This is a genomic window from Streptomyces sp. NPDC054794, assembly GCF_053611585.1.
The window spans coordinates 1-57,671 of record NZ_JBSHAQ010000062.1 but is presented as its reverse complement, the minus strand read 5'-3'; the positions used below and the strand labels follow the sequence as shown (position 1 = coordinate 57,671).

General features: G+C 73.7%; 39 protein-coding genes (1 of these 39 running past the window's edge). 14 read left to right on the top strand and 25 right to left on the bottom strand.

Annotated elements, in window-relative coordinates; translation table 11 throughout:
* The 7 genes from ACWGKT_RS41135 to ACWGKT_RS41105 form a co-directional block, all read right to left on the bottom strand.
* On the bottom strand, positions 1-7,659 hold part of the coding region annotated (locus ACWGKT_RS41135) for an SDR family NAD(P)-dependent oxidoreductase (RefSeq protein ID WP_453277710.1) (this coding region is incomplete at its 3' end). Its footprint begins 1,076 nt before the window's first position; 7,659 of 8,735 annotated nt are visible.
* 56 nt (positions 7,660-7,715) lie between these two features.
* The gene (locus ACWGKT_RS41130; RefSeq protein WP_235460686.1) at positions 7,716-7,967 is read right to left on the bottom strand and encodes a phosphopantetheine-binding protein; all 252 of its coding nucleotides are present in this window, start codon (positions 7,965-7,967) and stop codon (positions 7,716-7,718) included.
* A gap of 71 nt (positions 7,968-8,038) precedes the next feature.
* Positions 8,039-9,070 (bottom strand): methyltransferase, encoded by a 1,032-nt coding sequence (locus ACWGKT_RS41125; RefSeq protein WP_356150784.1) that lies wholly within the window; start codon positions 9,068-9,070, stop codon positions 8,039-8,041.
* A gap of 33 nt (positions 9,071-9,103) precedes the next feature.
* Positions 9,104-10,909 (bottom strand): amino acid adenylation domain-containing protein, encoded by a 1,806-nt coding sequence (locus ACWGKT_RS41120; protein WP_453277709.1) that lies wholly within the window; start codon positions 10,907-10,909, stop codon positions 9,104-9,106.
* A 7-nt stretch (positions 10,910-10,916) separates the two neighbouring features.
* On the bottom strand, positions 10,917-11,738 hold the full coding sequence (locus ACWGKT_RS41115; RefSeq protein ID WP_453277708.1) for a hypothetical protein: 822 nt from the start codon (positions 11,736-11,738) through the stop codon (positions 10,917-10,919).
* Positions 11,739-11,852: 114 nt separating this feature from the next.
* The gene (locus ACWGKT_RS41110) at positions 11,853-12,674 is read right to left on the bottom strand and encodes a thioesterase II family protein (RefSeq protein ID WP_453277707.1); all 822 of its coding nucleotides are present in this window, start codon (positions 12,672-12,674) and stop codon (positions 11,853-11,855) included.
* Positions 12,675-12,789: 115 nt separating this feature from the next.
* Entirely contained in the window at positions 12,790-14,256 is a 1,467-nt protein-coding gene (locus tag ACWGKT_RS41105; protein ID WP_453277706.1) for an amidase, read from the bottom strand.
* A 229-nt stretch (positions 14,257-14,485) separates the two neighbouring features.
* On the opposite strand from ACWGKT_RS41105, the gene ACWGKT_RS41100 reads away from it, so the two are divergent.
* Complete coding sequence (locus ACWGKT_RS41100; RefSeq protein WP_453277705.1) at positions 14,486-15,550, top strand: AIR synthase-related protein; 1,065 nt, start codon at positions 14,486-14,488, stop codon at positions 15,548-15,550.
* 43 nt (positions 15,551-15,593) lie between these two features.
* Here ACWGKT_RS41100 and ACWGKT_RS41095 read toward each other — a convergent pair whose 3' ends face one another.
* The gene (locus tag ACWGKT_RS41095; RefSeq protein ID WP_453277704.1) at positions 15,594-16,919 is read right to left on the bottom strand and encodes an MFS transporter; all 1,326 of its coding nucleotides are present in this window, start codon (positions 16,917-16,919) and stop codon (positions 15,594-15,596) included.
* A 202-nt stretch (positions 16,920-17,121) separates the two neighbouring features.
* Between ACWGKT_RS41095 and ACWGKT_RS41090 the strand changes: the two genes are divergently transcribed.
* From ACWGKT_RS41090 to ACWGKT_RS41070, 5 genes are all read left to right on the top strand, one after another.
* Entirely contained in the window at positions 17,122-18,645 is a 1,524-nt protein-coding gene (locus tag ACWGKT_RS41090) for a helix-turn-helix transcriptional regulator (protein WP_453277703.1), read from the top strand.
* A gap of 321 nt (positions 18,646-18,966) precedes the next feature.
* Entirely contained in the window at positions 18,967-19,956 is a 990-nt protein-coding gene (locus tag ACWGKT_RS41085) for an AfsA-related hotdog domain-containing protein (RefSeq protein WP_453277702.1), read from the top strand.
* Between the two features lie 13 nt (positions 19,957-19,969).
* The gene (locus ACWGKT_RS41080) at positions 19,970-22,537 is read left to right on the top strand and encodes a BTAD domain-containing putative transcriptional regulator (protein ID WP_453277701.1); all 2,568 of its coding nucleotides are present in this window, start codon (positions 19,970-19,972) and stop codon (positions 22,535-22,537) included.
* A 276-nt stretch (positions 22,538-22,813) separates the two neighbouring features.
* Entirely contained in the window at positions 22,814-25,141 is a 2,328-nt protein-coding gene (locus ACWGKT_RS41075) for an ATP-binding protein (protein ID WP_453277700.1), read from the top strand.
* The gene (locus ACWGKT_RS41070; RefSeq protein ID WP_453277699.1) at positions 25,132-26,883 is read left to right on the top strand and encodes an AMP-binding protein; all 1,752 of its coding nucleotides are present in this window, start codon (positions 25,132-25,134) and stop codon (positions 26,881-26,883) included. Before ACWGKT_RS41075 ends, ACWGKT_RS41070 begins: the two co-directional genes overlap by 10 nt.
* A 538-nt stretch (positions 26,884-27,421) precedes the next feature.
* On the opposite strand, the gene ACWGKT_RS41065 is transcribed toward ACWGKT_RS41070, so the two are convergent.
* The gene (locus ACWGKT_RS41065; RefSeq protein ID WP_356150760.1) at positions 27,422-28,363 is read right to left on the bottom strand and encodes a polyprenyl synthetase family protein; all 942 of its coding nucleotides are present in this window, start codon (positions 28,361-28,363) and stop codon (positions 27,422-27,424) included.
* A 272-nt stretch (positions 28,364-28,635) separates the two neighbouring features.
* On the opposite strand from ACWGKT_RS41065, the gene ACWGKT_RS41060 reads away from it, so the two are divergent.
* Both ACWGKT_RS41060 and ACWGKT_RS41055 read left to right on the top strand, forming a co-directional pair.
* The gene (locus ACWGKT_RS41060) at positions 28,636-28,905 is read left to right on the top strand and encodes a hypothetical protein (RefSeq protein ID WP_453277698.1); all 270 of its coding nucleotides are present in this window, start codon (positions 28,636-28,638) and stop codon (positions 28,903-28,905) included.
* Positions 28,906-28,907: 2 nt separating this feature from the next.
* On the top strand, positions 28,908-29,840 hold the full coding sequence (locus ACWGKT_RS41055) for a hypothetical protein (protein ID WP_453277697.1): 933 nt from the start codon (positions 28,908-28,910) through the stop codon (positions 29,838-29,840).
* Here ACWGKT_RS41055 and ACWGKT_RS41050 read toward each other — a convergent pair.
* The 3 genes from ACWGKT_RS41050 to ACWGKT_RS41040 all read right to left on the bottom strand — a co-directional run bounded on the left by ACWGKT_RS41050 (position 29,805) and on the right by ACWGKT_RS41040 (position 33,911).
* The gene (locus ACWGKT_RS41050) at positions 29,805-30,026 is read right to left on the bottom strand and encodes an MbtH family protein (protein WP_453277696.1); all 222 of its coding nucleotides are present in this window, start codon (positions 30,024-30,026) and stop codon (positions 29,805-29,807) included. The two genes, ACWGKT_RS41055 and ACWGKT_RS41050, sit on opposite strands and share 36 nt — an antisense overlap.
* Positions 30,027-30,070: 44 nt before the next feature.
* Positions 30,071-32,821, bottom strand: coding sequence for a helix-turn-helix transcriptional regulator (locus ACWGKT_RS41045; protein WP_453277695.1), 2,751 nt, complete (start codon positions 32,819-32,821; stop codon positions 30,071-30,073).
* Between the two features lie 259 nt (positions 32,822-33,080).
* Complete coding sequence (locus tag ACWGKT_RS41040) at positions 33,081-33,911, bottom strand: metallophosphoesterase family protein (RefSeq protein ID WP_356150750.1); 831 nt, start codon at positions 33,909-33,911, stop codon at positions 33,081-33,083.
* Between the two features lie 305 nt (positions 33,912-34,216).
* On the opposite strand from ACWGKT_RS41040, the gene ACWGKT_RS41035 reads away from it, so the two are divergent.
* Positions 34,217-34,924, top strand: a complete 708-nt coding sequence (locus tag ACWGKT_RS41035) for a 4'-phosphopantetheinyl transferase family protein (RefSeq protein WP_453277694.1) — start codon at positions 34,217-34,219, stop codon at positions 34,922-34,924.
* A gap of 45 nt (positions 34,925-34,969) precedes the next feature.
* Here the strand turns inward: ACWGKT_RS41035 and ACWGKT_RS41030 are convergent, their stop codons facing one another.
* Positions 34,970-35,329, bottom strand: a complete 360-nt coding sequence (locus ACWGKT_RS41030; protein ID WP_356150746.1) for a hypothetical protein — start codon at positions 35,327-35,329, stop codon at positions 34,970-34,972.
* A 29-nt stretch (positions 35,330-35,358) separates the two neighbouring features.
* On the opposite strand from ACWGKT_RS41030, the gene ACWGKT_RS41025 reads away from it, so the two are divergent.
* A complete protein-coding gene (locus ACWGKT_RS41025; RefSeq protein WP_453277693.1) occupies positions 35,359-36,405 on the top strand; it encodes a LuxR C-terminal-related transcriptional regulator in 1,047 nt (348 codons plus the stop codon).
* 3 nt (positions 36,406-36,408) lie between these two features.
* Here the strand turns inward: ACWGKT_RS41025 and ACWGKT_RS41020 are convergent, their stop codons facing one another.
* The 9 genes from ACWGKT_RS41020 to ACWGKT_RS40980 form a co-directional block, all read right to left on the bottom strand.
* Complete coding sequence (locus tag ACWGKT_RS41020; RefSeq protein WP_235454943.1) at positions 36,409-37,254, bottom strand: 4'-phosphopantetheinyl transferase family protein; 846 nt, start codon at positions 37,252-37,254, stop codon at positions 36,409-36,411.
* Positions 37,251-37,556, bottom strand: coding sequence for an acyl carrier protein (locus ACWGKT_RS41015; protein ID WP_453277692.1), 306 nt, complete (start codon positions 37,554-37,556; stop codon positions 37,251-37,253). The genes ACWGKT_RS41020 and ACWGKT_RS41015 overlap by 4 nt, the downstream gene beginning before the upstream one ends.
* Entirely contained in the window at positions 37,553-39,481 is a 1,929-nt protein-coding gene (locus ACWGKT_RS41010) for an HAD-IIIC family phosphatase (RefSeq protein WP_453277691.1), read from the bottom strand. The genes ACWGKT_RS41015 and ACWGKT_RS41010 overlap by 4 nt, the downstream gene beginning before the upstream one ends.
* Positions 39,482-39,484: 3 nt before the next feature.
* Entirely contained in the window at positions 39,485-40,507 is a 1,023-nt protein-coding gene (locus tag ACWGKT_RS41005; RefSeq protein ID WP_453277711.1) for a 3-oxoacyl-ACP synthase III family protein, read from the bottom strand.
* A 94-nt stretch (positions 40,508-40,601) separates the two neighbouring features.
* The gene (locus tag ACWGKT_RS41000) at positions 40,602-43,616 is read right to left on the bottom strand and encodes a type I polyketide synthase (RefSeq protein WP_453277690.1); all 3,015 of its coding nucleotides are present in this window, start codon (positions 43,614-43,616) and stop codon (positions 40,602-40,604) included.
* Positions 43,616-43,915, bottom strand: a complete 300-nt coding sequence (locus ACWGKT_RS40995; RefSeq protein WP_235454948.1) for an acyl carrier protein — start codon at positions 43,913-43,915, stop codon at positions 43,616-43,618. Before ACWGKT_RS40995 ends, ACWGKT_RS41000 begins: the two co-directional genes overlap by 1 nt.
* Before the next feature lie 56 nt (positions 43,916-43,971).
* Positions 43,972-45,702, bottom strand: coding sequence for an acyl-CoA dehydrogenase (locus ACWGKT_RS40990; RefSeq protein ID WP_453277689.1), 1,731 nt, complete (start codon positions 45,700-45,702; stop codon positions 43,972-43,974).
* Positions 45,696-47,504 carry a fatty acyl-AMP ligase gene (locus ACWGKT_RS40985; protein ID WP_453277688.1) on the bottom strand — a complete coding sequence of 603 codons (1,809 nt, stop codon included), beginning with the start codon at positions 47,502-47,504 and terminating at the stop codon, positions 45,696-45,698. The genes ACWGKT_RS40990 and ACWGKT_RS40985 overlap by 7 nt, the downstream gene beginning before the upstream one ends.
* Before the next feature lie 119 nt (positions 47,505-47,623).
* Positions 47,624-48,631: a LacI family DNA-binding transcriptional regulator gene (locus ACWGKT_RS40980; protein ID WP_453277687.1), complete on the bottom strand. Its 1,008-nt coding sequence runs from the start codon at positions 48,629-48,631 to the stop codon at positions 47,624-47,626.
* Positions 48,632-48,763: 132 nt separating this feature from the next.
* Here ACWGKT_RS40980 and ACWGKT_RS40975 point away from each other — a divergent pair, with 132 nt between their 5' ends.
* Complete coding sequence (locus ACWGKT_RS40975) at positions 48,764-49,918, top strand: Gfo/Idh/MocA family protein (RefSeq protein ID WP_453277686.1); 1,155 nt, start codon at positions 48,764-48,766, stop codon at positions 49,916-49,918.
* Positions 49,919-49,955: 37 nt separating this feature from the next.
* Here the strand turns inward: ACWGKT_RS40975 and ACWGKT_RS40970 are convergent, their stop codons facing one another.
* On the bottom strand, positions 49,956-50,777 hold the full coding sequence (locus ACWGKT_RS40970) for an SDR family NAD(P)-dependent oxidoreductase (protein ID WP_453277685.1): 822 nt from the start codon (positions 50,775-50,777) through the stop codon (positions 49,956-49,958).
* A 494-nt stretch (positions 50,778-51,271) separates the two neighbouring features.
* On the opposite strand from ACWGKT_RS40970, the gene ACWGKT_RS40965 reads away from it, so the two are divergent.
* Positions 51,272-51,622, top strand: coding sequence for a hypothetical protein (locus ACWGKT_RS40965; RefSeq protein WP_453277684.1), 351 nt, complete (start codon positions 51,272-51,274; stop codon positions 51,620-51,622).
* A 775-nt stretch (positions 51,623-52,397) separates the two neighbouring features.
* Here ACWGKT_RS40965 and ACWGKT_RS40960 read toward each other — a convergent pair.
* Both ACWGKT_RS40960 and ACWGKT_RS40955 read right to left on the bottom strand, forming a co-directional pair.
* Positions 52,398-53,726, bottom strand: a complete 1,329-nt coding sequence (locus tag ACWGKT_RS40960) for a class I SAM-dependent RNA methyltransferase (protein ID WP_453277683.1) — start codon at positions 53,724-53,726, stop codon at positions 52,398-52,400.
* 70 nt (positions 53,727-53,796) lie between these two features.
* Positions 53,797-55,848 carry an APC family permease gene (locus ACWGKT_RS40955; RefSeq protein ID WP_453277682.1) on the bottom strand — a complete coding sequence of 684 codons (2,052 nt, stop codon included), beginning with the start codon at positions 55,846-55,848 and terminating at the stop codon, positions 53,797-53,799.
* A gap of 408 nt (positions 55,849-56,256) precedes the next feature.
* On the opposite strand from ACWGKT_RS40955, the gene ACWGKT_RS40950 reads away from it, so the two are divergent.
* On the top strand, positions 56,257-56,928 hold the full coding sequence (locus ACWGKT_RS40950) for a potassium channel family protein (protein WP_356150685.1): 672 nt from the start codon (positions 56,257-56,259) through the stop codon (positions 56,926-56,928).
* Positions 56,928-57,599, top strand: a complete 672-nt coding sequence (locus ACWGKT_RS40945; protein ID WP_356150683.1) for a potassium channel family protein — start codon at positions 56,928-56,930, stop codon at positions 57,597-57,599. Before ACWGKT_RS40950 ends, ACWGKT_RS40945 begins: the two co-directional genes overlap by 1 nt.
* Positions 57,600-57,671 lie beyond the last annotated feature (72 nt).

Here is a 57,671-nt window from a genome sequence, read left to right as displayed (position 1 = left end):
CCAGTAGGTCTCGTGCTGGAAGGCATAGGTCGGCAGCTCGACAGCGTTCCAGCCGGGGCCGAAGTAGGCGGCCCAGTCGACGACCGGAAGGCGGGTGAGCGCCTCGACCAGGGCCTGCGCCTCGGAACGGTCCCGGCGCAGCCCCGCGACGAGTGAGGCTTCGGTGCCCGTGTCCGCCGCCATCGCGGTGAGCACGGCGTCCGGCCCGAGCTCCAGGAACGTGCCGATGCCCTGCCCGTCGAGGGTGGCGACGGCTTCGGCGAAGCGGACGGCCTGGCGGACGTGGCGGACCCAGTAGGAGGGGTCGGACAGGTCCTCGTACGACACCTGCGCACCCGTGAGGGTGGAGACGATCGGTATCGCGGTCTCGCTGTAGGTGAGTTGGGCGGCGATCTGCTCGAACTCCGCGAGCATCGGCTCCATCAGCGGCGAGTGGAAGGCATGGCTGACCGTGAGCTTCTTCGTCTTCCGGCCCGCTTCGGAGAAGTGCGCCACGACCTGCTCGACACCGTCCACCGGTCCGGAGACGACCACCGACACCGGCCCGTTGACCGCGGCGACACCGGTGCCCTCCGGAAGGACCGGCAGGACCTCGTCCTCGGTCGCCTGGATGGCGGCCATCGCGCCCCCGGCGGGCAACTGCTGCATCAGCCGGCCGCGGGCGGCCACCAGGGTCGCCGCATCCGCGAGCGACCACAGCCCGGCGACATGCGCGGCGGCCAGCTCACCGATGGAGTGCCCGGCCAGCACGTCCGCGCGCACACCCCAGGCCTCCAACAGCCGGAACAGGGCGACTTCGAGAGCGAAGAGGGCAGGCTGGGTGTAACCCGTCTCGTCCAGCCCCTCCCCGCCGAACATGACGTCCTTCAGGGGCCGTTCGAGATGCGCATCCAGAGCCGCACACACCTCGTCCAGCGCAGCCGCGAACAGGGGGAAGGCCTCGTACAGCTCCCGCCCCATCCCGGCCCGCTGGCTCCCCTGCCCCGTGAACAGGAACGCCAGCGAACCACCCACAGCCGTCGGCGTCACGCTCCCGCCGGCAATGGCCTCCAGCCCGGCAAGCAACCCGTCCGGGTCCCCCGCCACCACCGCTGCCCGGTACGCGAACGACGACCGCCGCGTGGCCAGCGAATGGGCGATGTCCACCGGGTCCGCGCCGGTCTCTCGACCGACGAGTTCGAGAAGGCGTACGGCCTGCTCGCACGTGGCCTCGGCGGTCTTGCCGGAGACGATCCACGGCACGACCGGCAGCCAGGACGCTGCCACGGCTTCCGCGGGCTGCTCGGCCGGAGCCTCCTCCACGATCACGTGGGCGTTGGTGCCACTGATGCCGAAGGAGGAGACACCGGCACGCCGGGTCCGCTCCCCCGCCTGCCAGGGCCGGGCCTCGGTCAGCAGCTCCACCGCACCCGCCGACCAGTCCACGTGCGACGACGGCGCGTCCACGTGCAGGGTCCGCGGCAGCTCCTCGTGCCGCATCGCCAGCACCATCTTGATGATCCCGGCGACGCCCGCGGCGGCCTGCGTGTGGCCCAGGTTCGACTTGATCGACCCCAGCCACAGCGGAGCGTCCTCGGCACGGTCCTGGCCGTACGTGGCCAGCAGCGCCTGCGCCTCGATCGGGTCACCCAACCTGGTTCCCGTACCATGCGCCTCCACCACATCGACCTGCTGCGGAGTCAACTCGGCCGCGGCGAGAGCCTGTTTGATCACACGCTGCTGAGCCGGACCGTTGGGAGCGGTGAGACCGTTGCTCGCGCCGTCCTGGTTGACGGCCGAACCCCGTACCACCGCCAGCACCTGGTGCCCGTTGCGGCGGGCGTCCGAGAGCCGCTCCAGGACCAGGACGCCGACGCCCTCACCCCAGCCGGTGCCGTCGGCGGCCTGGGCGAACGGCTTGCATCGCCCGTCCGCAGCGAGACCCCGCTGCCGGCTGAAGTCCACGAACGTGTCCGGCGTCGACATCACCGTCACACCACCGGCCAACGCCAGCGAGCACTCACCGGCGCGCAGCGCCTGCGCCGCCAGATGCACCGCCACCAGCGACGACGAACACGCCGTGTCCACCGTCACCGCCGGACCCTCAAGACCCAGCGCGTACGACACACGGCCGGAGGCGATGCTGCCGCCGACGCCCATGAAGCCCTCGGTGTCGTGGTGGGCGGAGCGTTCCAGGACGGTGGCGTAGTCGTGGTACATGACCCCCGTGAAGACACCGGTGGCGCTGCCGCGCGCGGTGGCCGGGTCGATGCCCGCGCGCTCGAACGCCTCCCACGACGTCTCCAGCAGCAAGCGGTGCTGCGGGTCCATGGCCAGCGCCTCACGCGGGCTGATGCCGAAGAACCCCGGGTCGAACTCGGCGGCCTGGCCGAGGAATCCGCCGTGCCGGGTGTACGTCTTGCCGACGGCCTCCGGGTCGGGGTCGTACGACTCCTGCCACAACGGGCCACGGTCGGACGGGAACTCGGAGACCGCGTCGCCACCGGCGGCCAGCAGACCCCACAGGTCCTCCGGCGAGGCCACCCCACCCGGGTAACGGCACGCCATGCCGACGATCACGACCGGGTCGTCCGTCACCGCCACGCCCCGCCGCTCGACCCGCGACTCACCCTCCGAGGGCTCCTCGGCGCCAACGAGTTCGGTCTGGAGGAAGTCGGCGACCGCACTCGGCGTCGGGTGGTCGAAGACGAGCGTGGCGGGCAGCCGCAGGCCGGCTTCGGCGCCGAGTCCGTTGCGGAACTCCACCGCCGTGAGGGAGTCGAAACCGAACTCCTTGAAGGGCTTTTCGGGCGCGACGTCACCAGCGCCGCCGAATCCGAGGACGGACGCGACATGGCGGCGTACGAGATCGAGCAGCACGCGGGCGCGCTCGCCGGCCGGCAGCCGTTGCAGCCGGGCCGCAAGGCCCCCGGCCGTGGCCTGCGCGCCGCTCGCGACGGCCCTGCGGACAGCCGCGGGCCGGACGAGGCCGTGCAGCACACGGGGCAGCTCACCGCGCCTGGCCCGCTGTTCCAGAGCTCGGGAGTCCATGACCACGGGGAGCAGATGTGCGGACGGGGCATACGTGCCGGAGAGCGCCGCGTCGAGCAGGGCGAGGCCCCGTTCCTCGTCGAGAGGCAGGACCCCGACCCGTGCCATCCGGTCCAGGTCGGCGGCGGTCAGCTCGGCGCCCATGCCGCCGACCTCCGGCGCCCACAGGCCCCAGGCGAGCGAGACGCCCGGCAGTCCCTGGGCCTGCCGCAGCGCGGCGAGGGCGTCCAAGTACGAGTTGGCCGCGGCGTAGTTGGCCTGTCCGGTGCCGTCGAAGGTGGCGGCGCTGGAGGAGTAGAGGACGAACGCGTCGAGGTCGCGGCCGGCCGTCAGCTCGTGCAGATGCCGGGCCGCCAGCGCCTTGGGCGCCCACACCGACGCCAGACGCTCCGGCGTCAGCGACTCGACCGTCGAGTCGTCGAGAACGCCCGCGGTGTGGACGACCGCCGTGATCTCGGGGTGGGCGTCGAACAGCCGTGCCAGCGCCGCTCGGTCGGAGACGTCACAGGCTTCGAGGCGCACGTCGTCCGCACCCAACGCCCCCAGTTCTGCGGCGAGTTCCTGCGTCCCGGGGGCGTCGGCGCCGCGTCGGCTCGTGAGCAGGACGCTGCGGACACCGTGGACGGCGACGAGGTGGCGCGCGGTGAGCGCGCCGAGACCGCCGGTGCCGCCGGTCACCAGCACGGTGCCCGACGTGGTCCATGCGGCTTCCGCCGGTGCGGCTGCCTCGCGAGCGCGTGCCAGGCGGGGCGCCTGGAACTCGCCCTCTTCGTAGAAGAGTTCGGGTTCGCCGACCGGGATGTGCTCGGGGATGTCCAGGGCGTCGAGGAGGACGATCCGGTCGGGGTGTTCGGCCTGGGCGGCGCGGGTCAGGCCGCGGACGGCGGACTGCTCCGGGTCGGTGGCGGCCTCGTGCGTGTGGACGAGCAGGGGCCGCTCGCCGTCGAGGTGGGCCTGGAGCTGCGGGAGCAGCTCGGTGGCCGTGGCCGCGCGCAGGATCGTGTACGACTCAGAGGGCTCGGTGGCCTGCGCCGTAACCGGGACCCAGTCGACCCGGTACAGGTCGCGGACGGCGCTCGTCTCCGTCTCCGTCGCCGCGACCGGGCGCAGCGCCAGCGCGCCGACGGTGGCCACCGGCGCCCCGGCAGGGTCGGCGAGGTCGAGCCGGTAGCCCGAGGTCGACTCCGTGATGCGTACCCGCAGCGCCGAGGCGCCGGAGGCGTGCAGGGTCACGTCCGACCAGGAGAACGGCAGCTGGGCCGCCGAGTCGGCCTCCTGCGCCACGGTGATGGCGTGCAGGACGGCGTCGAGGAGAGCGGGGTGGATGCCGAAGCCGTCCGTGTCGGTGCCCTCGGGCAGGGCGACCTCGGCGTGGACGGCTCCGTCGCCGGAACGCCAGGCGGCCGAGACGCCCTGGAACAGCGGCCCGTACTCCAGGCCCACGGCGGCCAGGTCGTCGTACAGGTTCGTGACGTCCACGGCCTCGGCATCGGCCGGCGGCCAGGCCGTCAGGTCCGCGGCCGGCTCGGCGGGCTCGGCCGACAGGGAACCCTCGGCGTGCAGCGTCCAGGTCCCGTCCTCGCCCTCCGGGCGGGAGTGGACGGTGACGGCGGGTTCCTCGCCCTCGCCGACGCGCACGCGCAGGGCCACCGCCCGGTCGGCGGGCAGCACGAGCGGGGCGTGCAGGGTCAGGTCACGGACGGTTCCGCAGCCGACCTGGTCCCCGGCCCGTACGGCGATCTCCACCAGCGCGGCGCCGGGCACGATGACCGTCCCGCGCACCGCGTGCTCGGCCAGCCACGGCTGGGCGGCCGGTGACAGCCGACCGGTGAACAACACGCCCTCGGAATCGGGCAGTTCCACCGCCGCGCTCAGCAACGCGTGCTCGGCATCCGTCTGACCGGCGCCCGCGACATCGCCCCGGGCCGCACCGGCGTAGGCGTCGAGCCAGTACGGCTGGTGCTGGAAGGCGTAGGTGGGCAGGTCGACGGGGAGCCGACCGGGTCCGAAGAAGGCCGTCCAGTCGACGACCGGAAGGCGGGTGAGCGCCTCGACCAGGGCCTGCGCCTCGGAACGGTCCCGGCGCAGACCCGCGACGAGCGTCGCCTCCGTACCCGTGTCCGCGGCCATCGCCGTCAGCACGGCATCCGGCCCCAGCTCCACGAACGTACGCACTCCCCGCCCGTCGAGGGTGGCGACGGCTTCGGCGAAGCGGACGGCCTGGCGGACGTGGCGGACCCAGTAGGAGGGGTCGGACAGGTCCTCGTACGACACCTGCGCACCCGTGAGGGTGGAGACGATCGGTATCGCGGTCTCGCTGTAGGTGAGTTGGGCGGCGATCTGCTCGAACTCCGCGAGCATCGGCTCCATCAGCGGCGAGTGGAAGGCATGGCTGACCGTGAGCTTCTTCGTCTTCCGGCCCGCTTCGGAGAAGTGCGCCACGACCTGCTCGACGCCGTCCACCGGTCCGGAGACGACCACCGACACCGGCCCGTTGACCGCGGCGACACCGGTGCCCTCCGGAAGGACCGGCAGGACCTCGTCCTCGGTCGCCTGTACGGCGGCCATCGCGCCCCCGGCCGGAAGCTGCTGCATCAGCCGGCCGCGCGCCGACACGATCAGCGCCGCGTCTTGCAGGGACCACAGCCCGGCCACATGGGCTGCCGCCAGCTCACCGATCGAGTGCCCGGCCAGCGCGTCCGGCCGCACGCCCCAGGCCTCCAAGAGCCGGAAGAGGGCGACTTCCAGAGCGAACAGAGCGGGCTGGGTGTATCCGGTCTCGTCCAGCCCTTCCCCGCCGAACATGACGTCCTTCAGGGGCCGTTCAAGGTGTTGGTCGAGGGCCGCGCACACGTCGTCGAGCGCCGCTGCGAAGACGGGGAAGGCCTCGTACAACTCCCGCCCCATCCCGGCCCGCTGGCTCCCCTGCCCCGTGAACAGGAACGCGACCGACCCACCAGCGGTCGACGGCGTCACCGCCCCACCGGCGATGGCCTCCAGCCCGGCCAGCAGCCCGTCCCGGTCCCCGGCCGCCACCGCGGCCCGGTACCCGAACGACGACCGCTTCGTGGCGAGCGAGTGGCCCACATCCGCCGGGTCCAGGTCCGGCCGGGCCACGGCGAAGCCGAGCAGTCGTGCCGCCTGTCCCCGCACCGCCTCGGCGGTCTTGCCGGAGACGATCCACGGCACCACGGGCAGCCCGGCCGCCGTGTCCACCGCCTCCGCGGGCTGCTCGGCCGGAGCCTCCTCCACGATCACATGCGCGTTGGTGCCACTGATCCCGAAGGAGGAGACACCGGCACGCCGGGTCCGCTCCCCGGCGAGCCAGGGCCGGGCCTCGGTCAGCAGCTCCACCGCACCCGCCGACCAGTCCACGTGCGACGACGGCGCGTCCACGTGCAAGGTCTGCGGCAGTTCCTCGTTGCGCAGGGCGAGGACCATCTTGATGATCCCGGCGACGCCCGCGGCGGCCTGCGTGTGGCCCAGGTTCGACTTGATCGAGCCCAGCCACAGGGGCTCGTCCGTGGCACGGTCCTGGCCGTAGGTCGCCAGCAGCGCCTGGGCCTCGATCGGGTCGCCCAACCGGGTTCCCGTGCCGTGCGCCTCCACCACGTCGACCTGCTGTGCGGTCAGGCGTGCGGAGGCCAGGGCCTGGCGGATGACCCGCTGTTGGGAGGGTCCGTTCGGTGCCGTGAGCTGGCTGCTCGCGCCGTCCTGGTTGATCGCCGAGCCGCGCACGACCGCGAGGACCTGGTGCCCGTTGCGGCGGGCGTCCGAGAGCCGCTCCAGGACCAGGACGCCGACACCCTCGCCCCAACCGGTGCCGTCGGCGGCCTGGGCGAACGGCTTGCACCGGCCGTCCGCAGCGAGACCCCGCTGCCGGCTGAAGTCCACGAACGTGTCCGGCGTCGACATCACCGTCACACCACCGGCCAACGCCAGCGAGCACTCACCGGCGCGCAGCGCCTGCGCCGCCAGATGAACGGCCACCAGCGACGACGAGCACGCCGTGTCCACGGTCACCGCCGGACCCTCAAGACCCAGCGTGTACGAGACCCGGCCCGAGACGACGCTGGCGGCGCTGCCGTTGCCGAGGAAGGGGGAGATGTCCTGGGGGACGTCCTGGAGGTGGGCGCCGTAGTCGTGGTACATCACGCCGGCGAAGACGCCGGTGGAGCTGCCGCGCAGGGACGCCGGGTCGATGCCCGCCCGCTCGAACGCCTCCCACGACGTCTCCAGCAGCACCCGCTGCTGCGGGTCCGTCGCCACCGCCTCACGCGGACTGATCCCGAAGAAGTCCGCGTCGAAGTCCGCCGCCCCCTCCAGGAAGCCGCCCTCGACGGAGTACGTCTTGCCGGGGGCGTCGGGGTCGGGGTCGTACAGGCCCGCCACGTCCCAGCCGCGGTCCGTGGGGAAGGGGGTGATGGCGTCGCCGCCCGCGGCGAGCAGACCCCACAGGTCCTCGGGGGAGGTCACGCCGCCGGGGTAGCGGCAGGCCATGCCGACGATGGCGATCGGCTCGTACTGCTTCTCCTCCTCCTCGCGCAACCGCCTGCGGGTGTCGCGCAGTTCGGTCGTGGCCCTCTTGAGGTAGTCGAGGAGCTTCTGTTCGTTCGACTCATTCGACATGCGGTCGTCCACCTGTAGGAGAGGAGCGGGAGGGAGGAAGGAGGAGTGGGGGTGGGTCAGTTCACGGCCGCTGCGCGCAGGCCGGAGAGCGTGCGCCAGAGCGCGTCCGGAGTGCTGAACGTCTCCATGGACAGCGCGTCGTCGGTGAACTTGACGTCGTAGGCGTTCTCGATCTCGATCAGCAGGTCGACGATGCCGAGCGAGTCGAGGCCGGCGTCGCGCAGGTCGAGATCCTTGGTGAAGGGGGCGTCCTCGGGGAGGAAGCCGAGGTGGGGGCGGATGAGGCCCTCGAACTGGTCGTCCCACATGGCGTGTTGGTCCTCTCTGGAGGCGGGTGTGCGGGCGGGTCGGGAGGCTGTCCCGTCGGCGGGGCGGCGGGTCAGTCGCGGGCCGCGAGGACGCACTCGACGACGCTGTGTTCGGTCGAGAGATTGCGGATCGACCGGACCTGGAGGCCGGCCCCCTCGGCCTGCTTGCGCATGTCCTCCTCGGACCGGATGCGCGTGCCCTCCTCGCAGACCACCATCTGGAACAGCGAGCGGATGGCGGAGGCGTTGTCGTGGCCGAGGAGCGGCTCGATGACGAAGAGGACGGGTTCGGCGGCGAGGCCCTCGGACTCCTCGACGGTGCGGGCCATGGCGCGCTGGACCGTCTGCAGGATGCGGGTGCTGCTCTCGGGGCTCCAGTTGTGCAGGACGTTCTTGAGGAAGTAGGCGTCGGCGCCGCTCGGGACCTCCTCGAAGAAGTCGGCCTCGGCGAAGGAGAGGCGGCGGATCAGGTCCTGGTCGCCGGACTCGTCGAGGAGCTGGGCGCCACGCTTGGCGACGTCGCCGCGCTCGGCGACGGTGCCGTGGATGTCCGGGTGGGCGGCGAGGATGCCCTTGAGGAGGTGGCCGCTGCCGCCGCCGACGTCGATGACCTTGGAGATGCGGGAGAAGTCGAAGTCGCGGGCGAGTTCGGCGGCGGCGGGCCGGGTGATGTCGGCCATGGCCTTGTCGTAGACCTCGCCGGCGTCGGTGTCCTTGTCCATGTAGGAGTAAATGGACTCGCCGTACTCGGAGCGGGAGGCGGGCTTGCCGCTCTTGACGGTGGTGAGCAGGTCGCGCCAGACGTCGTAGTACATCTCGCCGCCCAGGACGCACCAGTAGCGCATGGACTGCGGGTGGTCGTCGCGCATCCGCTCCGAGGTCTCGGTCTGCTCGAAGGTGCCGTCCTCGCGCTCGCGGAAGACGCCGACGATGCCCAGGACGCGCAGCAGGTAGAGCACGCCGTCCGGGTTGGCGTCGGTCAACTCGGCCAGTTCGGCGGGCGACTTGGGGCCGTCGGCGAGGTGGTCGGCGATGCCGAGCCGGGCGGCCACGCTGAGGGACCGGGAGATCCAGCCCATGCCGGCGAGCTGCAGCAGCTCCATCGTGTCTCCAATTCCTGGTGCTTGTGGTGTGGGTCAGTGCGAGGACAGTGCCGCGCTCAGGCGGCGCACCGTGCGGTGGTCGGCGATGTCCTGGAGGCCGATGCGGATGCCTTGCCTGCGGGCCTTGTTGGCGACCTGGGCGGCGCCCAGGCTGGTGCCGCCCAGGGCGAAGAAGTCGTCGTCCAGTCCGGCCTTGGCGGCGCCGGAGAAGGCGGCGAACAGGTCGCACAGCAGGGCCTGTTCGGGGGTTTCGGGCGCCTGGTACGTGGTGACGGCGGCGAAGTCGGGGGCCGGGAGGCGGTCCGTCTCCAGCTTGCCGTTGGCGTTCAGGGGCAGGGTGTCGAGGGTGAGGAAGGCGCTGGGCACCATGTAGTCGGGCAGGGTGTCGGCCAGGTGCGCCTTCAGTGCGTCACCGGCGGGCGCGGGCGCGTCGGCCGGGACGACGTAGGCGACGAGGTGGGTGTCGCCGGTGCCGGTCCGGTGGACGGTGACGGCGGTGCGGGAGACGGCGGGGTGGCGCAGCAGGGCCGACTCGATCTCGCCGAGTTCGACGCGGTAGCCGCGGATCTTGACCTGGCCGTCGAGCCGGCCGAGGAAGGACAGGGTGCCGTCGGGGGCGCGGCGCACGCGGTCGCCGGTGCGGTACATGCGGGTGCCGGGCGGGCCGTAGGGGTCGGCGACGAAGCGTTCGGCGGTGAGGGCGGGGCGGCGCAGGTAGCCGCGGGCCAGCTGGCCGCCCGCGATGTACAGCTCGCCGTCGTCGGTGGGGCGCAACCGCTCGTCCAGGACGCGCAGTTCACTGGTCCAGGTGGGCCGGCCGATGGCGACGGCGCCGGACGGCAGGGCGTCGCCGGGGCGGACGGCGTGCACGCAGCAGCCGACGGTGGCCTCGGTGGGACCGTACTCGTTGAGGACGGTGACCCGCGGGTGACGGGCGCGGAAGGCGTCGACGGTCTCGGAGAGCAGCAGTTCGCCGCCGACGACGAGCTGCTCGGTGGGCGACGCCTCGGGCGGCAGCGTGGCGAGCAGCGCCATGTGGGACGGGGTGACCTTGAGGAGGGCGGGGCTCGGGCCCGGCTCCTCCAGCGAGCCGATACGGATGGTGCCGCCGCTGGTGAGGGGCGCGTACAGGGTGGTGACCGTCATGTCGAAGGCCACGGAGGAGTGCAGCAGCGTGGTACGGGCGGCGCTCGGGTAGGTGCCGCGGGCGTAGTCGAGGTAGGCGGCCAGCGGCCGGTGGGTGACGACGACGCCCTTGGGGCGGCCGGTGGAGCCGGAGGTGTAGATGATGTAGGCCGGGTGGTCGGGGTGCAGCGGCCGTACCCGCTCGGAGTCGGTCGGGTCCGTACTGGGGGCCGCCGCGATCCGGGCGCGGGTGGCGTCCTCGTCGAGGAGGACGGTGACCGCGGAGCCGGCCGGGGCGCCGCTGCCGGTGTGGGTGAGCAGGGCGGCCGGACGGGCGTCCTCGGTCATGAGGGCGAGGCGCTGCGCCGGGTTCTGCAGGTCGAGCGGCAGATAGACGGCCCCGGCCTTGAGTACGGCGAGGAAGGCGGTGACGAGTTCCGCGCCGCGCCGCATGCCGACGGCGACGATGTCTTCGGGACCGAGCCCTAGGGAGATCAGGTGGTGCGCCAACCGCGCCGAGCGCTGGGCGAGTTCGCGATACGTGACGGCGGTGCCGCCCTCGACGAGCGCGAGGGCGTCGGGGGTACGGCGGGCCTGCTCGGCGAGGAGTTCGGGAAGCAGGGCGGTCTCGCCGTGGGGGGTGGCGGGCGTCGGGTTACTGACGGGGGCCGGCGTGATCGTCACAGCCGGCGTGCTCGGCGTGGTCGTCGTCATGGTGCGGTCACCCGGCCGTGCCGGTGGCGCCGGTCGCGCCGACGGGGCGGTCGGCCAGCAGCCGCTGCAGTGCGTGTGCGGTGGCGGTGGAGCGCAGGAGGTCGTCGTGGGCGACGGGGACCCGGTGTTCGTCGCCGATCGGGTGGTCCGGGGCGGTCGTGGTGAGGGCGGTGGCGGTGGTCCAGGCGGGCAGCGGGCTGAGGGTGGTGGCGGCGGTGAGGTAGGAGACGAGGGAGACGAAGGCGCCGGAGAGCTCGTCGCGGATGTCCTCGTCGAGGTCGAGCCGGTCCGCGGCGGCGGCCACGGCGGCGGTGAAGGTGTCGGCGAGTTCCCGTCCGGCGACGGGCAGTTGGTCGTCGCCGTACTGGGCCTTCAGGGCCTCGCCGCGGGCGTGGAAGGCGTCGAGTTCGGCGGGGGTGAGCAGCGCGCCGAGGGAGTCGCCGGCGGTGTGGAAGTCGTCGTACAGGCCGCTGGTCGAGGGGAGTTCGGGGTCGAGCAGGATGAGCCGGGGGGCGGGTTGCCAGTCGGCGATGCGCTCGGCGAGGGCCGCGGCGAAGACGCCGCCGGCGCAGTAGCCGAGGACCGCCTCCACGGGGGCGCCCGAGGCGCGGACCTCGCCCAGCCACCAGTCGAGGTAGGCGTTCCCGGTGGGCGGGACCTGGTCGTCGGGGCCCGGGGGCCGGCTCGCCCACAGGGTGAGCGGCGGATCGAGGAGCGGGGCGAGGTCGGCGAATTGGGCCGGCGCGCGGCTTCCCGCGGCGAAGTCGACCGCCAGCAGGAGACTTTCGCTCTCCCCGCTGCTCAGCGTCTTCCACGCTATTCGACTCACGGCTATTCCCTATTCCTGTCCTCGGGCCACGGAAAGACAATTCGTGGCAGCGGTGAACTTCACGCTAGATGCGGGTGGTGGCGTTGCGGACCCCTACCGTGGGCGGGGGCACCCCTAACCTCGGATCGTGGCCGTGGCGCTTATCCGCGTGGTGATGGCGTCGAGCACCTCGCGCTGCCGGTCGGCGAGGTAGAAATGCCCGCCGGAAAAGGACTGCAGCTCGTGGCCGGCGGTCGTGTGGTCCGCCCAGGCGTCGACCTCGTCGAGGGTGGTGTTGGGGTCGGTGTCGCCGATCAGGACGGTGATGGGGCAGTCGACGCTCACCCCGCGGTCGACGCGGTAGGTCTCCACGGCCTTGTAGTCGTTGCGGATCGCGGGCAGCGCGAGCCGCATGATCTCCTCGTTGCCCAGGACCCGGTCGTCGGTGCCGCTGAGCTTGCGGAGCTCCTTGATGACGCCCTCGTCGTCGCGGGTGTGGACGCGCTCGGCGCGGGTGCGGGAGGGCGCCCGGCGGGCGGAGGCGAACAGCCGCTCCGGGGCCGGGATTCCGGCGGCCTTGAAGCGGCGGGCGATCTCGAAGGCGACGGTGGCGCCCATGCTGTGGCCGAACAGGTACAGCGGCCGGTCGGCGTAGTGGCGCAGTTCCTCGAAGGCGCGGTCGGCGAGTTCGGGAACATTGTCGACCAGGGGTTCCCTACGACGTTCCTGGCGCCCCGGATATTGCACGACCAGGACGTCGATGGCGGGGGTCAGCTCCTTGGCGACGGGAAAATAGAAACTCGCCGAACCGCCCGCGTGCGGAAAGCAGACGAGGCGTGGCGCATCGGCGACGGCGGGGTGGTAGCGGCGAATCCAGGCGCTTTCCTCCGGGTTCGGCGCGGCGGTCGGTACGGCGGTGTGCGCGGCTGTCCGCAGCGTGCTGTTCTGCGTCGTCATGAGGAGGACCTCAGTTCTCGTCGGTTCTCGTCGGTTCTCGTCGGTGCTCGTCGGTGCTCGGTGCTCGTCGGTTTGTCGTCGGTGCTCGTGGGCGCTCGTGGGTGTTCGTCGGTGGTCACAGCTCGGGTGCGGGTTCGGGGAGTTCCGGCAGGAAACCGAAGAGCATCTCGGTGAGCTGCCACTGCCCGGCGAACTCGGCGAATTCGGCCTCGGGGACGGGCACGCCGGCCCGTTGGAGCGCCGCGCCCAGCAGCCGCTGGGCCTCCGTGTCGGAGGCGGCGCCCTGCGGCAGGACGACGGGGGTCGGCGGCGTCGCGGGCAGCGGGGCGGGTGCGCGCAGGTGCCAGTCGGTGTGCTGCTGGTAGGCGTCGGCGACGGCGAGGAGGGCGCGGTCGGTGCCGGGGGCGGCGGCCAGTTGCAGGGACAGCGGCAGGCCCGCGGTGTCGAAGCCCATCGGCAGGGCGACGGCCGGGAACCCGACGGCGCTCCACAGGCTGGGCAGCCAGGACACGGCGGCCAGGCCCGCGGGATCGTCGTAGCGGGGCGCGCCGGCGGGCCAGGTCGGGGTGGCGAGGGCGTCGAGTCCGTCGAGGCGGGCCCGCAGTCCGGCCGCACCCCAGGCCCGTACGCGCTGCGCGTGGACGTACACGGAGGCGGGGATCAGGCCGCCGAGCACGAGGGTGCGCCGCAGCGGCCGCCCGTACTGGTCCCAGCGGGTACGCAGTCCGGCGCCGTGCCGGTCGAAGCCCTCGGCGAGGAGGGTGATGAGCTGGGCGGCGAACAGCGGGTACAGCTCCGGCAGTTCGACGCTGACGACCTTGGCCCCCTGGTCCCGCAGCCGTTCGAGGGCGGTGTCGAAGGCCTCGCGGCACTCCGGGGACAGCTGCCCGGACTCCTCCAGGGCGCGGTCGGGGACCCCGACGCGCACCCCGTCCAGGCCGGTGCGCCAGGCCGGCTCGGGGGTGTCCCAGCCGGCGGCGACCCCGAGGGCGCGGGCCGCGTCGCGGACGGTACGGGCCAGGGTGCCGACGGTGTCGAGGCTCGGGGCGAGGGGCAGGCAGCCGGCGGTGGGGACCAGACCGTGGGTGGGCTTGATGCCGGTGACGCCGCACAGCGCGGCGGGGATGCGGATGCTGCCGCCGGTGTCGGTGCCGAGGCCGACGTCGAACAGACCGTGCACCAGACCGGCGGCACTGCCGCTGCTGGAGCCGCCGGGGTAGCGGGCGATGTCCCAGGGGTTGCGCGGCACGGCGAAGGGCAGGGCCGGGTCGGGGCGGCCCAGGGCGTGTTCGGCGGCGGTGGTCAGGCCCAGCGGTACGGCTCCGGCGGCCCGCAGGCGGCGTACGGCGACGGCGTCGCGGCCGCGGTGCCAGTCGGCGTCGTGCACCTTGCTCTGGGCGGTGGGGACCGCCTCGCGGGTGGCGAAGACGTCCTTGACGCCGAGGGTGACGTCGCGCAGCGGGCCGTCCTCGGTGCCCTCCGCGCGGGGGGTGTCGAAGCGGCGCGCGAACACGCCGAGCCGCTCGTCGAGGCGGTCGGCGGCGGCCCGCTGCCGCTCCAGCCGCGTGCTGACGTCCACCATGGCCGCTCCGTAGGTCGTGGGCTGTCCGGGAGTTCCGGGTCTTCGACCCTAGGGAGGGCGCACGCCCGCGCAGTCCCCCTTGCCGGACCCCTTAGCACCCCTGAATTCGCACCCCTGCCTGCGGGTTGTCCGTGGTTTCCCGGGCTACCGTGGCGGTGCGGCGGGAGCAGACTGACGCAGACTGGTGGTGACCCTGCCGCGTTCCCGGGTCCGGAAAGGGGGGATTTCCTTGCTGCGGGACGACGTACCCCTGCCCGTCGGCCAGGTGGCGCTGCGCGACGACGCCGGCGCCGCGTCGCCGGCCCGTGTCCTCATCGCCGCCCTGGGCGACCTCTACGACCCCGAACCGGTGCTGGAGCCGGGTCCGTTGGCCGTGCGCACCGTGACGTCCGTCGTCGATCCGCCGTTCTTCGGCAACGGCGACATCGGGCGGCTCGCCGTGTGCGCGGCCGTCAACGCGCTCGCCGTCGCCGGTGCCGAGCCGCGCCGGCTGACGCTCGCCGCCGTCGTCGAGGCGGGGCTGCCGGCCGCGCTGCTGCACCGCGCCGCCGCGTCGGTACGGGAGGCGGTGCGCGAGGCGGGGGTGCGGGTCGCGGCGGTCGACGCGCGGGTGGTGCGGGCCGGCGAGGCCGACCGACTCACCTTCGTGGCCACGGGGTTCGGGACGTTCACGCGTCCGCCGCTGAGCGTCGCCGACGTGCGCCCCGGCGACCGGATCCTGGTCTCCGCGCCCCTGGGCAGCCATGCGGTCCATGTGCTGTCGCTGCGCGCCGGACTCGGTTTCGAGTACCACGTGCCCAGCGACGTCGCCCCGCTCGGCGGGCTGGTCGAGGCGGTCCGTACGGCGCTGCCGTCGGGCGCGCTGCGGGCGGCCGGGACGGTCGGCGAGGGCGGACTGGCCGCGGTGCTGCGGGAGTTCGCGGCGGGCTCGGGCCGCGCGCTGCGGGTCCACGAGGCCGCGCTGCCGGTGCCGTACGGAGCCCGGGAGGCGTTCGACGTGCTGGGCCTCGACCCGTTGTACGCCGCCGGAGCCGGCTGCGTGTGCCTGGTGGTCGACCCCGCGGCTCAGGCCGCGGCGCTGGCCGCGCTGCGGGGACACCGCAACGGCCGGCTGGCGGCGGCGGTCGGTGAGGTCGTGGGCGCCACGAACGGTGCCGACGGTGTGAACGGTCCGGGTGGCGCGGGCGGTCCTGGCGGCTGGGGCGGTGCGGTCGAAGTCCGCTCGCTGGTCGGCGGTTTGGCGCCGCTGCGCGACGAGGCGGAAGAGGGCGGGGCTCCGGCGCGCTTGCTGTGAGGGGCGAGCCGCCGCCGACGCCCCGGCTCTCCCCTCCCGTCGGTCAGTCCCTCGCGCGCCTGCCCCGGTTCAGTACGGCGGCGGCGATCAACGCGGCCACGGCCGGAACCGGACCGATGCCGACGAGGATGCCCGCGTGGGCGGTGGCGGACTGTGCGACGGCGTGTCCGGTGCCCGAGGAGACGTAGCCGAAGAGGGCGAGGATCAGGCCGTACACGAAGGGGCCGACCGCCAGGCCGAGCGTCTCGCAGGTGGTGAACAGCCCGGACGACACCCCCGCCCCGCGCAGTTCCTCGCCCGCGATGCACTCCTGCAACAGCGCGTAGAGGAAGAGAAGTTGACCGGCGTGCCCGGCGCCGGCGAGGGCCATCAGGAGCAGCACGAGGGGCAGCGGCAGGACGGGCGCGGCGAGCAGGAGCAGGCAGCCGGTGGCGAAGACCGCGCAGGCCCACCGGTATCCGGCGCGGTGGCCGACGCAGGTGCCGAGCCGGGTCCAGGCGCGCACGGTGAGCAGGTTCGGCGCGACGAACGCGGCGACCAGCAGGCCCGTGGCGTTCTTGTCACCGAGGATGTGCTCACTGAAGTAGGGCGCCCCGGCGGTCAGTCCACCGGTGGCGACGGACTGGACGACGATCCCGGTGAGCAGCGCCGGGAATCCCGCCACGCGGCGGGCGACGGCGAGCCGGCGGCGCAGGCCGGGGCCGGCGGGCGTCGCGGCACCCGTGCGGGCGCCCTTGATGCCGATGAGGACGCCGGCCGTACCGGCGAGCACGCACAACGCGCCGAACAGGCCGACCAGTCGGTGGCCGGGCACTCCCCCGCCGCCCGCGTCGACGAGCGCGGGTCCCGCGGCCCCGGTGAGCAGCGCGGACACGGCGATCACGGCGACGCGGCCGCCCACGAGGGAGACCCGGTCGGCGGGCCGGTCGGTCAGTTCGGCGGGCAGGGCGTTGTAGGGCACCTGGAAGAAGGCGTACGCGGTGGCGGCGAGGAAGAAGCCCGCCGCGGCCCACCAGGCCCCGGCGGAGGCCGGTCCCGGTGCCGAGAACATCAGGGCGAACGCGGCGGCCACGCCGACACCGCCGGCCAGCAGATGGGTACGGCGGCGGGGCCGGCGGTCACCGGCGTGCCCGACGAGGGGCCCCAGCAGGGCGTTCCACACCTTGGGTACGAGGATCACGGTTCCGGCGAGTGCCGCGCCGACGCCGAGGGTGTCGGTGAGGTACGGCAGCAGCAGGAGGCCCGGCAGCGTGCTGAAGGCGCCGGTGACCAGGGCCCCGGAGGCGTACCCCGCGCGCAGCCCGCGGCTCGCGCCGGGGGCCGGGGGTGTGGTCGCCGGGCGGGCGGCGAGTTCCGATTCGACAGCCATGGTTCGAGCGTGACCGGCGCGGGAGCACGGCAGTAGTCAGGGATTCACCCCACATTTCCGGGACTTCCTGTCGTGCAACTACCGGACACGGGCGGGCGCTTGGATCAAGGACGCGGCTGGGAGATGGTCGGTGGGACGCACCGGGACGAAGCCGGGACGAAGCCGGGACGAAGCCGGGACGAAGGGGGAGGGCGGGACGGGGATGCGTACCGAGGAGGCCCTGGACACCCGCGCGCTGCTGCGGGTCGCGGCGGGCGGGCTGCATCGTGAGGCGGCCGCGGCCGCGTCGTTGCTGCGGTTGCTGCCGCCCGAGGACACGGAGGCGGCCGTGCTGCGGGCGCGGGCGCTGGTGCTGGCCGGGCGCCCGGAGGCGGCGCTGCGGGCGTCCGCGTCCGTACCGCCGACCATTCAGGACGCGCCGGTGCGGGCGGCGGCGCTGCGGCTGCTGGGCCGCTGGGACCTGGCCGAGCGGAGCCTGCGACACCATCCGCCCGCCCCCACCGCCACGGCCCTGGAATGCGCCGCCCTGTCCCTCGACCGCGGCGAGCCGACCCTCGGCCACGCGGCCCAGCACTGGGCCCAACAGGCCCTCCACTGCGCCCGGGAGGTCGTCCCGGGCGAGCCCGTCACCCACCGCCGGGCGCCCGACAGCGACGAGCGGCCCAGGGGCACCGCCGCGGACGCCTTCGAGCCCGTGACCGACCATGCCGAACACGAAGGGCACCGGCAGGTCGCGTACGCCGCCCCCGGCCGGCGGAGCGTCGACGCCCCCGCTCCGCCGGCCGACCACGTCGGCCACGTCGGCCACGACCGAGGCCGAGAGTTCCCGAACACCACCCCCGAGCCCCTCACCCACCACATCCGGGACGACCGAACCGTGGAGGCCCTGGGCGGCACTCCCGACCAGGCCGACGTCGACGTCGACGCCGCCTACGCCCGTTGTCTCCTGGCCGCCGCCTTCGCCGCCGTCGGGCGGTTCGGGGCGGCTCTCGACGCGGCCGACGCCGCGGCGCAGGCGGTGGACGCGCTCGGGGAGGACGTGCTGCTGCGGCGGCTCGACGCGGTGCACCGGCTGGCCGACGCGCTGTTCTACACCGGGCGCAGGCGGGAGGCGGAGCGGCGGCTCGGGGAGGCGCTGGTGTGGGCCCGGGAGTCGGCGCAGGACCATGTGGCGGGCCGGCTGGAACTGGGGCTCGCCCGGGCGCGGCTGGCCGCCGAGGACCTGAGGGCGGCCGGTCAGTGGGCCGAGCGGGCGGCCGAGTCGGCGCGCCGCACGGGCGGGGTGCCGCTGGCCGTGGACGCGGCGCTGTGCCTGTCCCGGATACGGCTGGCGGCGGACGACAGCGCGGCCGCCCTGCACGCGGCGGAGAAGGCGGCGCGGGCGGCGCGCCCGCTGGGCGGGGTGTGGCGGGACCGGGCGGCCGCCCGGCTGCGGGAGGTGCGCCTGGTGCGGGAGCACGAGCGGCCCGCGCCCCCGGACGAGCCCGAGCGGACGCCCGCGGCGGACCTGCCGCTGCAGGCGCTGAGCGGGCGCGAGGCCCAGGTGGCGGTGCTCGTCAGCGAGGGCTGTACGAACCAGCAGATCGCGGCCCGGCTCCAGCTCAGCCCGAAGACCGTCGAGACGCATCTCAGCCGCATCTTCAAGAAGCTCGGCATCACCTCACGGGCCCAGGTGGCCCATTGGGTCGGCCGGGCCGCGGGCCCCGCCCGGGACAGCGGGGGATGACGTCCCCGGGCGGGGCAGCTGCCGGCGCGGGCACGCGGTGACAGGGGGGTGTCGGGTGCGACCGCGCCGCGCAACCACCCTGCCCGCGCGGACCTGAGCGGCACTAAAGCCCGGCTGGCCCGCGGGCTTGCCCGAGACCCCAACTAATTGCCGTGCAACTTGCTGCCACCGTTCCCGGCTGGCATCCGGCACCGCCGTCTCCGCACCCTGGTGGGCGTGGGCCGTCCACGCTGACGGCCACGGGGACAGCGCGCGCCACGGAATGGGCCCTCCCCTGTGCTCTGCGCGCAGGGAGCGCTCCCATCGCGCCGAGGAGAGACCATGACTGTCGACACGACCAGTACCGCCGTCCAGGGCCTCAAGTACGCCACCCGCCATCTGATCCACTGCCCGACGTCCTGGGAGCACTACCTCCTGGACGCGCCCAGCAGCGGCGAGGAGAACTTCGTCCTGGCCGGCTCGGTGCCCACCGGGCACCCGCTGTTCAACGACGGTCCCGGCCACTTCCACGACGCCCAGTCCGTCACGGAGGAGGTGCGCGAGGTCGGCGAGTTCGTGGGCCACCGGTACTTCGGTGTGCCGCGCGAACGGCCCGGCCTGTTCTACCGGTTCGCGCTCGCCCTGACCGACCTGCGGGCCTGGCGCGTGGCCGACGCGGACCCGCCCCGGATGACGACGCATCTGACCGCGCGGCCCGACCATGTGATCAGCGGCGTGCCCCGGGGGCTGACGTTCGGCGTCGAGGTGCGCATCGACGACGTCCCGTGCTGCACCGGCAGCGCGGGCCTGGTGTTCCTGATGCCGGCGCTGCACCGCAACCACATCGAGCACAGCCGCCGGGCGCTGCGCGCCGCTCCCGAGCTGGACGACGCGCCGGACGGCGCGGGCTGGCCCGTCGACCCGGCCGAGATCGGCCGCCGGGCCCCGGGCAACGTGGTGGTGTGCGAGCCGAGCGTGTCGGCGCAGGGCCGGCTGACGACGTGGATCCTCACCCGGGGGGAGAACCCGGCGCTGGCGCCGTCCGCGGACGGTCAGGTCTCGGGTCTGCTGCTCCTGGAGGCGCTGCGCCAGACGTCGATCCTCACCGCGGGCCGGGCCTGCGGCGTGGACGCCGACCGGGCCGTGGTGGCCGACTGGGACGTGCACTTCCGCGGCTACGCGCAGGCGGGGCTGCCGCTGCGCTGCGTCGCGGTGCCGGGCCCGCTGGAGCGGGATGCCGAGGGCCGTCCCTCGGTGCCGGTGACGCTGACCGTGACACAGCACCGGCGCGCGGTGGCCGAGGCCCGCACGAGCGTCGTGCAGGATCTGTGACGCGGGTGCCGTGATGAGGTTCCGCATCCTCGGCCCGATGGAGATCGAGGGCAGCGCGGGCCCCGGTGTCTCGTACACACCGCGGGCCGCGAAACTGCGCGTGGTTCTGGGGGCGCTGTTGGTGCGCAGCGGCGAAGTGGTGTCCGTACAGGCGTTGACGGACGAGTTGTGGCAGGACGATCCGCCGCGTACCGCGATCACCACGCTCCAGGTGTACATCTCGCAGCTGCGCAAACAACTCAACACCGCCGAGGACGGGTTCGGCCGGGAGACCCTGGTGACCCGGCAGCCCGGCTATGTACTGCGCCTGGATCCGGACCAGTTGGATCTGACCCGGTTCGAGACGCTGCACGCGAGCGGCCGGCGGGCGCTTGAGGCGGGCGACTTCGCGCAGGCGTCGGCCCTGCAGCGGCAGGCGATCGACCTGTGGCGCGGCCCGCTGCTCTCGGACACCCCGCACGGTCCGACCCTCGACGCGGCGGCCGTGCGGCTGGACGAGGCGAACGTGGCCGCCCTGGAGCAACGGATCCGGGCCGACCTGGAGTTGGGCCGTCACCGCGATCTGATCGCCGAGCTGCAGTCGGTGACGACGCGCTATCCGCTGCGCGAGGAGTTCCACGGGCATCTGATGCTGGCGTTGTTCCGGGCGGGCCGGCAGGCGGAGGCGCTGCGCGCGTTCGGGCAGGTGCGGGAGACGCTCGTCGAGGAACTGGCGATCGAACCCGGCCCGGCGCTGCAGCGGCTGCACCAGCGGATCCTGGAGGGCGATGCGGGCCTGCTGGTCGAGGAGGCCGCCGCGCCCGCGGCGGTCACGGTGACGCAGAGCCGCGGCCGGCCCGTGGCGCTGCCCGCCGCCGACCCCGCCTTCACCGGCCGCGAGGACGAACTCGCCCGCGTGGTAGGCCTGTTGGACTCGGCGCCGGCCGGTACGTGTGTCGCCGTGGCCGGTATGCCGGGCGTGGGCAAGACGGCGCTGGCCGTGGAGGCGGCGCACCGGTGCGCGGACGCCTTCCCGGACGGGCGACTCTTCGTCGACCTGGAGCCGGAGCCCGGCCGTCCGCTCACCCCCGCGCAGGCGCTGACGCGGCTGCTGCGGCGGGCGGGCGACAGCGGGCCGCTGCCCGAGGCGGTGGAGGACCTGCGCGACACCCTGCACACCTTCCTGACGGGCCGGCGGCTGCTGCTCGTCCTGGACCACGCGAGCTCCGAGTCGCAGCTGCGCCCGCTGCTGCCCACGGCCGAGGGCTGCCGGGCACTGATCACCATCCGCCGCACACCGGCCTCGCTCGCCACCGTCCGTACGGTGTCACTGGCACCCCTGCCACCGGAGGCGGCCCGCGCGCTGCTGGCGGCGGTCTCGGGTACGGGGGCCGCCCAGAGCGTGGACGACGTACGGCACCGCGCCCCGGGCGGCTCGGACGGGGCGGCCCTCCTGGAGGTCGCCGGGCTGTGCGGCCACCTTCCGCTGGCCCTGCGCGGCGCCGCCGCGCAGCTCGCCGCGCGCCCGCACTGGACGCCGCGGACCCTCGCCGCCCGGCTGCGGGACGCGCGGGACCGCCTTGACGCCCTGCGGGTGGGCGAACTCGACGTGAAGGACGTCCTGGTGCGCGGGTGCGCGGCGGCGACCGCGGAGCAGCAGCGCGCGTTCCGGCTGCTCGCCCTGCTGCCGGACGCCCCGTTCGGTCTCGGTCCGGCGGCGGCGGTGCTCGGCCTCGGAGCGGACGCGGCCGGCCACGCCGTCGAGGGGCTCGTCGACGCGCGCCTCCTGGAGGCCGACGACGCGGGGCACTACCGCTTCCACCCCCTGCTGCGGCTGCTCGCCGTCGAGCTGCTCGCCCGGCACGAGCCGGAGGACTCGGCGCGGGACGCGGCGGGCCGCCTCGCCGAGGCGTACGCGGACACCGTGGCGGGCGCGGGACCCTCGGCCGTCGCGGACACCGGCCTGGTCACCCTGGTCGGGGTGCTCCGCACGGCGCACGCGCACGGCGCCTGGCAGGCGGCGCTGCGGCTGGCCGACTCGCTGTCCGGCGGCCTGGAGTCGCACGCCGCCTGGCCCCACTGGCGGGCCGCGCACACACTCGGCCTGGACGCGGCGCGCCGGGCCCGGGACCGGGCGGGTGAGGCGCGGATGCTGCGCTCGTTGGGCGACCTGGCCTGGCAGCAGCGGGAGTTGGCGCGCTGCGAGGAGCTGTACGAGGCGGCGGCGCGGGCCGCGCGCGGCTGTTCGGACGACCATGAACACGGGCGCGCCCTGGTGGGTCTGGTCGACGTACGGCTCGACGCGGGCGCCTTCGACGAGGCCGGCGCACTCCTCGACACGGCGCTGGGCTCGCTGCCGGACCGGTCCCCGGCCCGCTTCGACGCCCTGCGCGCCGGGGCGCTGCTCGCCCTGGACCTCGGCGACGAGGCGACGGCGACGGCCCGCTTCACGGCCTGCCGCGACCTGGCCACGGCACTGCGCGACCGGCGCCTGGAGGCCTACGCCCGCCGCTGCCTGCGCCGCCTCACGGACACTCCGCACGAGCCGGAGCCGGCGGTCGAGGTACGACCGGGGGTGTGGCGCCTGCGCGAGGCGGCGTGACGCGACGCCGTGGCGAGACCGCGTCCGCGTGCCCGCGCGGGCCGCTCTCCACCTCCCGGGCCCTTGCACGCTCACCGGTGGCAGCCGCACCACGCCAGCCGCCGATCGCATCGCCCTCAACCAGCCCAGGAAACCGATCACACCACGCTCATCCGGCCCGGACATCGAACGCACCACACCCGCCCCAGGAGCCGCAATCGGATCCGGACCGGCGTGATTAAGCCGCGCTTTGCCCGTTCCGGACACTCTGCTCCCAGTCATCTCAAGGGGGAAGCCATGACCGTCGCACAGCAGGCCCCGAGCAGACCCGGAGTTCGCCCGGCACCGACGGACAGCGGACGCCCCCTCGCCGGCCGGGACGCCGAACTCATGGTGCTGCGCGGCAGGTTGGCCGACTCGGACGCCCGTCTGGTGACGCTCACCGGGCCCGGCGGGGTCGGCAAGAGCGCGCTGGCCGCGGCGTTCGAGCCGGCGCCCGGGCAGTTCCGTGGGGTGCGGACGGCGAACCTGGCGCCGGCCGCCTCCGCCGACGAGGCCGCGGCGATCGTGCTGCGGCTGGCGGCCGAGCTGCGCCGCGTCCCGGGGGACGCGGACGCCCTGCTGGTCCTGGACGGCTGCGACCATCACGGCGAGCCGCTCACCACGGTGCTCGGCGAACTCCTCACCCCAGCAGGCCGGTTGACGGCCCTGGCCACCTCCCGCGAGCCGCTGCGCGTCGTGGGCGAGCGGCTGCTGCCGGTGGGCCGGCTGCCGGTGCCGCCGCCGGGCGCCGAGGACCCCGGCGAACTGGCGGACAACGCCTCGGTCGCCCTGTTCACCCGCGCGGCGCGCGACACGGTGCCCGGCTTCGCGCTCACCGAGGAGAACGCGCCCGCCGTCGCCGCCCTGTGCACGCTGCTCGAAGGCCTGCCGCTCGCCCTGGAACTGGCCGCCGGCCGACTGCGGCTGTTCACTCCCCAGGTGCTGCTGGCCCGGCTGCGGCACCGCGGCGGCGCGCTGACGGCGCTGTCCGGCGGCCCCGCGGGCGCGCCCGCCCGGCACCGTTCGCTCGCGGCGCTCGCGGAGTCCGCCGTCGCGGGCCTCAGCCGCGGACAGCTGGCACTGCTCGGCCAACTGGCCGTCTTCGAGCCGGGTTTCGGACTGCCCATGCTCGAACGCGTCTCACCGCTGCCGCGTGCCGACACGGACGTCGTCCTCGACTCGCTGCTCGACCGGAGCCTCGTCGTCGCCCTCGACCAGGAGCAGGGCGAGCCCCGGTTCGCGGTGCCCGAGCCGGTCCGCTCCCACATGGCGGAGGAACTCGCCGCCGACGGCCTGCTGGACGCGGCCCTGGACCGGCACGCCACCGCCTACCGGCAACTGGTCACCACCGTCGAGCCGCGCCTGACCGGCCCCCGGCAGGGCCAGTGGCTGCGGGTGCTCGCCGCCGAACACCCCAACGTCGTGGCCGCGCTGCGCCGCCTGCACCAGTGCGGTGCCGCCGAGGACGTCGCCACGCTGGTGCTCGCGCTGTGCCGGCCCTGGCTCGTGCAGGGTCATCTGCAGGACGGCGTGGAGTGGTGCGAGACCGTCGCCCGGGACGAGACGCCGGGCGCGGACGCGGCGACGCCCCGGCCCGCCCTGTCCGAGCCGCTGCGCGCCCGCCTCGTCGACCTGTCGGCGACGTTCACGCTGGCGCTCGGCGACGCCGATCTCGCCGTACGCCGTCATCGCCGCGCCCTCGCCCTGTGCAAGCGGCTCGGCGACCGGCGGCAGACGGCGCTGGTGTCGGCGCGGATGGGGCTCGCGCTGCTGCGGTTCGACGATCCGGCGGGCGCGGTCGCGGCACTCGGCCCGGCGGTGACCGCCCTGGAGTCCCTGGGCGCGGCCGCCGCGGCGGCGGACGCGACGGTCGCGCTGGCCGCGGCGCTGCGCGCGCAGGGCGATGCCCGCAAGGCCCGGGACCTGCTGGAGAAGGGCCTCGACGCGCACCGCAGGGTCGCGGACGCGCGCGGTCTCGCGGCGGCACTGCGCGAGTGGGCGGCCGCCGCCGGGGAGCGCGACGACACCCGGGGCGCGGCCCGCGCGCTGCGCGAGAGCCTGGAGCTGTACCGCACGCTCGACGAACGCACCGAACTCCCCGGCGCACTAGAGGAGTTGACTCTGCTGCGGCTGCGTACCGACCCGTCGGCGGGCCTGCGGGCGACCCGCACCCTGGCGGCCTGCGCGGCCCTGCGCCGGGCCGTGGGCAGCACCCCGGCCCCGGCCCGCCGGGCCGCCGTCGACGAGACCCTCGACGCGCTGCGTTCCCGGCTGCACCCCACCGGCTACCAGGCGGCCTGGGCCGAGGGCACCCGTATGCTCCCCGGCACCGCCCTGGAGGAGGCGCTGGCCGCGCCCGACCCCGACACGCGCCCGGCGGCCCCCACACCGGAGGCGCAGCCGCTCACCCCGCGCCAGGTGCAGGTGGCGATGCTGGTGGCCGAGGGGCTGACGAACCGCCAGATCGCCTCCCGCCTGGACATTTCGGAGTGGACGGTCGTCAACCACGTACGCCAGATCATGCGCCGGCTGGGCTGTACGTCGCGGCTCCAGGTGGCCTGGTCGGTGGGCCGGTGGACGTGACGACGGACGCCCCCCGGCTGGGTCCGCTGCCGGCCGGATCGAGCGTTCCGCCGCGGGTCGCGGAGCGCTGGCGCGCGGCCGGGCTGTGGCGGGCCGAGGGCTTCGTGCACGACGTGCTGCGCAACGCCGCCGCGCATCCCGACCGCCCGGCCTTCGTCGGACACCGTGCCAACCGTCCCGAGGGGCGGCGGACGGTCATCGTGTCGTACGCCCAACTCGCCGTGTACGTCGACCGGTTCGCGGCGGCGCTGCGTTCGCTCGGGGTGACGGAGGGCGACCCGGTGGCGCTGCACCTGCCCAACTGGTGGGAGGCCGCGGCGCTCACGCTGGCCTGCTGGCGGATCGGTGCCGTGGTGGTGCCGGTGCTGCCCGGGGTGCGGGCACCCGATCTGGAGCGCATCCTGGCCGCCACGCAGGCGCGGGTGTGCGTGGTGCCGGACCGCTGGGAGGAGTACGGGAACGCCGAGGTGCTGGCCGAGCTCGCACACCGGTTGCCGTGGCTGCGGCGCCGGGTGGTGGTCGGCGACGCGGAGGCGACGGGCGCGGTGGACTTCGACGCGTACTTCCTGCGCACCGCCCACGAACGCGGCCCGCACGCCCGCGACCTGCCCCTCTCCCTCGCCTCCCCCGACCGGCCCGCACTGCTGCTGACCGTGATGGGCATGGGCGAGGACCACGGCGCGCTCCTGCACACGGGCAACACGCTGTACGCGGGCCTCGCGGCGCAGGGCGGGACGAAGGCCGCGGCGGCACCGGAACCGGGCCGTCCCGACGGCACCGCCGCCGCCCCTGAGGCGTCCACAGCCCCCGCGGCCTCCGCCCCCGCCGGTGTCTTCGCCTCCCCTCTCCCCCTCGCCTCCCTCGCCGCCCTGCTCTACGCGGTGTGCTGGCCGATCGCGGCCGGGGGTACCGGGGTGTTCCTGGACGTGTGGGATCCGCGGGTCTTCCTCGGCCTGATGGAGTCGGCCCGGGTCGACCGGGTGTACGCCACGCCCGCGCACTGGGCCGAGCTGCTCGCCGCGCAGCGGCAGGAACCGCGCGACCTGTCCGGGCTGCGGACCGCCCTGACCGGCGGGCGCGTCGGCACGCCAGAGGCCCTTCTCAACGCGCTGCGCGAGGAGTTGGGCGTCCCGGTGCACAGCGCGTGGGGAGCGCCCGAGGCGGGGCTGGGTGCTCTGTCGCAAGGGTCCGGGGAACAACCGCTCCCCGGGCTGGAAGTCGCCCTGGCAGCGGGCCGGTTGCGGGTGCGTGGGCCGTCGGTCGCGCTGGCGTCCTGGCGGCACGGGGGTGCCGTCGAGGGGACCTGGGAGCGGTGGGAGGGCTGGCTGGACACGGGCGACGCGGCGACCTCGCCGCGGCCCGGCGAGGTCACCGTGGTGCGCCGGGCGGACGACCGGACCGGCGGCCTGTTCGTCGTGCCGGTGGACGAGTTGGAGGAGGGGCTGCGCGCGCATCCCCGGGTGCGGGAGGCGGCCGTCGTGGAGTACACGGACGCGACGTACGGGGAGATGCCGTGCGCCGTCGTCGTACCCGCGCTCCAGGAGGAGCCGCCGGGCCTGGTGGAACTCCGCGACCATCTCGCCCGCCGCGGCCTGACGGAGGCGTTCCTGCCGACCCGCCTGGAACTGGTCGGCTCCCTCCCCCGAGACCCGAACGGCGAACTCCGCAAGGAGGCCCTGCGCACCTGGCTGACCCGCCTACGCCCCGGCACGCCACGGCCCCGCCCGGAGACACCGGCCTGAACGCCCCGCCCCGGGCGTGCCCGCCGGCACGGAACGTGATGCCCACCCGCATGTGCTGTGGCACCCGCCCACATGTGCCGCAGCGCGTGCCCGGCCACCGGACCGGACCGTGGAGCCCGGGCGCACCGACATCGTCCCCGGCCGCCCATGCCGTCGTGCCTGCGAGCACGAGCCGTGGCACCCACCCGCACGCGCCGCAGCGCCCGCCTGCAGGCCGCAAGAGCCCGGCCGCCCGTGGCATCGTCCTCGGCCGTCTGCGCCGTCGTACCTGCCCGCACGAGCCGCAGTGTCCGCCCGCCCGGCTGTAGAACCTGGCCGCCCGTGCCGCCGCGCCCAGTCACCCTTGCCGTAGCGCCTGCGAGCACGAGCCGTGGCACCCACCCGCACGCGCCGCAGTCCCCCACCGCACGGCCATAGAGTTCAGCCGCCCGTGACATCGTCGCCCGCCACCCGTGCCGAAGCTCGGCCACACGCGCCACGGCGCCAACGCACCCGTGCCGTACGACCCGCCCGCACGAGCCATCGCGCCAACCCGGCCTCAGACCGAAGCCACCCGCAGTCCGAACGACACCAGTTCGCCGCGCCACTCCCCGGTCAGTGCCGCCGTGTCTGCTGTGCGGCCCGCTCGGCCGACCAGTTCGTGGATCATGCGTTCGGCCACGTCGCGTTCGTCGCCGTCGAGGAGCATCTCGCGCAGCAGTTCGGCGTCCCAGGCGTACTCGGGGCCGCCGTCGAGGAAGCCGCGCAGCCGCCAGGCGGCGTGCAGGGCGCTCGCGTACGCCTCGTAGGCGGGGGCCAGTTCGTCGCGGCCCGCCAGCGCGGCGCCCATCAGCAGCGGGGCGCGCAGCGCGTACCAGCCGGCCCGGCAGCCGCTGTCGCAGCCGGACACGCACCGGCCGGGCCACGGGTCGTCTAGGTACGCCGCGGTCATCGCCTCGCGCGCGTACATGCCGACGCAGCGATCGGCCCGCAGTTCGTCCCAGTGCACCCGGGCGGCGCCGGTCAGCCCGGCGGCCAGCCGGTCCGCGCAGGCGACCGCCAGGTCACCGGCGAGCGTCGCGGTGTAGGCGCCGAAGCTCCGCGCGTCGCCGCCCCAGCCGCCGCGCTCGTGCTCGGCCGCGCGCGCCACGTGCAGGGCCGGCATCCCGCGCCGCACGGCCACGTTCTCGTGCACGTCCGCGCGCAACAGCATCGCGGTGTCCAGGAGTTCGAGCGCGGCGGCCGCGTCGACGGCGCGCGGGTCGTCGGGGGTGCCGCCCGCCGCGAGGTACCCGGTGAACAGCACCACGGGACGCACCCGTTCGCCGCCCGCCGCGACCAGCTCGGCCAGGGACTCGACCAGGACGGCGGCGCGGGCGTGCCCCGAGTGGCGCTGGTACTCGTCGTTCAGGAGGGAGCGCAGCCGGGCCTCGACGCGGTCCAGCATCTGCTCGCGCTGTCGCGCGGGAGCCGGCGTCCTGTGGTCCTGATCCGTGATCATGGGGGCCTCCTGCTGGGCTTACGGATTGCGACCGACCCTGCCGGATGCGTGACCCGCCCACAATGCGGGAAGCGGACGTTCCGCGTCGTCAGGAGGCCCACGGCAGGGGCGTACGGCAGCGTCCTGCCATACCCGCCGGCCGCGCGGCCCGACCTTGCCATGCGCTTGCCACAGCCATACGCCGCTTTAGCGCCATGGCCGTATATGGACTCGCTGCTCGACACGCAGACCGGGCGCCGGCCCGGCCACCCGCTCGTCCTCAGGAGATCCCCATGGCGAACAACTCCTCCATGTCGAACAACAGCAACTCGAACGACAACAACAACATCAACAACAACAGCTCGGCGATGGCGAACGACGCCGACGCCCCGCGTCTGCAGAGCGTGACCGCCACGGACATCAACGCGCTCGCCGAGGACCTGTCGATCGTTGCCAACGACAACAACAGCAACAACAACGGCAACATCAACAACAACAACAACTCGAACAACAACAGCAGCAGCAACAACGACAGCAACACCAACAACAGCTTCAACAACTGACCGTGGCACGCCGGCGGGGCGGGGCGCCACAGCCCGCCCCGCAGCACAACGCACAGCACGACACGCAGCACCCGCACGACCTCACCGGCGACCCCCGCGCCGTCGCCGCCTACCGCGACGAGCGCCGACGCCTCCAGCGCGAGGCCGTCCTCGGCACCGGTGAGCTGATCGAGACGCTGCTCGCCGAGCGCCGCGCCCGACTCGCCGCACTGCGGCAAGTGCCCTGGGTCCGGCGCTTGTTCGACGTCACGCACCGTCAGGTGCGACAGGTCGTCGCGGCCCCCCGCTACGCGGCCGTACTGCCGCTGCGCCGCTCCATGCTGGTGCACCTGGCCGAGCTGCCCCTCCCGCTGCCGGCCGACGACCTGATCCTGAGCCACCCCACCCACGCCCCGGCCGCCGAGATCCTCCCGGAGCTCCCCGAACTGCGGCCCTGGCGCGCGCGGGTGCTGCGCATCCTCGCCGAGTCCTCGCTGGCCGAGCGCGACACGCCCTTCCGCACGGTCGGCCCGCCGCACGCCGCCGTGATCCTCGGCGCCGACGGACCCACCGTGGGGGCGCTGGCCGGAGTCGCCCACGAGCTGGGCCACTGCCTGTACGAGCGGGCCCGGCCGGGCACCGGCATCCGGGCCCGGCTCGCCTCGGAGCGCCTCGCGCACCGTCTGGAGGAGTGGCTCACGGCCGCGTATCTGCGGGAGCACGGCAGCCCCGAGGAGTGCCGCCGCTGGTGGCTCTACCAGCGGCAGGTCGACGCCTTCAACCTCCACTACTTCGAGCTGGAGCGCGCCCTGATGTACGAAGAGACGGACTCGGTCGAGGAGTTGACGACCGAGTCCGTCTCCGCGCTGCGCGAGTCCCTGTTCATCGTCCCGGGCTGTCAGGTGGTGTACGCGAGGGCGTCACTGGCCCGGCTGCCCGTCGGCGGCGCGCAGTGAGGCGGGCCGCTGGTCGGTCCACGCGCGGTCGATGTGGTCGAGCACGGCCTGCCGGGACGTCTCCGCGAGGGCCACGTGCCACCCGACGGGCACCTCGGCGGCGGCCGGCCACACCGAGTACTGGCCCTCGTCGTTGATCAGCGCCAGATAGCCGGCGTCGGGATTCTCGAACGGCGTACCGCTCATGGTCGTACTCCTTCTGTTTCTTGCGCCGGGTCCGGTCCTGTGGCTCACGCCAGGTCCAGCGCCTCGCTGAACGGCAGGTCGGCCGGCAGGTCCTGGCGGCGGGTGATGTTGAGCTTCCGGTAGACGCGGGTGAGGTGCTGTTCGACCGTGCTGACGGTGATGTACAGCTTCAGCGCGATCTCCCGGTTGGTGTGGCCGTGCACGGCGAGCAGCGCGACCCGCTTCTCCGACTCGCTGAGTTTCGCGTCGAGTTCGGCGTGCGTCGTCTGCCGGGCCCCCTCGGGCAGGTCGACGGCGCCGGCCCGGCCCGGCAGGATCCGCTCGCGCAGGGTCTGCGCGCCGCACTCCTTGGCCAGGTGCCAGGCGCGCCGGTTGACCATGTTGGCCCGGCCCGGGTCGCCGCACTCCTTGAACGCCTCGCCCAGGTCGGCCATGGCGTACGCGAGTTCGAGCCGATCGCCGGAGCGACGCAGGTCGTCGACGGCGCGGGCGAGCAGCGCGGGCCGCTCGGCGGGCTCACCGAGGGCCGCCTTCAGCCGGAGCGTGAGGCCGTTCACCCAGGGGTGGGCGAGGTCGCGCGAGGCGAGCTGGTCGGCGACGAGCCGGGAGGCCTGGCGGACCTCGCCGAGCTGGAGCAGCGCCTCGGCGGCGTAGGTCCGCCACGGGAGTACGACGGGGCGGTCGAGGCCCCAGCGGCGCATGGCCCGGCCGATGTCGAGGTAGTCGGCGAGCGCGGCCTGGAAGCGGTTGGTGGCGAAGTAGTAGGCGCCGCGTGCCTTCAGGTGGGCGAGCAGGTGCAGGCTCCCGGTGAGCCGCTCCGGTTGCGGGCGGCACACCTCGCGCCCGGCGTCGTCGTGCCGGCCCATGGGGGTGCGGGCCGCGGCCAGGGTGGCGCCCGCCCAGCTGTGGAAGAGGCTGTCGTCGTGCTCGGGCACCGCGGCACGGGCCTGCAGGGCGAGCGTCTCGGCACCGGTCAGGTCGCCCTGGCGCAGCAGCGCCTCGGCCCGGACGAGCGCGAACACGGCCTGCCAGCCGGGCGCGCCGCGGCGGGCCGCCTCGTCCATGTAGGTCTGGGTCCAGGGCAGGGCGCGGCGCGGCCCGTCGAGGTGCAGCAGGGCGCGCAGCGCCTGCAGGACGGGGGCGAGGGTGGTCTCGGCGAGGCTGGTGCGCCGCAGCAGGGCCTCCGCGCTCTCCACGCCGCGCGCCGAACGCTCCCACTCGGGCACGCCCCAGAAGGCCACGGCCCAGCCCGGCCCCTGCCCGGCGGCGGGAGCGGGGTGCGTCGCCGTGGCCGCCGGGGACGCCCTGCGGGAGGTGTGCTCCCGTTGGCGGGGCAGGGTGACGGGCGGGGTGGGGCGCGTTGACCGGTGCGGGAAGGCGGACAGGCCGTCCAGCGGTACGTGCCGCGGGTCGTCCCACGAACTCCCCTCCGCCGTGGTCGTGTTGACGCCGAGTTCCTGGAGCACCCCGGCGACCTCGTCGATCCGGCCCTGGGTGACCAGCAGGCGGGCGAGCCGGGCCGCGACGGCCGCCGGGAGCCGGTCGGCGCGCACGGCGTCGAGCGGCTCGGCCAGCTGTGCCTCGGCGGCGGCCGGGTCGACGGCGAGCTCCGCCGCGGCCAGCGCGGTGCGCAGCTCGGCGCTCTCCGTCTTGTCGTCGGTGCCGGCCAGGGCCGCCCGCAGGCACTCCAGCGCGCGCCGGTGGTCGCCGTCGGCGAGCAGCCGGTCCGCGGCTGCGCGCAGCACCGGTCCGGCCCAGGCGGGCGCCTGATGGCCCACGGCGAGCAGCTGTGCCGCGACGTCGGTGGCCGCGTGGCCCTGGGCGTGGGCGAGTTCGGCGGCTTTTCGGTGGCGGAGCGCGCGTGTCTCGGGGTCGAGATGGTCGAGTACGGCCGCGCGGGCGGCGGGGTGCCGGAAGGCGGTGCCGTCGAGGAGGCCGGCGGCATCCAGGGCGTCCAGGCAGGCCCGTACGTCGGCCTCGGGCAGGTCGAGCAGGCCGGCGATCGCGGGCGGTGCGGCGAGGGTGCCGAGGACGGCGACGGCCGCCGCGACGTCCTCGGTACGGCCGCCGCAGCGCCGCAGACAGGCGAGGAAGGCCTGGACGAAGGCCCGCCCGGGCCCGCCGTCCTCGGTCAGCGCCCGCAGTAACAGCGGGTTCCCGCCGGTGAGCGCGTGCGCCTCGCCAGGGGTCGGGCGCGCGTCGGGGTCCCGCTCCAGGGCCGCCGCGACGTCCTGCCGGGTCAGCGGTTCGAGCCGTATCCGCACGAAGCCGGGCCGGCGCAGCAGGTCAGTGCCGAGCTCCGGGTCGTCGGTGCGCTCGTGCAGCGATTCGGCGAACACCAGCAGGACCCTGGCCTGCCGCAGTCTGCCCGCCAGATGGAGCAGATAGCGTCGGGACGGCTCGTCGACGAGATGGAGGTCGTCGACGCAGATCGCCACCGGCGTGCGCTCGGCGAGCCGTCCCACCGCGGTGGCGAAGGCCTGCCGGGCCGCGACGCGTCCGGCCCCGGCCGTCGCCGCGTCGGGGTCGAGCGGTACGGCGTCGAACGCGCCCTCGGGAGCCGCGGCGGCCAACTGGCCCACCACTCCGAGGGGAATATGCCGCTCGGCCCTCGTCCCCTCCGCGCGCAGCAACAACACCCCGGCCCGCGCCGTCATTTCAGTTACGGATTCAATCAACTCCGTCTTACCGCAGCCCACCGCGCCCTCGACGAGCACGATCCGGGCGGCCCCGTCGACCGCCTCCCGTACCGCGGATTCCAGCAAGCGGATTTGCTTTTCCCGATCCAGATACATCGCCGCCGCCTCACATCCCCCGTTGGTCAAGGAGCCGAAAATCCATCGGGAATTCCAGGCGTACTGCCGGAAACGTTCCCCAAGACTTTCTCCAGTCGCCCCCATGACTTCCCCAAGACAGCGCAAAGCAATTCCTTTGCGCGGGGCAACCGTCCTTCAAGACGCCAAGTCTACGAGGCCAGTTGGCCCGCCCCGGTGGCCGAAAGCTGCACGGCAGCAAGTCCCGTCCAGGGCCGCTCTGCGCGTCGTCGGGTCGCTGTCAAGCGGGCAGAATCCGCCGCGGGACGTCCCTGCGGTGGCCGGGGCGGCGCCACTCGCGCGGGTAGCCGACCGAGACCTCCTCGAAGCGCACGCCGTCGTGGAACGTCGTGCGGGGGATGTGGAGATGGCCGTACACGACTGCGGTGGCGCGGAACCGCAGGTGCCAGTCGGCGGTCAGCTCGGTGCCGCACCACTGGGCGAACTCGGGGTGGCGCAGGACGTCGGTGGGGGTGCGCACCAGCGGGAAGTGGTTGACCAGCACGGTCGGCAGGCTCGGGTCGCAGGCGGCGAGCCGCCGCTCGGTCTCGGCGACCCGCGCCCGGCACCAGGCGTCGCGGCTCGGGTACGGGTCGGGGTGCAGCAGGAACTCGTCGGTGCACACGACCCCGGCCGCGTAGGCCTGGTCCAGCGACTCCTGCCGGGTGGCGGCGGTGGGGGTGCGGAAGGTGTAGTCGTACAGGAGGAACAGCGGCGCCACGACGACGGGGCCGCCGGGCCCGCACCAGACCGGGTACGGGTCCTCCGGGGTGTGCACGCCGAGGCCCCGGCAGATCTCCACGAGCCGGCGGTAGCGGGCGTCGCCGCGCAGCTGCACGGGGTCCTCGTGGGCGGTCCACAGATCGTGGTTCCCGGGCGCCCACACGACCCGCGCCCAGCGCTCGCTGAGCACGCCCAGCGCCCACTCCACGTCGGAGAGCAGTTCCCCCACGTCCCCCGCGACCACCAGCCAGTCCCCGGGCCCGTCCGGCCGAACCGCGTCCAGGACCCGCCGGTTCTCCGCGAACGCCACGTGCAGATCACTGATGGCCATCAACTGTCCGTGACCCATTCACCCGACCCTAGGCCGACCCCGCCAACCCCGAGTACCCCTCAACCCCCCTAAGCGCCACCCACCCAGGGGCGCGGGGAACCGCGCGCTCAACCCCCACCGCCCCGCAGCCGAATGACAACCGCATAGCAACCCCCACCCCCAACCCCCTCCACCTAGCAGAGGACAGGGGCTTTCCACCCCCCGAGACCACCAGTACCGCCCCCCAAGCCCCCCACGCGTTGAGCCCAGCGGCAGCGCCACCGCACGGTGAGGACACAGCCGCCGCCCGCCCGGCAGCGGCCCGTCCGACAAGGGTGATCCCCATGATCGAATCGCTGCTCCCGGCCGAGGTCGCCGCCGTCGACACGACCGTCGACCGCATCGACGTCACCCTCTTCCCGGGCGAGGAGGCCCAGATCGCCCGGGCCGTCGAGACGCGGCGCCGGGAGTACACCACGGCCCGCTGGTGCGCCCGGCGCGCCATGGCGGCCCTCGGCCAGGAGGCCGTCCCGGTGCTGCCGGGCCTGCGCGGCGCGCCGCAGTGGGCGCCCGGGCTCGTCGGCTCCATCACCCACTGCGCCGGCTACCGGGGCGCCGCCCTGGCCCGCGCCGACGAGATCGCCGCGCTGGGCATCGACGCCGAGCCCAACCAGCCGCTGCCGGAGGGGATCCTGGAGTCGATCGCGCTGCCGCAGGAGCGGTCCTGGGTGCACCGGCTGCTGCGCACCCTGCCCCAGGTCCGCTGGGACCGGCTGCTGTTCTCCATGAAGGAGAGCGTCTACAAGTCGTACTTCCCGCTCACCGGGCACACCCTGGAGTTCGAGGACGCGCTGCTCACCGTGGATGCGGAGCGCGGCACGTTCCGCGCGGCGCTGCTCAACGACCCCGCGGCGCGGCCGGGTTCGGCGCGGCGCGTTCTCACCGGCCGCTTCTCGGCCACGCACGGGGTGATCCTGAGCGCGATCGCGGTACCCGCCGTGCGGCACGCGAAGCTCGCCCACACGACGGCAGGCGCCCCCCTGTCGGTCTGAACAGGGAAGGCGCCTGCCGGAGAACGGGCTGCGCAAGCGGGGTGTCTAGCCCCAGCGGTCGTCACCCTCCACGACGTAGGTGGCGGCGGTCGAAACCGTTCCCAGGTGCGCATCGGCCCGGTTGGTGTGGTCGTGCTGCCCGAAGAGCACGGCTCCGGTAAACAACACACCAAGAGCACTACCCAAAGCTGCACTACGAGCGACGATGTTGATCATGCTAGTCATGACGTGCACGTTTCCCCCTGCAGGCTCGATGTCTCTGCGCTCCGAACGGGAAGGATCGTCATGAGCTGGAGCCTCTCGCTCACCGATGGCCTCTCCCGCCGCCAGGAACACCTTCTCGAATCTCTTGAGCGAAACCCAAGCGATATGCGATGGCTCAAAGCTGCACGGCAACAACTGCACTCAAGCACCTCGTGGTTCGGGTGCGCGGAATGAGTTCTTCCCATTCCGAATTCGCCGAGCTGGACGACATCAGTGCCGCGGCATACGGACACGCCGTTGAATTGGGCCGCTTCATACGCGCGGATATCGCCCAGCGACTGGCCCTCTCCCCGGCCGAGGTCGAGCACGCGGAGAAGGTGCTGACCCTGCTGCGCCTGCTGCAGCCGATGCCGGGCGACCCGAACGTGCTCGTCCCCGTGGGCCCCGACGTCGCCACCGCCGATCTGGTGAGCTCGGCCGAGAAGCAGATCAGCGTCCTCCAGCAGGCGGTCACCGACGTCCGCAGCCGTCTGATGTCGCTGACTCCCGTCTACTTCGAGGGCCGCCGCCTGCGCAACCGGCTGGAGGCCATAGACGTCATCACCGACCCCGACACCGTGCAGTCCATGCTCGACCACTTCAGCACGCACTGCCGTCAGGAGATGGCGTCCGTCGCCCCGGGCGGCGCCCGCCCCGGCGCGCTGCTGCAGGCGGCCCGTGCGTCGGCCCTGGGCATGCGCGAGCGCGGCGTCGCCATCCGCACCGTCTACCAGCACACCGCGCGCAGCGACCTCGCCACGCGCGCGTACGTGCGTGACGTGACCGCGGCCGGCGTGGAGGTGCGTACCGCCGACCAGGTCATCGACCGGATCCTCATCTACGACCGGGAGACGGTGTTCCTGCCCACGCACGGCCACCACGACGACGTGCACTACGCGAGCGGCGGCGCCATCGTCGTCCGGGAGCCCACCCTGGTCGCGTTCGTCTACACCGTCTTCGAGCACCTGTGGGACAGCGCGACCCCGTTCGTCCCGGACACCTCGCGCACGCCCTCCACCGCCGACGACCTCAAGCAGTCGATCCTGCGCCTGATGGCCAAGGGCTACAAGGACGAGATGGTGGCGCGGCGGCTCGGCATGTCGGTGCGCACCTGCCGCCGTCACATCTCGGAGATCACCGAGGAGCTGGAGGCCACCAGCCGCTTCCAGGCGGGCTACAACGTGGCGATCTCCGGCATGCTCGACCAGCACACCCGACAGGAGACCGAGTCCGGCTGAGCCTCACCTCTCGCCCAGTGCGTCCTCGACGGCCTCCACACAGTCCTCGTCGAGCATCGTGGTGATGTCCGTGTCGGCCGGCGGGCCGAACCCGGCGTCGTAGACGGCCGCGCTGACGCAGTAGCCGCTGGCCAGCGGGAAGGTACGGAAGGCCCATTCGTCCCCGGTGCCCGCGGTGCCGTCGGGACGCTGCACCCGTACCGGCTTGCCGTCGGGGCCGAAGCCGAACTCGGTGAACCGGAACTGCATGCCCTGCCCGATCGCCTTGCTGTACGCCTCCTTCAGCGTCCACAGCCGCACCAGGGACGGGTTGCGCTGCTCCTCCGGCAGCGCGGCGAGCGTCACCATCTCGTACGGGGTACACACGTGCCGCCCGAGGCCGCTGCCGTACATCTGCCGGTCGGCGCGCTCGGCATCCACGCCGATCAGACCCCGGGTGGTCAGGCCGACGAACAGCAGGTCGTCGGTGTGGCTGAGGCTGATGTCGACCTGGTCGCAGCCGCGCAGATACGGCCGTCCGGTGGGCCCGTACGCCAGCTCCAGGGCGTCCGGGTCGCCGCGCAGCACCACGGCCGCCGCGGACTTGAGCAGCACCCGGGAGGCGGCGTACCGGTCGCGCACATCGGTGTGGGCGAGGCCGAGGTAGCGCGACCAGTCGCGGCCCAGCAGCCTGCGCAGCCCGTCGCCGGCGGGCAACTGGGGCTGCAGGACGGGGCGGTGGGCGTACAGCAGCGCGGTGCCGCACGCCTTCAGATCCGCCCTCACCCGGTCCCACGCGGCGTCGTCGACACCCACCTCGACGGGAGCGCCGAGCGGCGGTCCGAGCGTGGAATTGCCGGGGACGGTCATGCCTGTGCCTCCACCCTGCTCTGTTCCTGGTTCTGTTCCTGCGGTCGTTCCTGGCTCCGGCCGCCGACCTGCTCCAGCACGACCGTATGGATCTCGGTGAGCGTGCGGGCCTGCAGAACGGGGCTCAGCGACAGCCGCCGGCCGGTCTCCTCCTCCATCAGCGTGACCAGCCTGAGGAGGTGGAGGGAGTCCCAGCGGGGCAGGTTCACCAGGCTCTCGCCGGCCTCCCGCGCCGTGACGTCCAGGCCGAGTTCCTCCCGGAGCAGGGCGAGAAACCCGTCGAGGGTGTCGATCGCGCTCATGTGTGCCTCCTGCCGTCGGCGCCGGTGGTCAGCGTCCCGGTGATCCGCACGTGCTCCGGCGGGGCGGGCAGCCGGCGCAGGTCGTGCCGGAACAGCAGCGCCCCGTCGCGCTCCCCGGCCGCGGTGAAGCCGAGCGCGGGGTAGAAGTCGCGGACCCGGGCGTTCTTCGCGGTGGGCCGGTACGCGGCGAGCACCGCGCGGTGCCCGGTGTCGCGGGCGTGCGCCAACACGGCGGCGAGCAGGGCCTGTTCGATGCCCCGGGCCAGGACGCGGCAGCTGAGCCACGCGTTGTCGAGGCGCAGCGCGTCGCCCTCGCGGGTGGCGAGGAGCGCGCCGGTCAGGCCGTTCTCGCCGAACCGGTCGGCGGTGCGCGCCGCCAGCAGTGTCCGGTCCGGGTCCGTGACGGCCCGGGCCACCTCGGGTGGGGTGAGGCGGAGCCCGGTGAGGTTGAACTGGTTGGTGCGCTGTGTCAGTTGGGCGAGCCGCTCGTGCTCGTGGGCGCGCGGCGCGCAGAGATCGACGTGGACGCCGAGGCCGCGCAGGAACTCCTCGTGCGAGCCGGACTCGGCGCGCAGCGCGGCGCGGGCGCCCGCGCCGCGGTAGTGGCCGGCCCGGGCCCGGTCCTCCTCGGTGACCGCGAGTGTGTCGAACCAGCCGTCGGCGAGCAGCCGTTGTACGTGCAGGGCGGGCTCGTCGTCGAGGGGGACCACGGCGGCACGCACGCCCGAGTGGCGCACCTCGGCGCGCTCGGCGGGCGAGTCGTCGGCGAACACCAGCGCGTCGTCCCCGATGCCCAGCGCGTCGGCCACGGCGGCCAGGTGTCCGCTCTTGGGCTCCCAGTCGGCGTGCACGGAGGCGAAGTCCCCTTCCCGCAGCACGAGGTCGGGGTGGGTGCGCAGCGCCTCCAGGACGGCACCGCGCTCGTTCTTGCTGCTGACGGCGAGCAGCACACCCTGGGCGGCGAGCTGCCGTACGGTCCGCTGGAACGCGCCGAACGCCTCGCCGCGCAGCGTCCCCGCGGCGGCGAGCGCCTCGGCCCCGTCGTCGGCGAGCACGCCGTCCCACAGGGTGTGGTCGAGGTCCAGGACCAGGCACTTGCGGGTCCGGCCCGTCAACGCGCGGGTCAGATGGGCGACTTCGCGGGCGTAGGCGTCGAGCAGCCCGGCGCCGATGCGGGCGCCGGCGTACTGGGCCAGGCGCGCGTCGGCGACCGGACCGCAGGCGGCGATCAGCGGGTCGAGGTCGAGCACGACGACGCCGTCGGCCTCGACCCCCAGCCGCAGCAGCCGTGCGTTGAACTCCCGCCACACCACGCCCAGCCGGGCCCGGGACCGGTGGTCGACGAGCTGGTGGGTGCGCTCGCGGGGCAGCGGCAGGGTGTTGAGCACGAGGGTGCCGCCACCGGCGCGGCGCCGCACCAGGCCCTCGATGCGCGCCGCGACCTCGTCCGCGGCCCGTGCGACGTCCTCGGGCCCCCACACCGCGGGCACCTCGGCGAAGACGGTGGTGTCGTCCAGCAGGCACAGCGCCAGGTCGACGGCGATGCCGTGGAAGACCCCGGACGGGTCGGTGAGGTCCCGCAGATAGGCGCCGTGGTCGCCGACGACGGCGTTCACCAGGAGCCCGTGCCGGGCCAGTTCGCCGACCAGTGGCTCGACGACGTCCGCGGCCGTGGACTGCCCGGTGACCGCCACGGTCACCCGGGACAGGTCCGGGTGCCGGGCCAGGACCGCGTCCCGGTCGGCCCGGGCGAGCAGCCGCCCGGCCCGCCGCGCCCAGTCCGGCCGGGCCCCGGGATCGTCGGCCAGCTCGGCGAGGAGTGGCGCGACCTCGTCGTACGCCGTCTCCAGCCGTCCCTGCGCGGCGAGCTCCCGGAGCCGTTCCAGGGGCTCGCCGCGCGTCGTCGTGCGCACCGGCACCGCCATCGCCTACACCTTCTCCAGGCCGAGCCCGGTCTTGATCCACTTGCTCGACTCCACGGCGATCGCGAGCGCCCGGCCGCCGGTGGGCAGGTCCGGGAGCAGCCGGGCCAGCTGGAGCAGGACCAGGGCGTTGCCGGTGTTGCCGGTCTCGGCGACGCAGGACACCTCCTTGGCGCCGGGCACGTCGAGGTGCTCGGTGATCCGCTCGGTCATCCGGCCCGACAGCTGCGGCGGCAGCAGGAAGTCCAGGTCGTCGGGGGTCCACTCCAGCTGGTCGAGGAGTTCCCAGAGGATCTCGCGGGCCATGGTCGGCACGGACTCCTCGATGGCCTTGTAGTCCTCGACGAGCATGGGGCGGTCGCTGTGGCGGTCACTGATCCCGTACCAGTCGACGGTCTGCCCCGGCGGGCGGCCGAGGCCGGTGAAGCGGTTGAGGACGCCCCTGACCGCTACGCGTTCGGCCACCGGTTCGGCGGTCAGCACCGCCGCGCCCGCGCCATCGCCGAACAGCACGTAGTTGACGAGCTCCTCGGTGGGCACCCGGGCCACGTCGCGGTGCGGGTCGAGGTGGCGGTGCGTGACGTCGCCGCCGATCACCAGCCCGGCGCGGGCGCCGCCGGCGATCAGGGTGCGGCCCAGGTCGAGGGCCTGGACGGCGCCCGCGCAGCCGGACTGGATCTGGAAGGCGGGCAGGTACATCAGCCCGAGCCGGTCGGCGACCTCGCTGGCCGTGGTGGGCAGCAGCGTGTCCGGGGTCGCGGTGGCGAGCAGCACGAACTCGATGTCGACCGGGTCGAGTCCGGCGGCGTCGATGGCCGCGCCGCCGGCCTGTGCGCACAGGTCGGCGAGGGTGTGCCGGACCTGTCCCGTCGCCAGGTCCCAGCCGAAGTGCCGGGTGCGGGTGCCGACGAAGATGTCGACCCACTCCTCGCTGACCCCGAGGGCCCTGCCGAGCGTCGCGTTGTCCACGGGCGGGCCGGGCAGCGCGCTTCCGGTCGCCGCGAGATAGGCCGTCGCGCTCACGCGCAGACTCCTTCCGGTTGCGGGCCGTTGAGCACGGCCTCATCGACATCAGCGCCGCGCGGGCCCCCGGGTGTCACCGCCGCGCGGATCGGGGTGACGCTCACGCCCGCACCCCTTCGGTGAGGTGCCCGCCGAGGAACTGGGCGAGGGTGCCCACCGAGCGCAGGGCGGGCAGGAGTTGCTGTACGGAGACCTCGCCGAGGTGCGGCAGGCGGGCCTCGATGCGGTCCTTGAGCTGCATGATCATGACGGAGTCGAAGCCGAGGTCCTCGTAGAAGCGTGCGGAGTGCACGACCTGTTCCAGGGGGTACGAGCCGACCTCGGCGACCGCGTCGATCACCGCGGCGAGCACGGGGTCACGGTCCCGGGACACCGGGTCGGTCGTGGCCGGTTCGGCGGGCTCGGCCAGCGGGGACGTGGGGCGTGGCGGCGTCGCCGCGGGCCGGGCCTCGGGGGCCTGCTCGGTGCGCGGGGCCGGCGGGGCGGTCCAGTAGCGGTGCGCGGTGGAGAAGGAGTAGCCGCGCAGCTTCTCGCCGGAGCCGGCCGTGACCTCGGGGTCGTACAGCCGCTCCCAGTCGGGGTCGAGCCCGGTCCGGTACAACTGCGCGACGAGTTCAACGAGTTCGCTGCCTCCGGCCTCCGGTCCGGGCGCCGGGTGCAGGAACTCCACGCTCGTGGCGAGTCCGGCGCGTCCGGCGAGCGGCAGCAGCTGGGGGCGCGGCCCGATCTCCACGAGGTGGGTGGGCGCGCAGACAGTCTCCAGGTCGGCGAGGGCGTCCGCGAACAGCACCGGCGACTCGGCCTGGGCCGCCCAGTAGTCGGCGTCCATGCGCTCGGTGTCCGCGAGGAGTCTGCCGTACCGGGTGGAGAAGACCGGGATCTCGGGCGTCCGGGGTTCGGTGCTGCCTGCCGCCGCCCTGAGCCGGTCGAGCACCGGCCGCACCAGCGGCGAGTGGAAGGCTGCGGGCGCCTGGAGGTCACGGGCGCGTACCTGCGCCTCCTCCAGGGTCTCGGCGATCCGGGCGAGCGCCTCGGCGGTGCCGGACAGCACGGTGTCGCGCGGCCCGTTGAGCGCGGCGATGTGGGCCTGCGGCTCCTCGGCGAGCAGTTGCCGCAGCGCGTCGGGGCCGGCCTGCACGGAGAGCATCGCGCCGCCTTCCGGCAGCCCGTGCATCAGCCGGCCGCGCGCGGCCACCAGGTGCGCGGCCTCGTCGAGGGTGAGCACCCCGGCCGTGACGGCGGCCGCGAACTCGCCGACGCTGTGCCCGAGCACGGCGGCGGGCCGGACACCGAACGCGGTGAGGGTGGCGGCGAGGGCGTATGCGACGGCGAACAGGGCGGGCTGGGTGAGGTCCCCGGCCACACCGCGCTCGTCGCCGGCCAGCAGCAGGTCGCGCACGGAGGTGTCGACGTACGGCAGCAGCGCCGCGTCCGCCGCGTCGAGGTGCTGTCGGTAGGCGGCCGACTCGCGGTACAGGCCCGCGGTCATGCCGGCGTACTGGGCGCCCTGGCCGGTGAACAGGAAGGCCACGGACGGCCGGCTCCACGGCCGGTGCGCGACCTGCTCGGGCAGTCCGCCCGCGGCGGCCTCGCGCAGCGCGGCGGCCAGTTCCTCGGTGTCCCGGGCGGTGACCGCGAAGCGGTACGGCAGGCCGGTCTTGACCCGGTTGCTCTGCCGGCACAGCGCGGCGGCGGCCGTGCGCGGGCGCCGGGCGACGGCGTCGGCCTGCTCGGTGAGGTTGCGGATCAGGGCGCCCGGTGTGTCGGCGGTGAGCGTGAAGACGCCGGCGCCGGGCCGGGCGCGCTTGGCGGTGGTGCGCGGGGCGGGGCGCGGCGCGGAGCCGAGGACGGCGTGCGCGTTGGTGCCGCCCATGCCGAAGCTGGAGAGCCCGGCGACGACGGGTCCGGGCGGCAGCCGAAGCGGTGACTTCAGCAGTCTCAGACCCCGCTGGGCGAGCCTGAGCTGGGGGTTCTCGCGGTCCGCGAACCGGCTGGCGGGCACGATCCGGTGGTGCAGCGCGAGGGCGACCTTGATCAGCCCGGCGATCCCGGCGGCGCCCTCGGTGTGCCCGAGGTTGCCCTTGACGGAGCCGATCGCGCAGGGCTCGACACGGCCCTCGCCGTGCAGGCTGCCGAGGGCGGCGCACTCGATGGTGTCGCCGAGCGCGGTGCCGGTGCCGTGCGCCTCGACGAAGGTGACCTCGCGCGGCTCGACCCCGGCGCGCTTGCAGGCGGTGGCCACGACCTGTTCCTGGGACCAGCGGTTGGGCGCGGTGATGCCGTTGCTGCGGCCGTCCTGGTTGACGGCGGTGCCGCGGATGACGGCGTAGATCCGCTGTCCGTCGGCGACGGCGTCGGACAGCCGGCGCAGCACGACGAGGCCGACGCCCTCGCTGCGGCCGATCCCGTCGGCGAGCGCGCTGAACGGCTTGCAGCGCCCGTCGGCGGCGGCGAGTCCGAGCTGGTGGTAGACGAGCCCGAGCGCGGGCGACATGACGAGGTTGACGCCGCCGGCGAGTACGGTGTCGCACTCCCCCGACAGCAGCGCCCCGACCCCGAGGTGCACGGCGACGAGCGAGGACGAGCAGGCCGTGTCGACGGCCATGCTGGGCCCGGTGAAGCCGAGTTGGTAGGAGATCCGGTTCGCGGTCATGCCCGCGCTGCTGCCCGCGCCGAGCTGCGGCGTCACCCGGTCGTAGTCGCCCAGGTGCAATCGCCCCCACTCGCCGCCCATCACGCCGACGTAGACGCCGGTGCCGCTGCCGGCCAGCGAGCCGGGCGCCACGCCCGAGTCCTCCACCGCCCGCCACGCGCTGTGCAGCAGCAGCCGCTGCTGCGGGTCCATGGCGGCCGCCTCGCGCGGCGGCACGGAGAAGAAGTCGTTGTCGAACACGTCGGCGCCGTCGAGGAACCCGCCGCGCGCCAGCCCGGCGCGGGCGGCCCCGTCGGCGGCCGGGAAGGCGGCCGGGTCCCACCGCTCGGTCGGTACGTCCCCGATCGCGTCGCCGCCGCGCAGCAGCAGCTCCCAGTACGCGTCGGTGTCCCGCGCGAGCGGGAAGGCGCAGTCGATCCCGACGATCGCGACGCCGTCGCCGTACGCCGGCCCGTGCGCCATCACCGCTCCTCGCGCGCGTCGGCCACCGCCAGCTCCGTCGCCAGGAACCCCAGCAGGCTCTGCACGGTGGGGTGGTCCCACAGCAGGGTCGGCTCCACCACCAGGCCGAACTCGTCCTCCAGGTCACCGCACAGGCTCAGCGCGCACACCGAGTCCATGCCGTACTCGGCCAGCGGCACGGTGGGGTCGATGGTCTCCGCGTCCCTGCCCAGGTAGAGCGCGACCCGGTCGAGCAGCCAGCCGCGCGGCAGGACGTGGTCGGGTACGGGAGACGGTGTCTGCCTGGTCGGTACGTTCATGGCCGAACGCCTTTCGGTGGGATTCGCCGGGCCGGGACGCGGGGCTTGGGCCGCGTTCATCCCGGCAGCGGGGTGTCGTAGAGGTCGTAGCTGCGGCGGTCGCTGAAGCGCAGTTGCACCTCGTGGCGGACCCGCAGTTCGCACTCGGCCGGCAGGTCGGGCGCGGGGGCGCCGAGGCGGCGGGCGATGCGGTGCAGCGCGGCCGCGGCCCAGGCCGGGTCGGCGAGGAACGGGTCGGAGCCGTCCTGGTTGTGCCGCCACACGCCGAGCACCGCGGAGGCGGCGAGCAGATGGGCGTAGCGGTCCATCAGCGGGAACGGCGCGGCACCCGGTTCCGGGCCGAGGGCGAGCACCCGGGCGCGCAGGTCGCGGAACTCGTCGACGAGGCCGAGCGCGAGGTCGCGCAGCGCGTGCTCGACGGCGCCGCGCCCCGGCGTCTCGGCGGCCACCGCGAGCAGGGTGGCGCTGAGGCTGTCCTGCCCGCAGGCCAGGCTGAGCCGCGCCAGGTCGTACGAGGGCAGCGGGTCGCGCGGCCGGAACAGACCGGCCGGCGCCTCGTCCTCGACGAACCACGACCGCCGTGCCAGCCGCGGCAGTTGCGGGATCACGGTGCTCTGGCAGGCGACGGACCCGGCGTGCCCCAGGGTGACGACGGGCAGGTCCCGGACGTGCTTCTGGAAGATGCCGAGGGTGCCCTCGCGGGTGTAGAAGCCGGCGCCGAGGACGATCGACAGGTCGTACATCGTCTCGGTGAGGACGCGCGGCAGCAGGTACTTCACGGCCGCGGAGTAGACGCTGGTCTCCTCCGGCAGGATGTGGATGGCCCGGGTGGCGACGGTGGCGAGGGCGTCGTACAGCAGCAGGTTGACGAAGGCTCCGGTGATGGTGGCCGCGGTGCGCTGCGAGTCGGAGCCGCCGGTGGACCAGCCGCCGCCGCGGTGCTCGTGGTCGAAGGCGACGGCGGTGCGCAGGCTGGTGTCGACGGCGGCGAGCACCATCGACGAGATGACGGTGCGGGTGATCTGGAAGGAGCGCAGCGCGATCGGCACCCCGTCGCCGACGGGGCCGAGCAGGGCGCTCTCCGGGACCGGGCAGTCGTCGAAGTCGACCCCGCCGAACACACAGCCGCGCAGCCCGAGGGAGGTGTGCCGGCGCAGCAGTTCGGCCCGCCCCTCGGGGAACCGGGCCGGGTCGAGCAGCAGCGCGGTGTGGCTGCGGCGGCCGGGGGACGGGTCGGTCCGGGCGAACAGCACCAGCGCGTCGGCCCGGTCGAGGTTGTTGATGACGGGCTTGCGTCCGCTGAGCAGGAGTCCGCCGTCCGCGCCGCGCCGGGCGGAGACCTGGCTGCGGACGTAGTCGTTGCTGTGGGCGGTCTCCAGCTGCGCGATGGCGGCGCGCGAACCCTGGAGCATCTGGCCCGCCAGCGCGCTCTGCTGATCCGGGGTCCCGGCCATCCACACGTCGGCGGCGGCCATGAAGGACATGGCGCCGTATCCCATGCCGAGGCCCACGTCCCGCCGGAAGACCGGGCGCATGACGCGGACCAGGGTGTCCATCGACTCCAGGCGCCCGCCCAGTTCCACGGGCACGTACTCGTGGTGCATGCCGAACCGGTCCAGGGCGTCCTCGCCGGCCTCGCTGCGCACGGCGTCCCGGTCGGCCTCCAGCAGGGCCGCGTAGCCGCGCGGGTTGGCGCTGTCGCCGGGGTCGCCGAGCAGTTCCTCCACGGCGGCCACCCGGCGCTGCGCCTCGGCCTCGCGCACCGGCGCGGCGGTGACGGTCACCATGCGCCACCGCCGCCGGCCGACTGGAGCAATCCCTGCCCGAGCAGGACGTCCCCGGCCCGCACGAGCGCGCGGACGGCCGGGTCGAACACCTCGTACTCGCCGTGCACCTCGCCGGCCAGGAACTCCCGCCGCATGAGGGTGCGTTGCACCTTGCCGCTCGTGGTGCGGCGCACGGTGCCCGGCCGCACCAGCAGCACGTTGCCCGCGGGCACGTGGAACTCCTTGCCCACCAACGCCTGGATGCGCTGGGCGAGTTCACGCAGCTGTGCCTCTTCCAGCTGCTCGCCCCTGACCTCCTGCACGAGGACGAGCTGCTCGCGTCCCGCCTCCACGGAGAACGCGGCGCCGGTGCCGGCGGCGAGCGCCGGGTGCAGGCTCCTGACGGCGTACTCCACGTCCTGCGGGTAAACGTTCCGCCCGTTCAGGATGACGACTTCCTTCAGCCGCCCGGTGACATACAGCTGCCCGTCGTCGAGGACGCCGAGGTCGCCGGTGCGCAGGAATCCGCCCTCACCGCCCTGCAGGACGCCCCGGAAGGCCGCCTCGCTCTCCTCCGGCTTGCCGTAGTACCCGGCGGCCACGCTCTCGCCGCGCAGCCAGATCTCACCGACGGCCCCCTCCGGCAGCTCCCGGTAGCCGACGGGGTCGACGACGCGGACGTCGAAGTCGGTGACCCGCCCGCTGCTCACCAGGGTCCTGCTCTCCGCGCCCGGCTCGGCGGGCGCGACGACGTCGCGGGCGAGCGCGGCCGCGTCGGCCTCGCGCCGCCGGAACGCCTCACCGCGCACGCCGCCCGAGACCACGAGGGTGGCCTCGGCGAGCCCGTAGCAGGGATACATCGCCTCGGCGCTCAGGCCCGCGGCGGCGAACCGGCGGGCGAACGCGTCGAGCGTGTCGGCGCGCACCGGCTCGGCCCCGTTGAGCGCCAGCCGCCAGCGGGACAGGTCGAGGCGGCCGATCTGCTCGTCCGTGACCCGGCGCAGCGCGAGGTCGTAGCAGAAGTTGGGACCGCCGCCGATGGTGACGCCGTACCGGTCGATGGCCTGCAGCCAGCGCACGGGGCGCTTGATGAACGCGGTCGGCGAGAGCATCACGGACGCGCTGCCCAGCCAGAGGGGGTGCAGCAGATGCGCGATGAGCCCCATGTCGTGGTACAGCGGCAGCCAGCCGCCGAAGCGGTCGTCGGCGGTGGTCCCCAACACCCGTTGCAGGGCGGCCTGGTTGGCCATCAGGTTCCGGTGGGTGACCATCACACCGCGCGGCTCGGACACGGAACCGGAGGTGTACTGCAGGAAGGCGAGGTCGTCGGGCCGGGTCGCGGGCGGCTGCCACGCGTCCTCGCCCGTCTCACCCAGGGCGTCGCTCGCCACGCACACGACGTCGTCGCGGCCCTCGGTCGCCAGCCACAGTGCGACGTCCGGCGCGCTCGCCCGGTCCGTGAGCACGACCGGCGCCTTGCAGTCGCGCAGCATCGCCGAGCTCCGCCCGAGCCGGCCCTTGGCACCCCCGTCGGGCAGCGGCGCGGGCACGGCGACGGCACCGCTGTAGAGGCAGCCGACGAACGCCTTCAGGAACTCCAGGCTGCCCGGGTACATGAGCAGCACGGGCCGGCCCTCGACCCCGTGCGCCCGCAGCGCCCCGGCGACGCGGCGCGCCGCGCGGTCCAGTTCCCCGTACGTCAGCCGCTCGGCCTCCGGGCCGTCCTTCGCGTCGCGGAGTTGGATGTGTACGTCATCGCCCGCGAACTCGGCGCACCGCGCCCGGACGAGGTCGGTGAAAGTGGCGAAGCGTGACAACTGCATCCCCCTCGCATGTCCCGCATGGTTCGCGTATCCATGTCGGAGGGATCGTCCGGCGCCGGCCTAAAGGGGCGCTTGCATGCACATTCCAGGGAAATCGCGAAGCGCCCGCGCGGGCGGTGTCAGTCGCCGGGCCGGGGCGGAGCCGTCGTGCCGCGCACTTCGAGGAAGGGCACGACGAGGTCGACCTCGCGCGGGCGCTGAGGGTCCTCGATCCGCTCCAGCAGCCGCTGGGCCGCGCGGCGGCCGACGTCGTGGCTCGCGGTGTCCACGGTGGTCAGCCACAGATGACGCAGCCGGGAGAGATAGGTGTTGTCGTAGCCGACGAGGGAGAGGTCGTCCGGGACCCGCAGCCCGCTCTCCTCGGCGGCCGACAGCCCGCCGACGCAGGCCACGTCGTTGACCGCGAAGACGGCGGTGGGCCGCCGCGCCCGCCCCAGGAGACGGACCATGGCCCGGTAGCCGCCCTCCTCGGTGAGGTCGCCCTGTTCCACGACCGCGCCGCCGGCCAGGCCGTGCTCGCGCACAGTGGCCTCGAAGCTGCGGCGGCGCAGTTCGCCGACCGCGCCCCGGCCGGCGATGTGGGCGATGTGCCGGTGGCCGAGCCCGATGAGGTGCTCGGTGGCGAGGCGGGCGCCGTGCTCGTCGTCGTTGGTGACGACGTCCACGCCGGGCAGGTCCGGCTCGCGGGTGCCGGCGACGACGGTGGGGACCTGCGCTGCGGCGTTCCGCAGCGCCTGGGGGTCGCGCAGGGTACCGACGGCGACCAGGCCGTCGACCCGCAGTTCGGTGAACGTGCGGGTGAGGTCCTCGCCGAGCCGCCGGTTCAGGTGCCCGTCCGCGAGCAGCATGTGCAGGCCGCTGTCGTACAGCCGCGCGTTCAGCCCTTCGAGGAGTTCCACGAACCACGGGTTGCGCATGTCGTTCAGCAGGACGCCGACGGTGCGGGTGCGCCGCTCGCTCAGGCTGCGCGCGGCGGCGTTCGGCCGGTAGCCGAGTTCCTCGACGGCGGCGAGGACGGCCGCGCGCTTCTCGGGGCGCACGCTCTCGGCGCCGCGCAGCACCAGCGAGACCAGGGACTTGGACACGCCCGCGCGCGCGGCGACGTCTCGTATGGTCGGAGTCCTCATGCTGTGGACCGTTCCACAAGCATCCCCGCTTGTAAAGCCCTCCCCCACGCTTCCTGCACCCCTTGACACCTGCCCGAAAGAGCACTCATCGTGGGCCAGCAGGATTTTGGATCGGTCCAAAGAAGGGCTGTCATGGTGAATACGCTCGGGATCGCCGTCGTGGGATTCGGCTGGATGGGCCGGGTGCACACCCAGGCGTACGCGCGCCTGCCGCACCACTTCCCGGAGCTGACCGTGCGGCCGGAGCTGGTCGCCGTCGCCGACGAGGTGCCCGGCCGGGCCGAGGAGGCCGTGCGGCAGTACGGCTTCGCCTCCGCCCTGCGCGACTGGCGCGAGGTGGCCGCCGACCCGCGCGTGCGGGCCGTCAGCATCACCGCGCCCAACTTCCTGCACCGCGAGATCGGCGTCGCGATGGCCGAGGCGGGCAAGCACATCTGGATCGAGAAGCCGGTCGGGCTGACGGCCGAGGACGCCCGCGCGGTCGCCGACGCGGTCGCCAAGGCCGGCGTCCACGGCGCGGTCGGCTTCAACTACCGCAACGCGCCCGCCGTGGAGACCGCCCGCGACCTGATCGCGGCCGGCGAGATCGGCACCGTCACCCACGTCCGCATCCGCCTCTTCAGCGACTACGCCGCCCACCCCGACGGCGCCCTGACCTGGCGGTACGAGCGGGCGCGCGGCGGCAGCGGGGTCCTCGGCGACCTCGCCTCGCACGGCGTCGACCTGGCCCGCTTCCTGCTCGGCGAGATCGAGGCGCTGACCGCCGACACCGCGGTGTTCGTCCCCGAGCGGGCCCGCCCGACCGGTGCCACCGCCGGTCACACGCGCGCCTCGGGCGGTGCGCTCGGCCCGGTCGAGAACGAGGACTACGTCAACTGCCTGCTCCGCTTCGCCTCCGGCGCCCGCGGCGTACTGGAGGCCTGCCGGGTGTCGGTCGGCGAGCAGAACAACTACGGCTTCGAGATCCACGGCACCGAGGGCGCCGTCTTCTGGGACTTCCGCCGCATGGGCGAGCTGGGCGTCAGCCGCGGCACCTCGTACCAGGACCAGCCGGTCAGCACGGTGTACGTCGGCCCCGGCCACGGCGAGTACGGCGCGTTCCAGCCGGGGTCGGCCACGAGCATGGGCTACGACGACCTCAAGGTCGTCGAGGCGCAGCGCTTCCTGCGCTCGATCGCCGAGGACACCCCGCACGGGGCGACCCTCGGCGACGCCGTGGCGAGCGCGGTCGCCCTGGACGCCATGAGCCGCTCCGCGGAGCGGGGGTCGTGGGTGACGGTGGACTGAACGCCGCGCCACGGCACTTTGACGCACCGTCGGCGTGTCAGGCGCCCTCGTCACCCCGCGGCTCGACACGAAAGTCGAACGCGAGGGTCCCGGGATCCAGGGCCGTCGCCCCGCCGTCGACGGTGAGGACGGCGCCGTTGACGTACGAGGCGGCCGGGGACAGCAGCCAGCCGATCGCCTCCGCCACCTCCCGGGGCTCACCCGGCCGCCCCAGGGGCAGCGGCCTGGTGGCCTCCTCGTAGGCGGCCTCCACGCCGCCCTCCCCCAGTCCGGTCTCCGCGGCGAAGCGGGCCATGCGCCGGTCGGCCATCTCGGTCCGCACCCAGCTGGGACACACGGTGTTGGCCCGCACGCCCCGACGCCCGTAATCGACCGCGACGGAACGGCAGAGCTGGAGCAGGGCGGCCTTGGACGTGGCGTACGGGGCGTTGCCCGTGCCGTTGCGCAGCGCGGACACCGAGGCTACGGCGACGACCGCTCCCCTCGCCTCCAACAGGTGCGGAATCGCGGCGCGCAGGAGCAGCAGCGGGCCGGTGACGTTGATACGCATCACCTCGTCCCAGTCCTCCAACGACAGGTCCCCCACGGCCCCGCCCCGCCCGACGCCCGCGTTCAGCACGACCCCGTCGATGCGCCCGTACGCCCCCAGGGCGGCCCGGACGAGCCCGTCCGCCGCCTCCGGGTCCCCCACATCGGACGGATACGCGAGCGCCCCGATCTCCCGTTCGAGCCGCCGCAGAGGCTCACTCCGCCGCCCGGAGACGACGACCTGATGCCCCTCCTCCCGCAACAGCCGGGCGGTGGCTTCCCCGATCCCCGTACCTCCACCGCTCACGACGACAACTCGCTTGCCACTCATAGCTGTTCAGGCCCCTCCCACACGGAACAACCCACCGCGCCCGAGCCTAGATCCCGTTGATCAACTCCTGACGACTTTGCGCCAGAGCCCTTCTGAATGCCCTTCAGCTGCCCTTGGGCCGACTCCGATGACGGATGCCGACTCGGGTCCCCCGAACAGAGGCCTCCCATCGTTACCGAAGCCATTGGGCCGTTCGAAGGAGTTGAGGCAGCGAGACCGCCAAGGGTGTCACGGACCGTCAGCTGCTCCTCTTTCCTGCTCACAGCGTGATTCGGAGCCGGGACAGGGCTGGCGCCGGAGCCCCTCCCCAGCGTCGATGGCCCATACAAGGGAGAGTTACGTATATATCTGCAATTTGTAACGCAAATCATTTCGCTGATCTCGTGTCGCCGCGGAGGGTCACAGTGTGGGGCCTCGGCACCCAGCCGGGACTTTTGGATCGCACGCCCGGCCCCGACCGGGGCGGATGTGCACGAACGTGAGGTGACAGATTCATGTCTGTTTCTCGTACGGCGGTCCGCCTGATCGCCACCTGTGTGGCGACGGGCGCCCTCGTCGGCGTGGCCGCCATGCCGGCCCTGGCCGCCGGAGCCGGCCGTGATCGCGACGACGGGAGGAGTTACTCGCACAGCGACAGGAACGGCCACGACCACGACGGTCACTTCGGCGACCGGGACCGCGGCCGGGGCTGGGACCGAGGCCACGACTGGGACCGGGACCGCGGCCGGGGCTGGGACTGGGACCACCACGGCTGGGACCGAGGCCGGGACCGGGACCGGGGCTGGCACCACGGCTGGTACGACGACCGGCACTGGGACCACGACCGCTACCACGGCCACCGCTAGCCGGCCTTGAAGGCTGTGCTGTAGCGCGGGGACCGACCCCTCTTTGCCACCCGTCGTCATAGTCGGCACGGCCGCTGGACTTCGCCGGAGGGCCGAAGACCGTGTCTTTGCGGTGTTCGGCCCTCCGACCATGAGTCGCCCCGTACGGCCGTTGCCCGAGCGGCGCACCGCCGGTTCGGGGGCTCGCGGTCCGGCGTACGCGAAGTACAGCCTCCCCTGGCCGACCACATTGGTGGTGGACGATGACACGCTGCTGAGCGATCCGCTGGAGCCCAACATGGGGGACCGCCACTGGATCGCATGCCGACATATCGGGCGGCTCGGAGCCTCCCGCGGAGTGCCGGTCGAAGGTACGCCCATGCCTGGCCGACTCGTCGATCGACTGACGGAGGAAGCGAGAAGGCCGCCGCGAATCCTGACACTGGGAACGCATGACTGCGAGTTCTGCGACGATGAGGACGGGCGTGGCGGCAACGGAGAAATCCACCGGTACTCGAACTGGATTGCGGCCGGAGAGATCGACGATAGGGCGGCCCATTCTCACCTGTCTCCAGCGACTCGGCACGTCGTAGCCGAGCAATGCGCCCGGCGTAATACCCGAAGCTCGACGGCGACCCTGGATGCGATATGGGAACTGGCAAGAGGGCCGTCGAGTCGCCTATGGGCTATCGCCTGTGCCCGGCTGGCTGACACTCACTGCCAGGGCAAGGACCACGCCGGCGCGGACCGGCGGACCGCTTGCCCGACGCTCCGCCGGAATCACCGAACCAGCAGGTCAGACTGCCTTTGCGGCAGGCTCCAGAATCGCCACGCACTCCACATGATGCGTCATCGGAAACAGATCGAACGCCCGCAGCGTCCGCACCCGGTACCCGCCCTCCCGGAAGTAGGCCAAGTCGCGGGCCAGGGCCGCCGGATCGCAGGCGACGTAGGCGATCCGGCGGGCGCCCAGCGACGTCAGATGGGCGACCGTGTTGCGGCCGGCCCCGGCCCGCGGCGGGTCCAGGACGATGAGGTCGACCTCGGTGATGCCGGTGCGCGGGAGGACCGACTCGACCTTGCCCTGCTCGATGCGGACCCGGGGGAAGTCGGCGAGGTTGTGCCGCGCGTCCTCCACGGCGCGCTTGCCGGACTCGATGCCGAGGACCGCGCCCTTCTCGCCGAGGCGGTCGGCGAGGGCGCCGGCGAAGAGGCCGACGCCGCAGTACAGGTCGAGGGCCATCTCGCCCTTGCGCGGGAGCAGGCCCTGCATGACCGCCGTCACCAGGGTGTCCGCCGCCTTCGGGTGGACCTGCCAGAAGCCGCCGCTGCCCACGCGGTGGGTGCGGCCGTCGGCGCGCTCGCGCACGAACGCGCGGCCGTGGACGCGGTGGATGCCGCCGTCCTTCTCGTCGACGCGCATGACGGAGACGGGCCGGTCGAGCTCGACGAGCGGCAGCCGGGCGCCGGGCCGTGGCTCCAGGATCACCATGCGGTCCTGGGATCCCGTCGCGGCGATCGCCTCCACGGACGCCATGCCCGCCCAGTCCCGGTCCTCGATGCCGAGCTCGCTGACACCGGGCGCGGCGATCATGCAGTGCTCGATCGGTTCGACCTCGTGCGAGCGGTGGCGGCGCAGTCCGGCGTTGCCGTCGGCGTCCACCGCGTACTGCACCCGCGTCCGCCACTGGGGCACCTCGCCCGCCGGCAGCTTGTCGCCCTCGGCCGGCATCACCGTGCCGTCCCAGCCCGCCTCCTCGGGCGTGAGGCCCGCGAGCCGCTGCAGCTGCTCGGCGATCACCTCGCCCTTGAAGCGGCGCTGGGCGCCGGGCTTGGCGTGCTGCCAGTCACAGCCGCCGCAGCGCCCAGGGCCCGCGTACGGGCAGGGCGCCTCGACGCGGTCCTTGGACGCGGACAGGATCTCGACCGCGTCCGCGCGCAGGAAGCGGGCCCCCTCCTCGCCCTCGGTCACCCGGGCCACGACCCGCTCGCCCGGCAGCGTGTGCCGGACGAACAGGACCTGTCCCTCGGACGTACGGGCGATGCAGTGGCCGCCATGGGCGACGGGGCCGACCTCGACCTCGTACTCCTCCCCCACCAGCGACTTCTTCGGTTCTGCCTGCATGGCGGGGTGACTCCACAACTGATGAGAGGGACGGCCGGCCGACAGGTCGGCCGGACAACAGCCCACCAGTCTAGTTCCTGGTGGTCGGCTCCTTCGCCCGCTCCCCCTGCGCCGGTCCGCGCCGCACCGCACCCGGCGCGTTCCACTCCTGCCGCTTGCGGGCCCGGACCTTGGCCGCCTCGGAGGACTCCAGCTGGTACGGCACCGAGGTCACCATGACGCCCGCGGTGAACAGCAGACGGCCCTTGAGCCGCAGGGCGCTCTGGTTGTGCAGCAGGTGCTCGTACCAGTGGCCGACCACGTACTCGGGGATGATCACCGAGACCGCGTCACGCGGGGACTCGGCGCGCAGGCCCTTGACGTACTCGATGATCGGGCGCGTGATCTCGCGGTACGGCGAGTCCAGCACCTTCAGCGGTACGTCGATGCCGCGCCGCTCCCACTCGTCGCGCAGCGCCTTCGTCTCCGCCGGGTCGACGTTGACCGTGAGCGCCTCCAGGGTGTCGGAGCGCATCAGCTTGGCGTAGGCGAGGGCACGCAGGGTGGGGCGGTGGATCTTGGAGATCAGGACGACGGAGTGGACCCGGGAGGGCCGCACGCTGTCGTCGCTCGGGCCCTCGGGGGCGGCGATCTCCTCGGAGACCCGGTCGTAGTGGCGGCGGATCGCGGTCATCGTCGCGTAGAAGATGACCATGCCCAGCAGGGCCACCCAGGCGCCGTGCGTGAACTTGGTGACCAGGACGACGACCAGGACCAGGCCGGTGAAGAAGGCGCCGAACGCGTTGATCGCCCGGGAGCGGACCATGTGGCGGCGCTTGGCCTGGTCCTTCTCGGTGGCGAGGTGGCGGTTCCAGTGCCGGACCATGCCGGTCTGGCTGAGCGTGAAGGACACGAACACGCCGACGATGTACAGCTGGATCAGCCGGGTCGAGTCGGCGCCGTAGATCACGACCAGCAGGGCCGCCGCGCCCGCGAGCAGCACGATGCCGTTGGAGAACGCGAGGCGGTCGCCGCGGGTGTGCAGCTGGCGCGGGAGGTAGCGGTCCTGGGCGAGGATCGAGCCGAGCAGCGGGAAGCCGTTGTACGCCGTGTTCGCGGCCAGGAACAGGACCAGGGCGGTGGCGGCGGCGAGCAGGATGAACAGGAAGCTGCCCTTGCCGAAGACCGCCTCGGCGACCTGGGAGATCACCGGGTTCTGGACGTAGCCGGAGCCGACCGGGCTGCCGTTGTGGATCAGGTCGGTGGCCGGGTTCTCGGCCATGCGGACCTTGGTCGACATGGCGAGGGCGATGATGCCGCAGAACATGGTCACGGCCAGCAGGCCCATCATCGCGAGCGTGGTCGCCGCGTTCTTGGACTTGGGCTTGCGGAAGGCCGGAACGCCGTTGGAGATCGCCTCGACACCGGTGAGCGCCGCACAGCCGGAGGAGAAGGCGCGCAGCAGCAGGAAGACGAGGGCGAAGCCCGCCAGGCCCTGGTGTTCCGCCTTGATGTGGTAGTCGGCGGTCGGCGCGCGCATGGTGTCGCCGAGGATCAGGCCGCGGCAGGCACCCCACGCGATCATGATGAAGACGCCGCCGACGAACACGTACGTCGGGATCGCGAAGAGCTTGCCCGACTCCTTCACGCCGCGCAGGTTCATCAGCGTCAGCAGCACGATCACCACGGTGGCGCAGAGCACCTTGTGCTCAACGACGAAGGGGACCGCGGAGCCGAGGTTCTCGATGCCGGAGGCGATGGAGACGGCGACGGTCAGGACGTAGTCGACGAGCAGCGCGCTGGCGACGGTGAGGCCGGCCTTGGGGCCGAGGTTGGTCGTAGCCACCTCGTAGTCGCCGCCGCCGCTCGGATAGGCGTGCACATTCTGGCGGTAGGAGGCAACCACCGTGAACATCAGCACGACGACCGCGACCGCGATCCAGGGGCTGAAGTGGTACGCCGACACGCCCGCGATGGACAGGACCAGCAGCACCTCTCCCGGGGCGTAGGCCACGGAGGACAGCGGGTCGGAGGCGAAGACGGGGAGTGCGATGCGCTTCGGCAGGAGCGTTTCGCCCAGCCGGTCGCTGCGCAGCGCCCGCCCGATCAGAATCCGTTTGGGCACGTCGGTCAGTTTGGACACGACAGAGCATGGTAGGCCGTCGAACAGGCAATCGCCCACCCGCGTCTCACGATCTGCCTCACGAGTGAAATCGGACGCGACCGGAACTGCGGATTCCGTGGTCCGACCGCTCGCCGTGCCTAGATGGCAGACCCCGCCTGTCGCCGCCCCCAGGAGGTCCCATGCCCGCGACGGCAGAGCTGATCGGTGCCGCGGTCGCCCTCGTCGGCCTCGGAATCCTGACCGTGTACAGCGTGCGCAGTATCACCAGACGCTGATCGTCGGCGGCCGTCTGCCGCGATCACCGGAGGCTGATCACGCAATCTCAGCACAGGGGTGCCCGCCCAGGACGGTGCGTGTGTAGCTTGGGCCTCGGTCTGAGACCCTGATGGGGCTGAGCAGTAAATTCTGGACACCGGAAGGACGGTCGTGCACATCGTCATCATGGGCTGCGGAAGAGTGGGTTCCGCTCTCGCCCAGACCCTGGAGCAACAGGGGCACACGGTCGCCGTGATCGACCAGGACCCCACCGCCTTCCGCCGGCTGGGCCCGGGATTCGGCGGTCGCCGGGTCACCGGCGTCGGCTTCGACCAGGACACCCTGCGCGAGGCGGGCATCGAGGAGGCCGGCGCCTTCGCCGCCGTCTCCAGCGGTGACAACTCGAACATCATCTCCGCCCGGGTGGCCCGCGAGATGTTCGGCGTGGAGAACGTCGCGGCCCGCATCTACGACCCGCGCCGCGCCGAGGTCTACCAGCGCCTGGGCATCCCCACCGTGGCCACGGTCCGCTGGACCGCCGACCAGATGCTGCGCCGTCTGCTCCCCTCCGGTGCCGAGCCGCTGTGGCGCGACCCCACCGGGGGCGTCCAGCTCGCCGAGGTGCACGCCTCGGCCGACTGGGTGGGCCACAAGATCAGCAAGCTGCAGGAGGAGACGGGCGTCCGGGTGGCGTTCCTGACCCGGCTCGGGGAGGCGATCCTGCCCACCTCGCAGACGGTGCTGCAGGAGGGTGACCTGGTGCACGTCATGATGCGGACGGACGAGGTCGAGAAGGTCGAGGCGGCGTTCGCCGGGGGACCCGAAGAGGAGGGCGGTCACTGATGAGGGTCGCCATTGCCGGTGCCGGTGCGGTCGGCCGTTCGATCGCCGGCGAACTGCTGGAGAACGGCCACGAGGTCCTGCTGATCGACAAGGCCCCGACGGCCATCTCGGTCGAGCGCGTCCCGCAGGCCGAGTGGCTGCTGGCCGACGCCTGCGAGATCACCTCCCTGGACGAGGCCGCGCTCCAGCGCTGCAACGTCGTGATCGCCGCGACGGGCGACGACAAGGTCAACCTGGTGGTCTCGCTGCTCGCCAAGACGGAGTACGGCGTCCCGCGCGTCGTGGCCCGCGTGAACAACCCCAAGAACGAGTGGCTGTTCAACGAGTCCTGGGGCGTCGACGTGGCCGTCTCCACGCCGCGCCTGATGTCCGCCCTGGTCGAGGAGGCGGTGAGCGTCGGCGACCTGGTCCGGCTGCTGCGCTTCAGCCACGGCGACGCCAACCTCGTCGAGCTGACCCTCCCCGAGGAGTCGGCCCTGGCCGGCACCCAGGTCGGCGACGTCGAGTGGCCCGAGGACACCTCGCTGGTCACCATCATTCGGGGCACCCGCGTCCTGACCCCCACCAAGGACGACTCCCTGGAGGCGGGCGACGAACTCCTCTTCGTGGCCGCGCAGGCCCGCGAGGAGCAGCTGGAGGACCTGCTGTCGGTGCGCCGGGAGACCAGCTGATCTTTTGCAGCGCTGCGTGGAGGGGGGGGCCCGGAATAAAAGGGCCCCCCCCCAACAATAGAGCGGAAGGAG

Excerpts from the sequence above, each read along its gene's own strand:
- ACWGKT_RS41130 (WP_235460686.1), bottom strand. The coding sequence starts at position 7,967 with ATGTGGGACGACCAGTTCGAGGGCCTCATCCGCCCCCACCTCGGCTTC.
- ACWGKT_RS41125 (WP_356150784.1), bottom strand. The coding sequence starts at position 9,070 with ATGGAGCTGCTGCAGCTCGCCGGCATGGGCTGGATCTCCCGGTCCCTC.
- ACWGKT_RS41120 (WP_453277709.1), bottom strand. The coding sequence starts at position 10,909 with ATGACGACGACCACGCCGAGCACGCCGGCTGTGACGATCACGCCGGCC.
- ACWGKT_RS41110 (WP_453277707.1), bottom strand. The coding sequence starts at position 12,674 with ATGACGACGCAGAACAGCACGCTGCGGACAGCCGCGCACACCGCCGTA.
- ACWGKT_RS41105 (WP_453277706.1), bottom strand. The coding sequence starts at position 14,256 with ATGGTGGACGTCAGCACGCGGCTGGAGCGGCAGCGGGCCGCCGCCGAC.
- ACWGKT_RS41095 (WP_453277704.1), bottom strand. The coding sequence starts at position 16,919 with ATGGCTGTCGAATCGGAACTCGCCGCCCGCCCGGCGACCACACCCCCG.
- ACWGKT_RS41090 (WP_453277703.1), top strand. The coding sequence starts at position 17,122 with ATGCGTACCGAGGAGGCCCTGGACACCCGCGCGCTGCTGCGGGTCGCG.
- ACWGKT_RS41085 (WP_453277702.1), top strand. The coding sequence starts at position 18,967 with ATGACTGTCGACACGACCAGTACCGCCGTCCAGGGCCTCAAGTACGCC.
- ACWGKT_RS41080 (WP_453277701.1), top strand. The coding sequence starts at position 19,970 with ATGAGGTTCCGCATCCTCGGCCCGATGGAGATCGAGGGCAGCGCGGGC.
- ACWGKT_RS41075 (WP_453277700.1), top strand. The coding sequence starts at position 22,814 with ATGACCGTCGCACAGCAGGCCCCGAGCAGACCCGGAGTTCGCCCGGCA.
- ACWGKT_RS41065 (WP_356150760.1), bottom strand. The coding sequence starts at position 28,363 with ATGATCACGGATCAGGACCACAGGACGCCGGCTCCCGCGCGACAGCGC.
- ACWGKT_RS41060 (WP_453277698.1), top strand. The coding sequence starts at position 28,636 with ATGGCGAACAACTCCTCCATGTCGAACAACAGCAACTCGAACGACAAC.
- ACWGKT_RS41050 (WP_453277696.1), bottom strand. The coding sequence starts at position 30,026 with ATGAGCGGTACGCCGTTCGAGAATCCCGACGCCGGCTATCTGGCGCTG.
- ACWGKT_RS41045 (WP_453277695.1), bottom strand. The coding sequence starts at position 32,821 with ATGTATCTGGATCGGGAAAAGCAAATCCGCTTGCTGGAATCCGCGGTA.
- ACWGKT_RS41040 (WP_356150750.1), bottom strand. The coding sequence starts at position 33,911 with ATGGGTCACGGACAGTTGATGGCCATCAGTGATCTGCACGTGGCGTTC.
- ACWGKT_RS41035 (WP_453277694.1), top strand. The coding sequence starts at position 34,217 with ATGATCGAATCGCTGCTCCCGGCCGAGGTCGCCGCCGTCGACACGACC.
- ACWGKT_RS41025 (WP_453277693.1), top strand. The coding sequence starts at position 35,359 with ATGAGTTCTTCCCATTCCGAATTCGCCGAGCTGGACGACATCAGTGCC.
- ACWGKT_RS41020 (WP_235454943.1), bottom strand. The coding sequence starts at position 37,254 with ATGACCGTCCCCGGCAATTCCACGCTCGGACCGCCGCTCGGCGCTCCC.
- ACWGKT_RS41015 (WP_453277692.1), bottom strand. The coding sequence starts at position 37,556 with ATGAGCGCGATCGACACCCTCGACGGGTTTCTCGCCCTGCTCCGGGAG.
- ACWGKT_RS41010 (WP_453277691.1), bottom strand. The coding sequence starts at position 39,481 with ATGGCGGTGCCGGTGCGCACGACGACGCGCGGCGAGCCCCTGGAACGG.
- ACWGKT_RS41000 (WP_453277690.1), bottom strand. The coding sequence starts at position 43,616 with ATGGCGCACGGGCCGGCGTACGGCGACGGCGTCGCGATCGTCGGGATC.
- ACWGKT_RS40995 (WP_235454948.1), bottom strand. The coding sequence starts at position 43,915 with ATGAACGTACCGACCAGGCAGACACCGTCTCCCGTACCCGACCACGTC.
- ACWGKT_RS40990 (WP_453277689.1), bottom strand. The coding sequence starts at position 45,702 with ATGGTGACCGTCACCGCCGCGCCGGTGCGCGAGGCCGAGGCGCAGCGC.
- ACWGKT_RS40985 (WP_453277688.1), bottom strand. The coding sequence starts at position 47,504 with ATGCAGTTGTCACGCTTCGCCACTTTCACCGACCTCGTCCGGGCGCGG.
- ACWGKT_RS40980 (WP_453277687.1), bottom strand. The coding sequence starts at position 48,631 with ATGAGGACTCCGACCATACGAGACGTCGCCGCGCGCGCGGGCGTGTCC.
- ACWGKT_RS40975 (WP_453277686.1), top strand. The coding sequence starts at position 48,764 with ATGGTGAATACGCTCGGGATCGCCGTCGTGGGATTCGGCTGGATGGGC.
- ACWGKT_RS40970 (WP_453277685.1), bottom strand. The coding sequence starts at position 50,777 with ATGAGTGGCAAGCGAGTTGTCGTCGTGAGCGGTGGAGGTACGGGGATC.
- ACWGKT_RS40965 (WP_453277684.1), top strand. The coding sequence starts at position 51,272 with ATGTCTGTTTCTCGTACGGCGGTCCGCCTGATCGCCACCTGTGTGGCG.
- ACWGKT_RS40960 (WP_453277683.1), bottom strand. The coding sequence starts at position 53,726 with ATGCAGGCAGAACCGAAGAAGTCGCTGGTGGGGGAGGAGTACGAGGTC.
- ACWGKT_RS40945 (WP_356150683.1), top strand. The coding sequence starts at position 56,928 with ATGAGGGTCGCCATTGCCGGTGCCGGTGCGGTCGGCCGTTCGATCGCC.